The 45,965-nt window shown below is 44.2% G+C and carries 39 protein-coding genes and 1 pseudogene; 19 read left to right on the forward strand and 21 right to left on the reverse strand.

Annotation, left to right across the window (positions count from 1 at the left end; translation table 11 throughout):
• Positions 1 to 3,198, forward strand: a 3,198-nt coding sequence (locus F6K38_RS02755; protein WP_287356013.1) for a Calx-beta domain-containing protein, incomplete at its 5' end; no start/stop codon positions are given.
• Between the two features lie 270 nt (positions 3,199 to 3,468).
• Positions 3,469 to 4,754: pseudogene (locus tag F6K38_RS44015) on the forward strand (RNA-guided endonuclease InsQ/TnpB family protein).
• A gap of 137 nt (positions 4,755 to 4,891) precedes the next feature.
• On the opposite strand, the gene F6K38_RS02765 reads toward F6K38_RS44015, so the two are convergent.
• From F6K38_RS02765 to F6K38_RS02775, 3 genes are read right to left on the reverse strand one after another with little or no spacing between them, the layout of a single operon-like run.
• Positions 4,892 to 5,323, reverse strand: a complete 432-nt coding sequence (locus F6K38_RS02765; protein WP_287356015.1) for a VOC family protein — start codon at positions 5,321 to 5,323, stop codon at positions 4,892 to 4,894.
• Positions 5,320 to 5,484 carry a hypothetical protein gene (locus F6K38_RS02770; protein WP_287356017.1) on the reverse strand — a complete coding sequence of 55 codons (165 nt, stop codon included), beginning with the start codon at positions 5,482 to 5,484 and terminating at the stop codon, positions 5,320 to 5,322. The genes F6K38_RS02765 and F6K38_RS02770 overlap by 4 nt, the downstream gene beginning before the upstream one ends.
• The gene (locus F6K38_RS02775; protein ID WP_287356019.1) at positions 5,474 to 5,740 is read right to left on the reverse strand and encodes a hypothetical protein; all 267 of its coding nucleotides are present in this window, start codon (positions 5,738 to 5,740) and stop codon (positions 5,474 to 5,476) included. Before F6K38_RS02775 ends, F6K38_RS02770 begins: the two co-directional genes overlap by 11 nt.
• 238 nt (positions 5,741 to 5,978) lie before the next feature.
• Here F6K38_RS02775 and F6K38_RS02780 point away from each other — a divergent pair, with 238 nt between their 5' ends.
• The gene (locus tag F6K38_RS02780) at positions 5,979 to 6,743 is read left to right on the forward strand and encodes a TIGR00297 family protein (RefSeq protein WP_008186648.1); all 765 of its coding nucleotides are present in this window, start codon (positions 5,979 to 5,981) and stop codon (positions 6,741 to 6,743) included.
• A gap of 190 nt (positions 6,744 to 6,933) precedes the next feature.
• Here the strand turns inward: F6K38_RS02780 and hetR are convergent, their stop codons facing one another.
• From hetR to F6K38_RS02795, 3 genes are all read right to left on the reverse strand, one after another.
• On the reverse strand, positions 6,934 to 7,833 hold the full coding sequence (gene hetR, locus F6K38_RS02785) for a heterocyst differentiation master regulator HetR (RefSeq protein ID WP_287247612.1): 900 nt from the start codon (positions 7,831 to 7,833) through the stop codon (positions 6,934 to 6,936).
• Between the two features lie 295 nt (positions 7,834 to 8,128).
• The gene (locus tag F6K38_RS02790; protein WP_008186642.1) at positions 8,129 to 8,374 is read right to left on the reverse strand and encodes a hypothetical protein; all 246 of its coding nucleotides are present in this window, start codon (positions 8,372 to 8,374) and stop codon (positions 8,129 to 8,131) included.
• Between the two features lie 473 nt (positions 8,375 to 8,847).
• On the reverse strand, positions 8,848 to 9,711 hold the full coding sequence (locus F6K38_RS02795; protein ID WP_287247616.1) for a phosphate/phosphite/phosphonate ABC transporter substrate-binding protein: 864 nt from the start codon (positions 9,709 to 9,711) through the stop codon (positions 8,848 to 8,850).
• Between the two features lie 60 nt (positions 9,712 to 9,771).
• Here F6K38_RS02795 and F6K38_RS02800 point away from each other — a divergent pair, with 60 nt between their 5' ends.
• Complete coding sequence (locus F6K38_RS02800; protein ID WP_008180375.1) at positions 9,772 to 10,674, forward strand: Tll0287-like domain-containing protein; 903 nt, start codon at positions 9,772 to 9,774, stop codon at positions 10,672 to 10,674.
• A 161-nt stretch (positions 10,675 to 10,835) separates the two neighbouring features.
• Here F6K38_RS02800 and F6K38_RS02805 read toward each other — a convergent pair whose 3' ends face one another.
• From F6K38_RS02805 to F6K38_RS02815, 3 genes are all read right to left on the reverse strand, one after another.
• Entirely contained in the window at positions 10,836 to 12,107 is a 1,272-nt protein-coding gene (locus F6K38_RS02805) for a serine/threonine protein kinase (protein WP_044492365.1), read from the reverse strand.
• Positions 12,108 to 12,325: 218 nt separating this feature from the next.
• Positions 12,326 to 12,466, reverse strand: a complete 141-nt coding sequence (locus F6K38_RS02810) for a hypothetical protein (RefSeq protein WP_193374688.1) — start codon at positions 12,464 to 12,466, stop codon at positions 12,326 to 12,328.
• Between the two features lie 76 nt (positions 12,467 to 12,542).
• A complete protein-coding gene (locus F6K38_RS02815) occupies positions 12,543 to 14,150 on the reverse strand; it encodes an adenylate/guanylate cyclase domain-containing protein (protein WP_008180370.1) in 1,608 nt (535 codons plus the stop codon).
• 792 nt (positions 14,151 to 14,942) lie between these two features.
• Between F6K38_RS02815 and F6K38_RS02820 the strand changes: the two genes are divergently transcribed.
• Complete coding sequence (locus F6K38_RS02820; RefSeq protein ID WP_008180367.1) at positions 14,943 to 16,310, forward strand: NAD-dependent succinate-semialdehyde dehydrogenase; 1,368 nt, start codon at positions 14,943 to 14,945, stop codon at positions 16,308 to 16,310.
• Positions 16,311 to 16,895: 585 nt separating this feature from the next.
• On the opposite strand, the gene F6K38_RS02825 is transcribed toward F6K38_RS02820, so the two are convergent.
• Positions 16,896 to 17,042 (reverse strand): hypothetical protein, encoded by a 147-nt coding sequence (locus F6K38_RS02825; RefSeq protein WP_154659688.1) that lies wholly within the window; start codon positions 17,040 to 17,042, stop codon positions 16,896 to 16,898.
• Between the two features lie 159 nt (positions 17,043 to 17,201).
• On the opposite strand from F6K38_RS02825, the gene F6K38_RS02830 reads away from it, so the two are divergent.
• Entirely contained in the window at positions 17,202 to 18,848 is a 1,647-nt protein-coding gene (locus tag F6K38_RS02830; protein WP_008180365.1) for an acetolactate synthase large subunit, read from the forward strand.
• Here F6K38_RS02830 and F6K38_RS02835 read toward each other — a convergent pair.
• Positions 18,811 to 19,275, reverse strand: coding sequence for a hypothetical protein (locus F6K38_RS02835; RefSeq protein WP_052308410.1), 465 nt, complete (start codon positions 19,273 to 19,275; stop codon positions 18,811 to 18,813). The genes F6K38_RS02830 and F6K38_RS02835 overlap by 38 nt on opposite strands.
• Between F6K38_RS02835 and F6K38_RS02840 the strand changes: the two genes are divergently transcribed.
• The 4 genes from F6K38_RS02840 (at position 19,274) to F6K38_RS02855 (ending at position 22,762) form a co-directional block, all read left to right on the forward strand.
• Positions 19,274 to 19,663, forward strand: coding sequence for a hypothetical protein (locus tag F6K38_RS02840; RefSeq protein WP_044492363.1), 390 nt, complete (start codon positions 19,274 to 19,276; stop codon positions 19,661 to 19,663). The genes F6K38_RS02835 and F6K38_RS02840 overlap by 2 nt on opposite strands.
• 257 nt (positions 19,664 to 19,920) lie before the next feature.
• Positions 19,921 to 20,292 carry a hypothetical protein gene (locus F6K38_RS02845; RefSeq protein ID WP_008180363.1) on the forward strand — a complete coding sequence of 124 codons (372 nt, stop codon included), beginning with the start codon at positions 19,921 to 19,923 and terminating at the stop codon, positions 20,290 to 20,292.
• A 164-nt stretch (positions 20,293 to 20,456) separates the two neighbouring features.
• Positions 20,457 to 21,638 carry a phosphotransferase family protein gene (locus tag F6K38_RS02850; RefSeq protein ID WP_008180361.1) on the forward strand — a complete coding sequence of 394 codons (1,182 nt, stop codon included), beginning with the start codon at positions 20,457 to 20,459 and terminating at the stop codon, positions 21,636 to 21,638.
• Positions 21,639 to 21,655: 17 nt separating this feature from the next.
• Positions 21,656 to 22,762: a T3SS effector HopA1 family protein gene (locus tag F6K38_RS02855; protein ID WP_008180360.1), complete on the forward strand. Its 1,107-nt coding sequence runs from the start codon at positions 21,656 to 21,658 to the stop codon at positions 22,760 to 22,762.
• A 34-nt stretch (positions 22,763 to 22,796) separates the two neighbouring features.
• On the opposite strand, the gene F6K38_RS02860 is transcribed toward F6K38_RS02855, so the two are convergent.
• From F6K38_RS02860 to F6K38_RS02870, 3 genes are all read right to left on the reverse strand, one after another.
• A complete protein-coding gene (locus F6K38_RS02860; RefSeq protein ID WP_008180357.1) occupies positions 22,797 to 23,420 on the reverse strand; it encodes a J domain-containing protein in 624 nt (207 codons plus the stop codon).
• 237 nt (positions 23,421 to 23,657) lie between these two features.
• On the reverse strand, positions 23,658 to 24,254 hold the full coding sequence (locus F6K38_RS02865) for an ATP-dependent Clp protease proteolytic subunit (RefSeq protein ID WP_008180354.1): 597 nt from the start codon (positions 24,252 to 24,254) through the stop codon (positions 23,658 to 23,660).
• A gap of 230 nt (positions 24,255 to 24,484) precedes the next feature.
• The gene (locus F6K38_RS02870; RefSeq protein WP_287356072.1) at positions 24,485 to 25,141 is read right to left on the reverse strand and encodes an ATP-dependent Clp protease proteolytic subunit; all 657 of its coding nucleotides are present in this window, start codon (positions 25,139 to 25,141) and stop codon (positions 24,485 to 24,487) included.
• Between the two features lie 225 nt (positions 25,142 to 25,366).
• Between F6K38_RS02870 and F6K38_RS02875 the strand changes: the two genes are divergently transcribed.
• The 4 genes from F6K38_RS02875 (at position 25,367) to psb34 (F6K38_RS02890) (ending at position 28,111) form a co-directional block, all read left to right on the forward strand.
• On the forward strand, positions 25,367 to 26,608 hold the full coding sequence (locus F6K38_RS02875) for a vWA domain-containing protein (protein ID WP_008180349.1): 1,242 nt from the start codon (positions 25,367 to 25,369) through the stop codon (positions 26,606 to 26,608).
• Positions 26,609 to 27,362: 754 nt separating this feature from the next.
• Positions 27,363 to 27,533 (forward strand): photosystem II assembly protein Psb34, encoded by a 171-nt coding sequence (psb34, locus tag F6K38_RS02880; RefSeq protein ID WP_044492715.1) that lies wholly within the window; start codon positions 27,363 to 27,365, stop codon positions 27,531 to 27,533.
• 54 nt (positions 27,534 to 27,587) lie between these two features.
• On the forward strand, positions 27,588 to 27,818 hold the full coding sequence (locus F6K38_RS02885) for a photosystem II protein, Psb35-related (RefSeq protein WP_271970338.1): 231 nt from the start codon (positions 27,588 to 27,590) through the stop codon (positions 27,816 to 27,818).
• A gap of 65 nt (positions 27,819 to 27,883) precedes the next feature.
• Complete coding sequence (psb34, locus tag F6K38_RS02890; protein ID WP_353737164.1) at positions 27,884 to 28,111, forward strand: photosystem II assembly protein Psb34; 228 nt, start codon at positions 27,884 to 27,886, stop codon at positions 28,109 to 28,111.
• Here psb34 (F6K38_RS02890) and F6K38_RS02895 read toward each other — a convergent pair.
• Entirely contained in the window at positions 28,083 to 28,331 is a 249-nt protein-coding gene (locus F6K38_RS02895) for a hypothetical protein (RefSeq protein ID WP_287356020.1), read from the reverse strand. The two genes, psb34 (F6K38_RS02890) and F6K38_RS02895, sit on opposite strands and share 29 nt — an antisense overlap.
• A 59-nt stretch (positions 28,332 to 28,390) precedes the next feature.
• Between F6K38_RS02895 and F6K38_RS02900 the strand changes: the two genes are divergently transcribed.
• Entirely contained in the window at positions 28,391 to 28,552 is a 162-nt protein-coding gene (locus tag F6K38_RS02900; RefSeq protein WP_287356022.1) for a hypothetical protein, read from the forward strand.
• Between the two features lie 17 nt (positions 28,553 to 28,569).
• Here the strand turns inward: F6K38_RS02900 and F6K38_RS02905 are convergent, their stop codons facing one another.
• Positions 28,570 to 32,412 carry a hypothetical protein gene (locus F6K38_RS02905; protein ID WP_287356024.1) on the reverse strand — a complete coding sequence of 1,281 codons (3,843 nt, stop codon included), beginning with the start codon at positions 32,410 to 32,412 and terminating at the stop codon, positions 28,570 to 28,572.
• A 409-nt stretch (positions 32,413 to 32,821) separates the two neighbouring features.
• Between F6K38_RS02905 and F6K38_RS02910 the strand changes: the two genes are divergently transcribed.
• On the forward strand, positions 32,822 to 34,147 hold the full coding sequence (locus F6K38_RS02910) for an MFS transporter (protein ID WP_287265126.1): 1,326 nt from the start codon (positions 32,822 to 32,824) through the stop codon (positions 34,145 to 34,147).
• A 367-nt stretch (positions 34,148 to 34,514) separates the two neighbouring features.
• Complete coding sequence (locus F6K38_RS02915) at positions 34,515 to 35,747, forward strand: glycosyltransferase (protein WP_008187789.1); 1,233 nt, start codon at positions 34,515 to 34,517, stop codon at positions 35,745 to 35,747.
• Between the two features lie 165 nt (positions 35,748 to 35,912).
• Here F6K38_RS02915 and F6K38_RS02920 read toward each other — a convergent pair whose 3' ends face one another.
• Positions 35,913 to 36,164, reverse strand: a complete 252-nt coding sequence (locus F6K38_RS02920; protein ID WP_008187787.1) for a DUF6761 family protein — start codon at positions 36,162 to 36,164, stop codon at positions 35,913 to 35,915.
• A gap of 376 nt (positions 36,165 to 36,540) precedes the next feature.
• Here F6K38_RS02920 and F6K38_RS02925 point away from each other — a divergent pair, with 376 nt between their 5' ends.
• Entirely contained in the window at positions 36,541 to 37,275 is a 735-nt protein-coding gene (locus F6K38_RS02925; protein ID WP_008187786.1) for a response regulator transcription factor, read from the forward strand.
• 42 nt (positions 37,276 to 37,317) lie between these two features.
• Here F6K38_RS02925 and F6K38_RS02930 read toward each other — a convergent pair whose 3' ends face one another.
• From F6K38_RS02930 to F6K38_RS02945, 4 genes are all read right to left on the reverse strand, one after another.
• Positions 37,318 to 38,418, reverse strand: a complete 1,101-nt coding sequence (locus tag F6K38_RS02930; protein ID WP_008187785.1) for an acyltransferase family protein — start codon at positions 38,416 to 38,418, stop codon at positions 37,318 to 37,320.
• A 118-nt stretch (positions 38,419 to 38,536) separates the two neighbouring features.
• The gene (locus F6K38_RS02935) at positions 38,537 to 39,319 is read right to left on the reverse strand and encodes an ABC transporter ATP-binding protein (protein WP_008187784.1); all 783 of its coding nucleotides are present in this window, start codon (positions 39,317 to 39,319) and stop codon (positions 38,537 to 38,539) included.
• A gap of 257 nt (positions 39,320 to 39,576) precedes the next feature.
• On the reverse strand, positions 39,577 to 40,185 hold the full coding sequence (locus F6K38_RS02940; protein WP_008187783.1) for a hypothetical protein: 609 nt from the start codon (positions 40,183 to 40,185) through the stop codon (positions 39,577 to 39,579).
• Positions 40,186 to 40,300: 115 nt separating this feature from the next.
• A complete protein-coding gene (locus tag F6K38_RS02945) occupies positions 40,301 to 41,155 on the reverse strand; it encodes an Rpn family recombination-promoting nuclease/putative transposase (RefSeq protein ID WP_008187782.1) in 855 nt (284 codons plus the stop codon).
• A gap of 1,223 nt (positions 41,156 to 42,378) precedes the next feature.
• Between F6K38_RS02945 and F6K38_RS02950 the strand changes: the two genes are divergently transcribed.
• Positions 42,379 to 45,933, forward strand: coding sequence for a choice-of-anchor E domain-containing protein (locus F6K38_RS02950; protein WP_287265127.1), 3,555 nt, complete (start codon positions 42,379 to 42,381; stop codon positions 45,931 to 45,933).
• Positions 45,934 to 45,965 lie beyond the last annotated feature (32 nt).

The following is a 45,965-nucleotide window of genomic DNA, read 5'->3' on the forward strand; positions in this document are numbered from 1 at the left end:
GAAGGTGACCATAACACTACCATCAGCTACGCCATTACCAACACCGGGGATGAGGTCAAATATCCTGATACTCTGATTATCCCAGTCACCGAGATCACCATTACTGATAATGACGCAGTTGTTCCTGGTCAAGTCCTGATCACGGAAATTTCCCCGATCGCAGAAGCAGGAGAGCCTGGCACTTATACCATTGCTCTTGATACTGCTCCAGCTGGGGCAGTAGAAATCACTATTACTGCCGATGACAACAGTGAAATCAGTCTCGATGGGGAGAGCTACGACAACGAAGTAGTGGTCAGCCTAACGGATACCACCCCTACAACCATTACGGTACAGGCGGTGGATGACGAGAGTGTGGAAGGTGACCATAACACTACCATCAGCTACGCCATTACCAACACCGGGGATGAGGTCAAATATCCTGATACTCTGATTATCCCAGTCACCGAGATCACCATTACTGATAATGACGCAGTTGTTCCTGGTCAAGTCCTGATCACGGAAATTTCCCCGATCGCAGAAGCAGGAGAGCCTGGCACTTATACCATTGCTCTTGATACTGCTCCAGCTGGGGCAGTAGAAATCACTATTACTGCCGATGACAACAGTGAAATCAGTCTCGATGGGGAGAGCTACGACAACGAAGTAGTGGTCAGCCTAACGGATACCACCCCTACAACCATTACGGTACAGGCGGTGGATGACGAGAGTGTGGAAGGTGACCATAACACTACCATCAGCTACGCCATTACCAACACCGGGGATGAGGTCAAATATCCTGATACTCTGATTATCCCACCCACCGAGATCACCATTACTGATAATGACGCAGATGCTGCTGGTAAAGTCCTGATCAGCGAGATTGCCTCTCTGACGGAAGGTGCAGAGCCACAGGAGTATACCATTGCTCTGGACACTGTTCCAGCTGGGGCAGTAGAAATCACCATTACTGCCGATGACAACAGTGAAATCAGTGTTGATGGAGAGAGCTTCGACAACGAAGTGGTGGTCAGCCTAAGTGATACTCTTGCTCAAACCATTACGGTACAGGCAGTGGATGACCAGAGTATAGAAGGTGAGCACACTAGCACTATCAGCTACGCCATTACCAACACCGAGGATGAGGCCAAATATCCTGATACTCTCGATATCCCATCCACTGAAATTACCATTACTGATAATGAGGCAGATGCTGCTGGTCAAGTGATCATCACCCCAATTTCTCCTCTGACGGAAGGGGGAGAGGCACAGGAGTATACTATTGCTCTGGACACTGTTCCAGCTGGGGCAGTAGAAATCACCATTACTGCCGATGACAACAGTGAAATCAGTGTTGATGGAGAGAGCTTCGACAACGAAGTGGTGGTCAGCCTAGTCGATACTGCTGCCAAAACCATTAAGGTAATGGCGGTGGATGACACCGTTGTCGAAGGTGAGCACACCAGCACCATCAGCTACGCCATTATCAACACCGGGGATGAGGTCAAATATCCATCAACTCTCAATATCCCATCCACCGAGATTACCATTACTGATAATGAGACTGTTACCACAACCCCAGAGATTATCATCAGTGAAAACCCAATACTATTTGAGGGTGGTACTGGTATCTACACTGTTGCGTTAACTAAACAGCCCCTTGGAGAAGTAGAAGTTACTATCAAAGCTGATGATCAAACTGAAATCAGTTTAGATGGAACTACCTTTGCTTCAGAGCAAGTGCTTACCTTCAATGAGGCAAAACTCCAAACTATCACAGTGCGAGGGCTGGATGATCAAGAGGTTGAAGGGGATCACGAAAGTACCATCAGCCACGAGATTACCAAATCCGAGGACAGTGTGAACTATCCCCTGGGCAATGTTGGGTTAGTCACTGCCAATATTTTTGATAATGACATCCCGATTGTCACGATCACTGCTAGTGACCTTGAGGCAGCGGAAAAAGACCAAGACCCAGGCAGCATCACCATCACTCGTTCCGGAGACACTAGTGAAGACCTTACTGTCAGTTACATGACTTTTGGTAGCACTGCTACCGCAGATGACTACAGTGAAACCCTCAATGGGTCAGTCACTATTGCCGCTGGTGAGTCTTCCGTCGAGCTGAAAATCACTCCAGAAATCGACTCCCGAATCGACGAAGGTGATGAAACTGTTAACCTGGTCTTAAATACCAGCGAAGATTATAACTTAGTTGGCAAAAGGTTTGCTCAGATTACCATTGCTGATGACACATCGTCAGTTCCTGACAATAGTACCAGGTTTGTCTGGCGTAATTCACTGACAGGAGAGAATAAGCTGTGGAAGATAGATGATACTCACCAGGTAAATACAGTTAGCCTTCCTGCGGAAAAAGATCTCAATTTGGAAATCCAAGGTACTGGAGACTTTGATGGCGACGGTGAAACGGATGATGTATTCTGGCTTAACAAAGTAACCGGAGCCATTAAATACTGGCAAGGGCAAGGTGACGAGATCAAGGAGGTGATTATTGAGTCTGGTGAGGTAGACCCCATGGAATGGGAAATCACCGAGTTTGCTGACTTTAACGGTGACCTCAAACATGATATTCTCGCCTACAACCGAGATACTGGAGAGGTTGCAATCTGGGAAATAGATGGTGACCAGCTGGTGAATAAGGGGAGCATTGAACGGGATGGTCAGGCTTTACTGATAGCCGAAGACAGTGGATGGGAAATCCACGGTGCTGGTAACTTCAGTGGTGGGGATCGAGATCAGATTCTGTGGTACAACCAGGATAGTGGACAGGTTGGCATATGGGAGATAAATGGCAACGAACTAGTCGATGCTGCCGTGGTAACACGAGACGATGAGCCGGTACTAGCACCATCATCAACTGGATGGCAAATCGAAGCTGTGGCGGACTTCAGCGGCGATGGCCAAGACCAGATTCTGTGGTACCACTCGGAGAGTGGACAGATTGCCACATGGCAGATGTCTAATAAGAAACTAGTCAAAGGTGACATCCTCACACGGGATGGTGAGCCCTTAGGAATACTAAGCTCAACTGGATGGAGCATTCAGGGTATTGCAGACGTAGATAATGACGGCAAGTATGATATTGTCTGGAACAACAATAATACTATTGCTTTTTGGCACTTGAATGGGTCTGAATTGAGGGATGCAATGGTCATCGACCAGCCACCCGAGGCTGGCTTCAACCCCAACCTTATCTAAGCTATACTGCACACGGTTATAACCTGAGCTGATTGACGATCAGAACTAGCCCCCCAAAACAGCGACCGTGGAAGCTATAGGGACTTGGTATCAGTAGTTCCAGTCAGCTTAGCTGAAAAAACCCCTTACCTAAAATGTCGGGAGAATGCTCCCGGCATAATCTTTGGAGGCGCGCTTTCCGCTTGAAGAATTAAATTACGGGGTCGCGCCTCGATTTGGCGGTGAGATGAATCCCGACCAAAAACAAGAACTTTGTGGTAAAATAGTAGCATGATAGTCAGAGAAGCCAAGTTATTAAACGGATCTAAAACACAATATCAAGCTTTAGACTCAGCCATAAGAACTGCTCAATTTATCAGAAATAAAGCAGTTAGGTTATGGCGTGATCAGCCAAAAGTAGATAAAGCTCGTCTATCTCTGTTGTGTAAAGAGCTTGCACATAATCAAGAGTACCCTTGGGTTAAAAAATTAAACTCAATGGCACCTCAGGCATCCGCAGAAAGAGCTTGGAATTCTATCTCTAGCTTTTATCGCCGTTGTAAAGAAGGGGTTAATAAAAAAGGTTATCCTAAGTTTAGAAAACATTGTCGTTCGGTTGAATATAAAACCTCAGGATGGAAGCTTTCGTCAGACTGTCTAACCATTAATTTTACCGATGGATTTAAAGCTGGTCGGTTTTCTTTGTTTTGCAACCGTGAAACCAGAGAGGATTTATTTAGACTTAAAATCAATCGGGTTAGAGTGGTTAGACGAGCTGATGGTTATTATGCTCAGTTCTGTTTTGATGCCAATCGTTTTGATAAAAGAAACTACACTGGAAATGTTGTAGGTATTGATTTAGGTCTCAAGTATTTCTACAAAGACCAAAACGATAATGTAGCCATTTATCCTAAGTATTTAAGGCGGTCTGAAAAACGGATTAAAAAACTACAGCGACGACTATCAAGAAAGTTTGTAAAGGAGAAAAAGCCTCAATCAAACAACTATCACAAAGCTAGAATTAGACTAGGCAAGACACATTTGTTGGCGCTAGCCTGCCGACGCTAGGAGGCAAGGTTCAACGCCAGCGTAAAGACTGGGCAGTTAAGTTAGCCCGGTGCGTAGTGACATCTAACGATGTTGTGGTATATGAAGATTTAATAATACAAAACATGGTCAAGAACCATCATCTGGCTAAGTCTATTTCTGATGCTAGTTGGTATCAATTCACTCAATGGTTAGATTATTTTGGTAAAGTTTGGGATAAGACAGTGATTTCTGTCGCACCGAATTATACTTCCCAAGACTGTTCAAATTGTGGTAATCGAGTGAAGAAATCTCTCAGCACTAGAACTCATCAATGCCCTCAATGTAAAACAGAGATTTGCCGTGATACTAATGCAGCATTGAACATTTTAAAGAAGGGCATGAATAGTCTGGGTTTTGAGTTTAACAGTACCCAAGGGCATTGGGAAACTGCCGAGTATTCGGGAACGCTTGAGGAGAGTTCAACCGCTGTTGATGAAGAGAAATCTGATTCAATAAGTTGTCTCGTTGAACCAAGAATCACTTTGTGAGAATCCCCCGCCATAATCTTTGATTTGGCGGCGGGAGTATGTCAATCAGTAAGGGGTTTTTCTAGTTTGATCAACCTTCGTGTTGATCAACCCTTCTTGGGTGTGTTCGTTTTGAGAATTACTGAAAAGGATTTGGCTTAAACGCGATCGCCAATTTCTGCCAACTCACGTCCACCAAAAATTGCTGAACTATGACAGTAGAACTTAAACTCCATTAAGTTATAAAATGGATCTTGGAGGAAGAAAGTGCGATGCTCTGTAAGTTTACCGGGAAAGCGGGTCTTGGGTTGCTCGTAGAAGGGTAATTGTTTTTGTTTAGTACGGGAAAGTAAGGCTTCCCAATCAGCCAGGGATGTAAAAACTAACCCGAAATGTCTAGGATAAATACCCCGCTGAGGTGTCAGGGGTTCTTTGGTTAGGTGAGCCACGAGTTGATGACCGTATAAATTCAGAATCACCCCATGGCGAGATTCTCTACCGATTTCGCAGCCAAGTCCATCACCATAGTAGACTTTAGTTTGCTCAATGTCGGTAACGGGAAATGCGAGATGAAATAGGACTGGTTTCATAAGTTTTGGTTTGAAGGCAAAAGGGTTGAAGGTTGAAGGTTGAAGGTTGAAGGTTGAAGGTTTTGAAGGTTGAACGCGACGCGCGTGCCTATTGGCCAAGGTTGAAGGTTGAAGGTTGAAGGTTTTGAAGGTTGAACGCGACGCGCGTGCCTATTGGCCAAGGTTGAAGGTTGAAGGTTGAAAGTTGTTCGCCCAAGGCGATTCGGTGTAGGATAGGTTTTGAAGGTTGAACGCGACGCGCGTGCCTATTGGCCAAGGTTGTTCGCCCAAGGCGATTCGGTGTAGGGTACGTTGAAGGTTGTTCGCCCTTGGCCTCCCTTGTAGGGTAGGTTTTGAAGGCAAAAGGGTTGAAGGTTTTTCTTGCCCAGGGATCTCTTCTAGGGTAGGTTGAACGCGACGCGCGTGCCTATTGGCCAAGGTTTTGAAGAAATTCAACTTTATTTAAGGATAATCTGACGTAATCTGGTATCCGGTTGCTTCAGTAGTGTGCTTTGTTATTGGTTTTTTGGATAATGGGGAATGGGTAATAGGGTATGAGTGCTGGGGTAATGGCTCGGAAGCAATTACAATTACCAATTATCAATTACCACTTACCAATTATCAATTACTAATTACCAATTAACCAATTACTAATTACCAATATAACTATTTTGCTATGCTTGATGATAGTCTTTCTTTAAATCCTTGGCTAGTTGCTGTTGCAGTGAACACAGTTTTCCTTGCCATGGTATGGATAGCCCCCAAAAAATTACTCACCCCTGCTGGGATTGTCCACGCTTGGATATTAGGCGTACTGATTTGGGGTACTCTGAGCTGGCCAGGTTACACAGTAGTCGGATTTTACTTTTTGGTAGGGTCTGGTGTCACCCGCATTGGTATGGCGCAAAAGGAAGCGGCAGGAATTGCGGAAAAGCGTTCCGGTGCTAGGGGACCAGAGAATGTTTGGGGTTCAGCACTGACTGGAGCGATTTGTGCCTTGGGTACCCTACTGGTGGATGCTCCTTACCAGCAGTTATTGTTACTGGGCTATGTTGCTAGTTTTGCTACTAAGCTGTCCGATACCACTGCCAGTGAGGTGGGTAAGGCTTACGGCAAACGGACTTTCCTGATTACTACCTTACAGCCAGTAGCCCGGGGAACAGAAGGAGCTGTAAGTCTTGAGGGAACCCTAGCTGGAGTAATTGCTTCAGCTGCGATCGCATTTGTGGGTTGGGGCGTTGGTTTGGTTAACTTGACAGGAGTATTTTTCTGTGTTATTGCTGCCTTCATCGCCACCAATCTGGAGAGTGTAATTGGTGCGACACTACAATCTAAATTAGAATGGCTGACCAATGAAGTCGTGAATATTATTAATACGATTATTGGTGCGATCGCTGTTGTGCTGTTAGCTCTAGCATGGCACTGGATCAGCCAGGTATGAAGCATGAAGCATGAAGCATGAAGTATGAAGTGTTAATTGCGAAGCATGAAGTGTTAATCGTGAAGTATTAAGGATGAAGGATGAAAACATACAACTTGCTAAGCAACTAATCAATCTAATAAATTGAGATAGCGTTAGACTTCCGACTTCCGAGTTCCCACTTTATACTTCATACTTCATACTTCATACTTTATTCAGATTTTGGTCCAAAGACCATCTGTAGAACCATTGGTTCACCATCATCGCGGTGATACCTATCTGCCCACTGGCGGATAATTTCATCTAACTCTTCCATGGCCTGATTGATTTTCTCTGGCGGGATATCTAGTTCCTCCAACCCTCGCATGACTTGCGGCTGACGCTCTGCCCAGTTTCTCATTAACCGGAAGTATCGCGCTGTTTCGTCAATCATGGTGTAGGTGCGGGCTTTGTCATCTACTGGCGAGTAATATGCATTGGTTAGAGCGTAGTAGGGTAAGCCACCGGTGTGATCGATTCTGGTGACAGTTCCTGAATAGGTTAAGCGACGCTTGATGTGTTCAGCTAGAGCTTCACTCAATGGCAGACGTCGCTCTGGTGGTAAGTCTTCTTGGGATCTCCGGTGGAGAAATTCTATTAATTCAAAGAATTGTAAGGAATTGATGATCTGGGCATCCGGCAGGTGATCTGGCAGCTTAATCTCAAGATTGCGCTTTTCTTCCAGGTCAAGGCTGGTGCCATTGATCCGAGATTGCCCTGGTTGCCAGGGATAGTGTTCCATCCAGACATAGGGAAACTGAATCAGATAGCGAGGTTCCTGAGACCCCAACATCTTGAGCAGTTTCCCTTCTGTTAACGCTTGTCGAACTTCCTCAACAATGACCTTTACCCGCTTTGGCTCAATGTGATGCAAATGCCCAGTCATGCGGATATTGCCATCTTGCTCCAGATAGGTCATGTAAATGGCACATTTGGCAGCGGTTGCTGCTGCATCTAAAAACGCCCCATGTCGGTGTCCACTCGTCCGCAGGGCGCTGAAAGCCAGGTATAGCATGATCTGATCCATTGCACTGGGGCTTAGGGTTTTGATCAGATCGGATTGGTTGATCATCTTAGGGGCAATCACATCTACTTCCGTTGGTTATCAAGCTTATTTAGTTTCATTTTTCCACACTAGAACTAACTCACTGTCATCGAAGAAAGCGAGCTGAGGTTGCTTGGCAGAAAATTGACCAATTAAGAGGCACCCTAATCATGTCTTATTCCAATATATTATATAAAATAAGCCAACTACAAGTACACTATATTGAATTAGCACTTTCCCACTGTAGCCCGCTACTCGTACCCAACAGTGGGATTGAAATGCAGCCAGATATGCCATCAAACGGAATCCAGTCAGTTGACTCTCACACAAGAGACACACGTCCGCTACCACGATGGGCGATCAGGGTAGTCGGAATTACTGGTGATGAGACAAATTTGTGGTTTTCTTTTCTTCCATAAGAAAAAATTTGTCCTGTTTGCTCTACTACACTGGGACAATCATTACTATAGTTTAGTGGTGCATTTGAGCCATGGGCAATCATCGGTAAATTAACCCCAAACCAGATGGTTAAAACAGTAATTAAAGCAAGAGTAGTGTAAATTCGCATAGCCTATATCCGTATAAATGTTCCTCTAATTACTGATACGGATGGCTCGCATATGGTTCAGGTAAAAATATAAACTATAATGAAATTTTTAAAAAAATACCGTTATTGTAAATACCTCGTGAAATTCTTTATTTAAAAAAAAAGTTTTGACGAACTTGTGTAAGTTTAGCGACTGTAATCCTTATATGAGAAGGATTTATCTCATGTTAACAATTTATTTATTTACCGCCATGAATGTTATTTAAAAAATTATAATTGCAATTACTTTGAATAAAAATAAGGATAGGTAATCCTGGTGATTATGGGTCTTTAAATAACTGCAAACTTGCTAAGTAGGCAAAGGGGATTACCTAGCAACCATTCACATTGCCAACGGCTTATGTAGCAATCCTAAATTATTTGTGAAAAATCCCCAATGGTAATATAATCGATTCTCTTCCGCTACTGCCGGTCTCTCCCCTTGTTTGGAAGTTTTACAACTCAAATGGAAGGCTGTATAAAGGAGCAGGTTTTTCTTGAATCCGTTCGGCAATCGGTCTAACCTTCTGAACCACATCAATTAAGTAATCATAATCAGGTGCTTTAGCATTGGGGATGTATCCTACTGATGCTGCCATGCTGCTGGAGGCAGATTCTAGTGCCTTGTGGATCTCCTGTTGTAGATTTCTCTCGACTGTTGGTCCGATCAGGATAGAACCACTTGGAATTTTATGAGAATCTATATATAAAATCCGGAACCTAGTCTGACTAAAGTCTAGGCGGTAGCGTTGCAACTCTTCTAAAGACAAAGCTCCAGCGACTACCTCCTCAGAGGCAATCCACTCTAAGACTTGTTTTGGTGTGGGGGCAAAACGCACTTCCGCTAGGGTCAGACCGTAGAGATTGTAGATGGGCAGATAATATCCTGTGGCAGAACCAGGTTGACCTAAAGCAATGACTTTACCCGCTAGTTCAGTCAAGTCTTGGATGGGGCTTTCGAGTTTTACTACGATCACTGAGCGTGACTTTTTGACTCCTTCGAGAGGTAGCACTGGTATGTACTGTGCCTCAGCAATGGCGATGGCTGCTAAACCAGGAGGAGCAAATACTATAGACAACTTGCTCTGCTTAATCAAAGTTAGTGCTCTGCGCTCGTTGTAAATCGGTTCTAATTCTATAATCATCTTAAGTCGAGCACCAAGATATTCGATTAACTTTGAGTATGGCTCTATAAAGCGATCGCTTTCCCCGTAACTTACGATCCCAATACTTAATTTCCCTAGCATAGGAGTATCGGGTGAGTTACAAGCTGTGAAAATCAATATAAGATTCAACAAGAATAGACGGCGGGAAAACATAATTAATTACCTTAAGAACTAAAACAGCTGTGGCACTAATGATACTATGGGAGATGGCTAATGTTAAAAAAACTTAATTTAGGAATCAAGCTAAACTTACTATTGCTATCCATTTTTATAGGACTTGTACTGACTGGTGGCTTGGTTTTGTCTCAACTTTTAGAAGGCTATGGGGAAAAAGTCGTAACTGACCAAGCCCTAATTCTGATCGAAACCATGGGTTCGGTGCGGGAGTATACCAATAATCAAGTGAATCCAGAATTAGCTGATCGATTAGAAAATGAAGACAGATTTTTACCCCAAACAGTACCTGCTTATTCAGCTCGGGAAGTTTTTGAAAATTTACGTAAACGTGAGCAATATCGTGATTTTTTCTATAAAGAAGCGACCCTTAATCCAACTAACCTCAGAGATAAAGCTGATAGTTTCGAGACTGAAATCGTGGAGAGTTTTCGACAGCAGCCAGAGCTAACAGAAAAAACCGGTTTTCGCTCCCTTCCTAGTGGAAAAATTTTTTATGTTGCCCGTCCTCTCGCTGTTTCTGAAAAAAGCTGTTTACGATGCCACAGTACTCCTGAAGCCGCCCCTGCTAGCCAAATTGCTACCTACGGTGATGAGCATGGTTTTGGTTGGAAGTTCGATGAAATTGTTGGTGCCAAAATTGTATCAGTTCCAGCGTTTAAAATCTTTAATTCTGCTAAGCAGTTACAGGTATTGGTGATTGGGATTATTACTGGTTTTTTCCTGGTAGCAATCTTGCTGATTAATCGTTTCCTAAAGGTATCGGTGACCAAACCTCTTAAGCAGATGGCTCAATTAGCTAAGGAAGTTAGTACTGGCAATATGGCTGGAGAATTTGACCATGATTCAGATGATGAAATTGGTATACTCGCCAAATCTCTGAATCGGATGAAAGTTAGTTTAGAAATGGCGATGAATATGCTGAATTCAGAAACTAATTAGTAATCCAAAATTACTAATTGCTTGCTCAACTGATGCCTGAAGGATTACTAAGTATTACTTATATAGCACTACCCATTGAGATTAGGAATGTCCTAATCTCCGAAACTTAGTCATAGCTTACTTCTGACTTCTGACTTCTCACTTCTGACTTGCGCGTAGCGCTATAACTGACCCGATGACATTAAACGCCGTTGAAAGTCTTGGGCATATTTTTGATTGGGAATTTGTTGAGATAAAGCTTTTACAAATTCTTGGGCGGAAGAGTTAGGATGCTGGACAAGAGTACGCTGGCAGACAATGGTAGCCATCGGGCCAATTAACTCAGCGAGTTCCTGTTGGCAAAGAGCTACAAAATTGGGGTCTAGTAAATTACTATTCCGATTAGGGGCAGAAGAAATTGGCAGTGCTGTAGGACCAACCCAGGGTTGAGTTGTACTGGCTGGCCGTCTTGGGGAAGAACCATTACTGATTCTTGACTTATGGCTTTTTGTTTCTTTGGAGGCTTGGCTAGTTTTGGTATGGAAAGGTATCTTGGTGGGATACAACGCATTGTTAATATCTACTAACTGCTGATAAATTTCTTCAGCAGTTTGGGGACGCTGATTGGGTAAACGAGCCATCAGATAGTCGAGGAAATCTGCCAGTTGTGGCAAAATATTCGGAACACTGTCGCGCCAGCTTAACTCATCATTATAGGATTCATAAAATTTACTCGGGTCTTGACCAGTGAGTAGATAAACAAAGGTGCGCCCCAAAGCAAAAAAGTCTGATTGGGGGACTGCCTGACCGTTAAGCTGCTCTAGTGGTGTATACCCTGCGGAAACTACCCCTGTTACCATACCAGTGGCTTTTTTGGTCACAAAGGTACCTGTAATTTCCCGGGCAGTGCCAAAGTCAATTAACACCAGTTGTCCATCTGTCCTGAGCATAATGTTAGAGGGCTTGATATCCCGATGGAAAAAGTTATGACTGTGTACTGCCTGTAAGATGGTAGCTAGCTGGATCAGCCACCGAATGGCAATTTTCTGGTCAATGGGAGCACCCCGCTTTTGGATGTATTGCTTTAGATTCAATCCTTCAATCTTTTCCATCACCAGACAATGAACTGGCTCGTCGCTGTTTCTGGGGTAGACTGTGAAGTAGGCATCAGGTTCTACTTTGGGAATGCCACTATTCTCTAGTCGGCCGAGGACTTCGGCTTCTCTTTGGAATAGTTCAATATACTTGGGACTATTCTTAATGAGAACTTTCAGAACTCTAGGGTTGCCTTGACGATCAACAATTTCATAGGTTTTGCCAAAACCGCCATTTCCCAGTTGACTGATCACTCGATAGCGCCCTTCCAGCAACAACTCAGAATTACAACTCTGACAGAATAGTTTACTGTCAGGGTTGCGGGGATTTGAGCAGTTGGGATTAATGCACAGACTCATCAGAAGCACGCTGGTACAGGAGGAAGGTAGGAGCAGGTACAGGACTTAGGCATAAAGTCAATAGAGTTCTAGCAACAGTCAATTTTTGCTAGGTATCTATATTTACTTATCTGGTCAGCCGTGGCAATTTATGCACCCACCATGTCACAACAAGTTTTACACATGATATTTTAAAGGGCTATTTGGATTTTAGGTTTCCAACCTGAGGAGATGGTTGTTTAGTTGTTTGGTTGAAGGTTGAAGGTTGAAGGTTGAAGGTTGTTTGGTTGAAGATTGAAGGTTGAAGGTTGTTTGGTTGAAGGTTTAATCACCTGTAACCTGTAACCTGTAACCTGTAACCTGTAACCTGTAACCTTCAACCTGTAACCTTCAACCTGTAACCTTCAACCTGTAACCTTCAACCTGTAACCTTTAACTTTTATAGCTTCCCCGGAATTAAGTATCCCACTGTAGGCGATACAGTTGCAGGGGCTGGTCTTTACCTTTAACCTTAACCGGGGACATTTTTTCCAACGGTAGAGTTTTATCCCTCAGCTTGTCGAAGGTGCTTTGGGAAATTAGAATTTCTCCCTCCTGAGCGGCACTACAGATGCGGCTAGTAACATTGGTAGTGTCACCGATAGTAGCGTATTGAATCAGCTTGTGTGAACCGATATTACCTGCTGCTACTTTGCCAGTATTTAGTCCAATGTGGATTTCAATCTCTAAATTGCGCCGCTGGAACCAATCCTGATTTAGGTGAATAACTGCTCGTTGCATTGCGATCGCAGCTTGGACGGCTCGGTCAGCATCGTCCGGTTGGCAATAGGGGGCTCCCCACACAGCCAGTAAGGCATCCCCAATATATTTTTCTAAAGTGCCTTCGTATTTAAACACAATATCCTCTACCATCACCTGGAAGTATTCATTGAGCATCTCAATCACTTGGCGTGGCTTCATCCGAGAGGACATTTGGGTAAATTTACTGATGTCGGCAAACAGGGCGGTTACTTCGGTATCTATAATTTCTAAGTGGCCTTCTTCCTTGAGCTTTTTACTCACAGCTTCCGGAAAGAAAAGCTCAAATTTACTCCGCATTACTGCTTCTTCCTGCATCTTCTGGTAAAGTTGAGCATTGTCAATTGCGATCGCAGCTTGGTTAGCTAGAGCCGTCAAAAACTCCAAGTCTTCTTGAGAATAAATATTGGCTCTAGAGAGATTATCCGCATACAATACCCCAATCACTTCCTCTCTCGGTTTTAGAGGTACACACATGGAGGCATGGATTTCTTGCTGGAGCACTGACTGGGAATTACTGAATCGTTGGTCAATGGCAGCATCAGCAATTAAAACCCCATCCCCCTTCTGGTGTACGAAATTGGTAATTCGTTTGCTATAAAATCGCTCATGGGTGGGTATGCCTGTTCGGGAGTTGACAGCTTTTTCCTCTAGCATTCCCGTGTCTTGATTAACCATGAGGATGATTGCCCGGTCTACATTCATAATCTCGAACAGCAGGTCAAGAATTTTTCTCAACAAGTGATCAGGCTCATCGGGAGAGGAAAGTTGCTTACTCACCTCCAATAAGATTTTTAACTTGTCTACTGAGCGTTGACCTGTCTCTTGCTCTCGCAGCTTCAGGGCTGAGCCTTTATAAGTTAAACTGTCATGGTGCAGTAATTCCTGAATTTCGACACGGGTTTGTTCTGGGGATAACCTGCTGACAATCGAAAAGTTGGAATCATTATCCTTCAAGATATTTGGGGTGATTCTGCCATCATCACTCACAAATTCAAAGATTACACTGCCCAGACGTATTAAGTCTCCGTCTTTGAGCTCACACTGGTCAATTTTGGCGTCATTAACAAACGTGTGATTTAGGCTACCTAAGTCTTTTAGGATAACCCGATCATTCGTGAGTGTGAGCTGAGCATGATGACGGGAAAGACTTTTATGAATTACGGTAATACTATTCTTTATTTCCCGTCCTATGGTATTGGCTCCACTGCTCAATTTATAACTTTCTTGGTTATTCGGCTCTGATTTAGCAATTAAATACGGCACAATCTAGCTCTCGTCATTAGTTCTTATCTCAGTTAAGTATAATCGACTAAATTATCAAACTACTAATTTAAGGTTCTAAGTAGTCGGACATAAATTTTGATCACTGTATTAAGAAATATTACTTAGACTGAAACCCTTACTGCTCCGAAGCTCCCTGCTCCGTTCGCGTTCGCGCAGCGTCGGGCAAAGCCCAAAAGCGTAGCCCACGGCCTTAGCTACCTGCTCCGAAGTCCTCACAGTTAACTTTAATTGTGTCCGACTACTTAGGACTAGGTTTAATGGCTAAGGGGGTTCTGACAAGCCTATTTAGCAAGGAGGTTATCAAATGCCCCTGTTGTAACTAATACCTAACACCTAATACCTAGAATTTGTGGTCTGACCTAGTTTCCTAGCTCCGCGTCAAGCACTGAGGCTGTCAACTGCTTGTATTTTACCTAATGCCTAATGCCTAATCCCTAACCCCTAATCTCTAATCCCTAACACCATTACCCTAAATGCCTAATCCCTAACCCCTAAATGCCTAATGTCTAATCCCTAACCCCTAAGCTCTAATCCCTAGAATTTGGTTGATAACTGTTTTAAAAACTGGTGAGATAAATTTCGTGGTAGTAGGATAAAACTTGATATTAGGTTAACACTTGCTTGACTGGTAGTTTATAGGGCAATGGGTTGACGATTTTTAAAAGTATATCAAACTATTAAGCCATTTTGGCAAAAATAAGTCATAGTGAAAATACTTAGTTATAATCAAAGAATTGGAAGTACTATCCCCATTGGGGGGAGGAGGAAGCCATGGGGATCGCTACAGTTAACCCAGCAACCGGGGAAACCATCAAAACCTTTGAGCCAGAGAGTCCGTCGTCGATTGCGACCAAGCTAGCAGTTGCCCAAGAGGCGTTTGAGCAATACTGCCAAACATCAATGGAGCAAAGAGCAGAGTGGCTAAACGCAGCGGCGGAGATTGTAGAGCGGGATCGAGTCAAATTCGGCACGCTGATGACCACGGAGATGGGAAAACCCCTCAAAAGTGCGATCGCAGAAGCGCAAAAATGTGCTTTGGTTTGTCGGTACTACGCTGAACACGCAGCTGAATTCCTAGCAGATGTCCCAGCCTCTACCGATGCCACCCAAAGCTTTGTGCGCTACCAACCTCTAGGAGTAATTCTAGCAGTCATGCCCTGGAATTTTCCATTTTGGCAAGTCTTCCGTTTTGCTGCTCCAGCATTGATGGCGGGAAATGTGGGGTTGCTAAAACACGCCTCTAATGTGCCTCAATGCGCCTTAGCCCTTGAGCAAATCTTTGTTGAAGCAGGATTTCCCGAAGGGGTGTTTGGGACCTTACTGATTGGTGCTGACCAAGTAGAGGCAGTAATTCAGGATCCACGGGTCAAAGCTGCCACCCTAACTGGTAGTGAGCTAGCAGGAGCAGCTTTAGCCGCAGCGGCTGGGACACAAATCAAGAAAACTGTCCTGGAACTAGGGGGAAGTGACCCGTTTATTGTCCTAGAAAGTGCCGATTTAGAAGCAGCAGCTACCACGGGTGTGACTGCTAGGATGCTCAATAACGGTCAATCATGTATTGCAGCGAAACGGTTTATTGTGGTGGACGCAGTAGCCGAGGACTTTCAGCAACGCCTACTGGACAAATTCCAAGCCTTGAAAGTGGGAGATCCCATGGCGGAAGATACCGATATTGGCCCATTGGCAACCCCTGGTATTCTTAGAGACTTAGACCAACAGGTACAAGCCTGCATTGAACAAGGGGCAAAGGTTCTTATCGGTGGCCATCCTTTAAGCGATCGCGCTGGTAACTTCTACCCCCCCACAATTCTAACTGACTTCCCACCAGGCACTCCAGCTGATAACGAAGAATTTTTTGGCCCTGTTGCCCTATTGTTTAGAGTTCCGGATATTGATGCTGCTATTAAGCTTGCCAATTCCACAGTATTTGGATTAGGAGCTAGTGCCTGGACAACCAATGAGGAGCAAATCCCCAGGCTGATTGATGAACTTGAAGCTGGAGCAGTGTTTATCAATGGCTTAGTCAAATCCGACCCCCGTTTACCCTTCGGTGGCATCAAACGTTCTGGCTATGGGCGAGAACTAAGCATTCAAGGGATACATGAGTTCGTAAACATCAAAACTGTTTGGGTGAAGTAAAAATCCTAGGTATTAGGCTAAAACCATTAGTAAGCATTCAGCTATCAGCTAAAGGCCTACGGCCACGCTACGCGAACAGCTAAAGGCCTACGGCCACGCTACGCGAACAGTCTATGCGCTACAGATGGTGCTACTTGAGGTGCTATCAGCCGTGCTTATGGGTCAAGTCCCAGCGTCGAAGCCTGTGCCACACTAGTTGAGGTACTTTTGAATAAAATAAGCTGACAGCTGACGGCTGACTGCTGAATGCTTACAACCATTAGCCTAATACCATTAGCCTAAAACCATTAGCCTATAGCAATTCTATTTGAATCCTGAACAGTGATAGTTACTACTGACGGATTTTCTGACTCAGGACTCAGCACTATTCTTAAAATTAACCTTGTTGGTGAGGCTATCTGTGTATCCGTCCCTGTGGTGCTGGTGAAGGGGAAAATAGGAAGTTTTTATGTAACATTTTTAACTTTTTTACATCAATTTTTGACTGTTAACTTTTATTAAAGTTCCCCGGATAGAAGCCAGAATGGCTATACAACTCAGTATTCCCGTTCTTTGATAGTTATCAAAAGCTTATCAAAGGCTGCTTTAACATTGCTCGATCCCTACTGACTTCTGAAAAATTGGGATGCACCGGATCTCAAATGCTAAATCCTTGTCTTGATGCAGTCGCTCATGGGGGAAACCCCCAAGACCGCTTAGGTGCGCTTTCCGTTGGCGAATTAAATTCGCCACGGGTCGCACCTCTGCATCGCTTGTCATGAACTAATAACAAATATGGACGAAGGCTAATAGAAAAAGCTAAAAAGGAATCTCAAAAGAAATCTAAACAGGAATTTTTACAATCAAAGATTATTTTGATACCAAAACTATATATACCAGGGATGATTAGATATGGGTGACATGAATACCGCTGAACTATTGGTAAATTGCTTAGAAAACGAAGGAGTCGAGTACGTTTTTGGACTACCTGGAGAAGAAAATCTCCATGTTCTAGAAGCTCTTAGACATTCTTCAATTCAATTTATTACCACTCGTCATGAACAGGGAGCAGCCTTTATGGCAGACGTTTACGGACGGCTGACAGGAAAGGCTGGAGTTTGCCTGTCTACCCTTGGTCCAGGGGCAACTAACTTAATGACTGGGGTTGCTGATGCCAATTTGGATGGAGCACCTCTAGTAGCGATAACTGGTCAGGTGGGAACAGACCGGATGCATATTGAGTCCCACCAGTACTTGGATTTGGTGGCAATGTTTGCTCCAGTGACTAAGTGGAACCGGCAAATTGTCCGCCCTGATACGACCGCAGAAATTGTCCGTAAAGCGTTTAAACTCGCTCAGACCGAAAAACCAGGAGCGGTACACATAGATTTGCCAGAAAACATTGCGGCCATGCCAGTCAATAGCCAACCCCTAGGCAAAGATGGTCGGGAAAAAACCTTTGCGTCTTTCCGTAGTTTGGGTAAGGCAGCTGTGGCAATTTCTAAGGCGAAAAATCCCCTAATCTTGGCGGGTAATGGCGCAATTCGTGCTAATGCTGCTGAAGCCCTAACCCAATTTGCCACCCGGATGAATATTCCAGTGGTCAATAGCTTCATGGGTAAAGGGTGTATTCCTTATACTCATCCCCTGGCCTTGTGGACCCTGGGATTACAACAACGGGACCACATCACCTGTGCTTTTGAGCAATCGGATTTGGTGATTGCGGTGGGATATGATTTGATTGAATATTCTCCGAAAAAGTGGAATCCAGAGGGCAAGATTCCCATTATTCATATCGGTGCCAGTCCAGCAGAAATTGATAAAAGCTACATTCCTTTAGTGGAGGTAGTGGGGGATATTTCTGACTCTCTCAAGGAAATTATGAAGCAGGGAGACCGGGAAGGTAAACCGATACCATCCGCTGCTGAACTGCGGTCGGAAATCCGAGAGGACTACGAACAGTATGCTAATGATGAAGGCTTTCCGATCAAGCCGCAAAAACTGATCTATGACCTACGCCAGGTCATGGAACCAGAAGATATTGTGATCTCTGATGTAGGAGCTCACAAGATGTGGATGGCTCGTCAGTACCATTGTGATTGTCCCAATACCTGTATCATTTCTAATGGTTTCGCAGCCATGGGGATTGCTTTGCCAGGAGCAGTAGCGGCTAAGCTGGTTTACCCAGATCGGAATATCGTGGCAGTGACTGGTGATGGGGGCTTTATGATGAATTGCCAGGAACTTGAAACAGCACTAAGAGTAGAGACTGCCTTTGTGACACTGATTTTCAATGATGGTGGCTATGGCTTGATTGATTGGAAGCAACAAAATCACTTTGGTGAGTCGGCTTTTGTGAATTTTGGCAATCCAGATTTTGTCAAATTTGCTGAAAGTATGGGACTAAAAGGCTATCGTGTCAATTCAGTGGATGAGTTGATTCCTACCCTACAAGAAGCATTAGCTCAAGATGTGCCTACGGTGATTGATTGTCCGGTGGACTATGGCGAAAACCTACGCTTTAGCCAAAAGACTGGTGGTTTAACTTGCAAGATTTAAGGTTATTTGGGTTTAAGGTTGTTGAAGGTTGTTCGCGTAGCGTGGCCTTTTGGCCAAGGTTGTTCGCGTAGCGTGGCCTTTTGGCCAAGGTTGTTGAAGGTTGAAGGTTTAAGGTTGTTGAAGGTTGAAGGTTTAAGGTTGTTGAAGGTTGAAGGTTGAAGGTTGAAGGTTGGAGGTTGTTGAAGGTTGGAGGTTGTTGAAGGTTGAAGGTTGAAGGTTGAAGGTTGTTGAAGGTTGCAGGTTGCTGAAGGTTGTTGAAGGTTGTTGAAGGTTGCAGGTTGGAGGTTGCAGGTTGAAGGTTGCAGGTTGTTGAAGGTTGCAGGTTGGAGGTTGCAGGTTGAAGGTTGCAGGTTGAAGGTTTAAGGTTGCAGGTTGCAGGTTGCAGGTTGCAGGTTCTAATCTTCAAGTTGTTAACCCTCTGTTCCATGTTCCCTGTTCCCTCAACAGTAAATAACTTTCAACCTACCCTACAAGGGATGCCCAGGGCAAACAACCGGTTAACTTTCAACCGGTTAACCTTCAACAGTGAAGAACCTTCAACAGTGAAGAACCTTCAACCGGTTAACTTTCAACTTGTTAACTTTCAACTTGTTAACTTTCAACCGGTTAACCTTCAACTTGTTAACCTACCCTACGGGAACGCCTTTGGCGAACAACCGGTTAACCTTCAACCGGTTAACCTTCAAAAAACCTTTGCGCCACAATGGCGAGACAGCAGGAATTTATATAGTTATCTTAAATTAAATACAACTAGGTTGGTTTCAACAACCAATCATTACATCAATAAATTTGGCACTAGAGAGTTAATCGAGTAAGAATAGGTGAAGGATTTTACTCTGGATTGGCAAAGTCTACTTTACCCTTCACCAAACCTCTAGGGTTTAGGAACAAAACTCTTCCTAACTGGGAAGGGAAACTGCTTTACTGGCTGCGGAACGAATAACTAAACTTTGGGCGATATATATATGATTGCCCTGATGTTTAATGCCTACCCATAATCGTCATTACTGGATCGATTCTCTAGAGCTAATTTCACCCAAATTAAACCTTTTGAAAAGGGAGAGTACTCAATATGGATGAGATGGAAATTTATAATCAGCGTCCTGCTGGTTCGGCTCTGTTTTCAACTTCGGAAAGCTTCATCGATTCTATCAAAGATTTGGACTTCATGACAGATGTGTCGGAAGATCAGCTCAACAAGATTGAAGGAGGTGACGACAGTAGCGGACGCCGCCGCAAACGCCGCCCCGCTAACATCAAAGACTTTAATGACTTTTTCGGCAATGGCCAGCCTATTATCATTAGTAATGACGTGAACTTGGAAGGGATCGCGATCCCTAAGAAGGGTGGTACTGCAGTCGTTAACCAAAACGTTAACATTTTCAACAAATTTATCTTCATAATTCCAGGATTCTTTCAGAAGCGTGGTGGTAGCTCTAGTTAATACCAATTCACGCTTTTACTTGCTACCAATACATCCTGATTAGGGAATGAGTAATGGATAATTTCTTTAACATTGCCCATTCGCTTCTTCCCAATTCCCATCTCATATGACTAGCGTTATCCTGGGTTAATTTATCAACCATTAGTTGCAATCCGTAGTTTTTAATGACTTTTTTGTTAAGCTCTAAAAACATTTTTCAGTATCTAATCGAAGAGGGTATTTGTGAGCAAAATCAGCAATCTCTGCTCCAGATTGAAGCAAAATCCGGCAAAAACTTTAATTTGCTCGTGAGTTTCACAGAGGATCGCTATTTTCTGATTAAGCAAGAGCGTCACGATCATGAAGGGAAAACTAATGGTGATTTTTGGTACGAATGGCTTTTTTATGAGTTTTTACAAGAGTTTCCAGATCTAAGCTCTATTCGCCCACTAATCTCCGAGGCGATTCATTTTGATTTAATTCGCTCAATTCTGGTTTTTAACTATCTTAATGACTATTCTGATTTAGCGTATTTTTATAGTAAAGATCAGGTTTTTCCTATTGATATCGCTAGCCAGATCGGAGCTACTATAGCCACAATCCATCGCACGACTCTAGACTGTCAGGAATATAAAGACTTCTTGAACTCTAATGCTAAACAGCTACCGATTGATGAAGAGGTTGACTTTCTTGAAAGGTTAGAACGAATTGAACCAGAAGTTTTTGGGGTCTATTGTGAAGATTCTCTTGAATTTTTTAGACTTTATCAGCGCTACGAGAGTTTAGGGAAAGCGATCGCAGAACTTAACCAAGTTTGGGAGCCTTGCTGTTTGATCCACAATGACCTAAAACTGAAAAACATATTACTGCACCTTGATTGGGAGCAATGCCTCTCTACAAACAAGCCAGAAGCGACAAGCATGGTTAGAGTAATTGATTGGGAGAAATTCACTTGGGGAGATCCGAGCTTAGATTTAGGAACCATTATCGCCAGCTATCTACAAATTTGGCTGAGTAGCTTGGTGATCAGTACAGCAATCGATGTTGAAACTGCTTTGCGTCTAGCCACAACTCCCCTTGAGGTAATTCAACCTAGCCTTGTTACTCTAACTCAAGCTTATTTGGCTCACTTTCCAGAAATTATTGAGCGACGTCAGAATTTTTTGAGACGAGCGATGCAATTTGCTGGGTTTGTCTTGATTCGCAAAATTCATTTAAAGATCAATCACCTCAAACCCTTTGACAACACAGGTATCTGTATGCTTCAGGTTGCTAAGACCTTGTTATGCCATCCAGAGCAATCAATCTCGATTGTTTTTGGCATCACAGAATCTGAACTCACTTTTCCTAGCCGTATTCCTGCCTAAGTCTATTGGTCTTGATTATGCAATTACTGGATACTCTACGAAATCAACGACTCGATTCTTCTATACCTGGATTGCTTGATGTTTTTTATGACATTCTTAACAATGTTCAGATTGAATCTAATTTCTATATTACTCATCCAGAGTACAAACCCCTGGAACTTCCTGATGAAGTGGTAGCTCGTTTTCAGCAACTACCCTTAAAGATCCAGAATACCTATCTAAGCCTGCAACTACGAACGTTTCTCTACCGTATCTACTACCACGGCTCTTATCAAACTACTCTTCCAGCGGATCACAATTCAAATGGTTGGGCACTTGACGATGATTTGGAGAACAATACGGTAAGGGGGCTTAACCTAGAGTTTTGCCAGCGATTGTGCGAAAGTAATCACTCTCAAGGCTACTTTGATCCAGGGTGGTTAGTGCTAAGGCAGGAAAGTGATGGTAGTCTGGCTGTGGAAAAGAAGGGTCTAATTCTGCACATTAGGCGTGATTTCCACTTACAACCGATTGATAGGGCTGCTACTATAGGGAGCTTAGTGGCAATCCGGATGCCCCCTAATTTAGTGCAAAACGGATTCTATGTAGCGGTTGGGAATGCTGGTCGAGTTAATCCTTGCCATTCAGATGGTGAACACCAGACAGTAAATGTCTATTTTAATCTGAGTCCTGAAGGTGCAGTTGCTGTTATGAAAGCTATCACTGAGGGATTGAACCGAGTCAAAATTCCGTTCACGTTTAAGGTGCTATACAATCCTTCTGACTACGGGCGTTATGATTCAGGGGTTCTGTGCTTTGAAAAGGGCAATTATAAAACAGTTAAACCCATCCTTAAGACTGTTTATACTCAACACAAAGCCTATTTTATGGAAGGGGTGCCTCTGTTTACGAAGCAGCTGTTACCAGGACTGGCTCTATCAGAAGAACCTGATTATAAATTTACGCCTAAAGAAGATTTTGGGATGAATCGCTGCCAAATTGTTGCTAATGCGTTACTAGAAGCTTGGCTACAAGGTCACGACTCTGCAGAAGGTCGGATGAATTTTATCCTCCACAACTTTTCTTTGCTTGGAATTGATATCAAGCGTCCTTACTTGAATGCTAACTCTAAAGATATTTATTAGAAAACCATTTCACTTTTCTGATTTGCGCGTAGCGTTATATCATCTGCTCGATCAAACGAAAATCCTGTTCTATCTCAGCCGAGAGAGACTTATTGTAGGGGTCAGTCTTGAGGGCTTTTTTGAGATAATTTCTAGCTTTATCCAGCTTGTGCTGTTTAACCAAATGTCTTGCGCAACTTTGATAAGCGATCGCTTGCCACTGACGCACTTCTGGGTCTTGGGGCATTCTTTGAGCCAAGGCTTCTACTAATGCGATCGCTCTCATCAACCGTCGCTCCCGAAGCAATTGCTGGAGTTGATGATAGGAATCCCACTTCAGCTGTTGTTCAACTGCTGAGAGGGGTTGATTGGACTCAACGGATGGTGGCTTAGGCGTGACCCAAGTTGAGGTTGGCGGAGGTGAGTCCCCAGGCTGATTACTGTGATTACCAAAGCTAGTGGCGGAGGTTAAGACTGGTTCACGGTCAGACTCATCAATAGCAGTGAGGAGAAGCTTATAAGCCTCCGTAAACCGAATAAACTTTTCTTGGGCAAGCTTGTCTCCAGGGTTAATATCAGGATGATACCGACGTGCCAGACGCCGATAAGACTCCTTTACTTCAACCTGCTTCGCTCCTGGACCTACACCCAATAAGCGATAACAATCAGCCAGATTCATCAATGGGATAAGTAATCAATAAGCGTTTAGACAGACTTATCTGCTTTTTATATATAGAGTACCCTGCTGAATAATGTTACTACTTTTCCCTTTATACTACTTCATCACCAGATCATCAAACAGCCCTTACGCACCAAGACGGTTACAACCCGGTTTTTGATGATAAATCAAAGTGTAATTACCGTTAATAACCGGCTTGGCGGCGTAAGTCCTGATCAAATTTACCAGAGCAACAGTCTAGGGTGCTCTCTGATCAATGACTTGGTCAATCAAGCCATACTCCTTGGCTTCATCCGCTGACATGAAAAAGTCCCGATCCATGTCTTTTTCGATTTTCTCTAGGGATTGACCGGTATTTTGGGCGTAGATTTCATTGAGTTGATGGCGGATCCGCAAAATTTCCCTAGCTTCAATCTCAATATCCGTAGCTTGTCCACGGGTTCCCCCAGAGGGTTGGTGAATCATAATCCTGGAGTGAGGCAAAGCTATTCGTTTTCCTTTTTTACCTGCAGCTAGCAGGAACGACCCCATAGAGGCAGCTAGACCAACACAAACGGTTACTACATCGGATTTGATATGCTGCATGGTATCGTATATTGCCATGCCTGCGGTGACTGAACCACCAGGAGAGTTTATGTAGAGGATAATATCTTTGCTATTATCTTCAGAGTCGAGATATAGCATTACCGCAATGATCTGGTTGGTGATTTCGTCATCCACCTCTTTGCCTAGAAAAATAATCCGTTCCCGGTAGAGACGGTTGTAGATGTCAATCCACTCAGTATACTGACTTCCTGGCATCTGGTAGGGAACTTTGGGCACACCAATTGGCATAATTTGCTCCGAGTTAGTACTAGATTGTGGAAAAGGGCATGTAAAGATTGATCAATTTATGTAAGCATTCAGCTATCAGCCGTGAGCCGTCAGCTATCATGCTAATCAACGGGAGGTAGTAAACAAGCATCGGGTGCACTTATACGGCTGGTTGAAAATCCCTGCTGGTTTTACTGATCCGAATAAGCTGATTGCTGATTGCTGATTGCTGATTGCTGATAGCTTACGACCTAAGTAATACCAGCAGGAATCTGACTATCAACCTCTTGAGGTTCTAGCACCCTGTCGATCAGACCATACTCTTGGGCTTGGTGAGGTGTCATGTAAAGGAACCGATCCATATCTTTGGCAATTTTTTCTTGGTCTTGACCGGTATTGCGAGACAGGATATCGAGCATCGTCTTCTTATTGGTCAGAACTTCTTGAGCACGAATTTGGATATCCGTGGCTTGACCCTGGGCATAACTCCTGGGCTGATGTAGGACAATAGTGGCATTGGGTAAACTTGCCCGACAGCCTTTAGTTCCTGCGGAGAGTAGCATCGCTGCCATCCCAAGGGCTGAACCAATACAAATAGTGTGGATAGGGGGCTTGATGTAATTTATGGTGTCACAGATGGCAAAGGCTTCGGTTTCAAAACCCACAGGTTGGCCATCGTAACGGGATGTGCCGGTGGAATTGATGTAAATTTTAATGGGCTTGTCCGGGTCGTCGTACTGTAAATACAACAGTTCGGCAATAATTAATTCTGTTACCGCACTCACCAAGGGCATACCCAAATATACAATCCGCTCACTTAACAACAGCGAGGGTAAGTCTGGTGGCGGCGTGCGGTAGGCAGGTCTACCATAGTAGGTAGATTGAACAGCCTGGATGGGTCGTTTCATGATATTTGGGGCTGCAATAATGGCACTATCTTTAACCAGTGTAGCTTGCCATACTTTCTTCGTGATTTTCTTCGTGCCGGTTAGCCCCCGAAAGGTAAAAACTGTAACATGGGGGAAAACTGCCTTATATGGGGTTATTGTAAGCAGCTCAATGGCTCGACCCATGTTGGCTGATGCCCCTACACCCATTATCAATTACCCTTGCTGCCTGAGGAGCTATCTAAAATGAAAGTTGGTTTGCACCCAGCCCTTAACGATACTAATATTGATGCTAATCAACCGAGTAGTCAGCGTCAGTTATCCATGGCGATTTCTGCGATCGCTGCTTCCTCCAGTCGAAATGTACCGTTGAATTTGTGTCTGGTACTCGACCACAGTGGCTCCATGCATGGACAGCCTCTGGAAACTGTCAAGCAAGCAGCAGTAGGGTTAATTGAGCGCCTGCAACCGGATGACCGCCTCTCGATTGTGGCCTTTGACCACAGAGCGAAAGTGCTGGTTCGCAATCAACCGATGGGCAACCTAGACCAAATCAAACGAAAGATTAACCGACTTGGGGCTGATGGGGGTACTGCCATTGATGAAGGTCTAAAGCTAGGGGTTAAAGAATTAATTAAAGCTAAACAAGACACGGTATCTCAGGTGTTTCTCCTCACTGATGGGGAAAACGAACATGGAAACAATGAAAGCTGCATAAAATTAGCTGAACTGGCTGCTGAAAATAACTTGACTATCAACAGTCTGGGATTCGGTGCCAACTGGAACCAAGATATTTTGGAAAAAATTGCGGATATTGCTACTGGTAGCTTGTCTTACATTGAAGAACCAGAGCAAGCCCTGAGTGAGTTTGCACGTTTGTTCAACCGCATGCAGTCTGTTGGCTTAACTAATGCTTATCTGTTGTTGGATTTAATGCCAAAAGTGCGGTTAGCAGAACTCAAACCCATCGCCCAAGTAGAACCAGATGCGATTGAACTCCCAGCACAATCAGAAGGCGATCGCTTTATGGTACGTTTGGGAGATTTGATGACTGATTCACAACGGGTGATTCTCGCTAACTTGTATGTTGGGAAAATGCCAGAGGGTCGTCAAACCATTGCCCATGTACAAGTCAAATATGATGATCCATCCAGTGGTGCCCAAGAGTTACTCTCGGAAATCGTGCCAGTCCAGGCAAATTTCCAGGAGGCTTATCAACCAGTTCCCAATCCTGAGGTACAGAAGCATATTCTAGCTTTAGCTAAATATCGTCAGACTCAAATTGCGGAAACGAAATTACAGCAGGGCGATCGCGTCGGGGCTGCCACCATGTTACAAACTGCGGCAAAAACTGCTATCCAGATGGGGGATAAAGGAGCCGCAACGGTACTGCAAACTAATGCTACGATTTTGCAAACTGGGGAAGACCTCTCAGAAGCTGATCGTAAGAAAACCAGAATTGTGTCTAAGACTCTGTTGCAGGAGTGATCAATTGTAGGAGTAATCAAAAGGGTAGGCATGATCCTTGCCACCCTTTGCTGCTGTCCAATCATGGGCTCTTGAAATGCGATCGCATATAGCAGTTCTCAATTGGGTGAGGTACTTACGCCGGTTAATGGGAGCTAAGGCCGTGGGCCACGCTTACTGGCAGAGCCAGACGCTGCTTGAGGTGCGAACGGAGCTGGGAGCAGGGAAGTCAGAAGTGGGAAAAAACCCTGTTTACCTCATAGGTATAAGAAACGCTATATCTGAAGTTACTTTTTTGCCAAAACATTTGCTTCTATCAACAGGACTTACCCAGTCACTCCTGTCCAAACATCTTGCTACACATCTGATCAGCCTATCAACTCCTCATCTTTAGGCTGAGTAGGATCGGGCTGGGGGTATGCCATCTATTCCCAAAGATATATGCCGAAAGTAAGAACTTAAACACTCAGACTTAAACACTTAGACTTAAAGACTTAGATTTAAACACTTATAAATAAGGATTAGCAGCGATTATTTGGTTTTATAGGCGTAATTAGCAGTAATTACGCCTATTTACTCTTGCTTAATCTTCAAAATTTAGGCTTTTTACCTTTTTGTCGGGTTTTTACACCTACACCTATACGGCTAACCCTACAAAAAGTTCCTGTCAAGCTATTGAAACAAAAGTTTACATAGTGTTATATTTATTTACATAAAGACGAAAGGAGAAAAAAAGCAAATGACTTTCAGCACTAACACCATGACCAAGTCCACTATGTACACCACGGTTGATGAAACCGGAGTCCTCAACAACTACGCTCCTGAAACCGAGATTTACTACGCAGACTTCCCAACACTTGAACAGCAGCGTAATTATATTTCCCAAGGTGCTATAGCTAGCTTGTTAGTCTGCTTGTTAATTTTGACTGCCTTCGGTATCAGCTAAACCATTCGTTACTTATTTGACCACTAGCTTGTAAAAAACACAAAGGAGAAAATGATGACTATTGTAATTGCACTGTTAATTGTTGGTTGGACTGCTGCTGCGGTAATTGGTACTCAAGCTTACTTCCGTGGTGAGCAAACCAAGCCCATCCATGAGCGCAACTGGCGTAGTGATTCTTTCAACAAACTGGCTAAATCTGTGACTGGTCAAGACACTGACTATAGCGATCGCACTCCGGCCTATGCCATGGATGCTTTTGCTAGCAACTCTCTGCCCAATTCCTAATCAAGCAATGCTTTAAGGGTTTGACCCAAAGCTTGTAAAACACAGACGAAAGGAGAAAAAACCAAATGACTTTCAGCACTGACACCATGACCAAGTCCACTATGTACACCACGGTTGATGAAACCGGAGTCCTCAACAACTACGCTCCTGAAACCGAGATTTACTACGCAGACTTCCCTTCAGTAGAACAGCAGCGTAATTATATTTCCCAAGGTGCTATAGCTAGCTTGTTAGTCTGCTTGTTAATTTTGACCGCCTTCGGTATCAAAAGGGAAAATCCTTGGCAAAATTGAAGGGAAACTCATCAATAATTGAACCAGTAGCCGTATAACAAGGATCCGGTGAGGTACCTTCCGTAACAGTAATCGGTTTTGCCCACATATCAGATAATGGATGATTGTCAGATAAGGTGATGGGCAATTCTTCAGTAATGCTATAGGTAGTCTTTACTTCCTCCATAAACGTTGGAATATCGTTAATATCTTGATAATTTGGGATTTTCTCCTCTGCCATCGTATCTCCTGTTTATCTAAATTAAATTCAACCTATTGGTTATAGCGTTTTTCGTAGCTATGAGGTACAAATTTTTTTCCCTCTTCCCTCTTTGCTCTTATCTACTCCCTACTCCCTGCTCCCTGTTCCCTGTTCCCTGTTCCCTGTTCCCTGTTCCCTGTTCCCTGTTCCCTGTTCCCTGTTCCCTGTTCCCTAAAAGCCATAAATTATGTACCTCATAGCTATGATAATTGCTAGATTACTTGGCATAGGCAGCATACCAGCCAACGGCATCATTACTATCCGTGGCATCAGGATTGCCAAAGATAACAATTTCGGTTTGTCCATTGGGGGGAAATGAGAGGACAAAAAACTTAAGAGCAACCTTCTTAATTTTCAACAAGTAAGCTGTACCAGAAGCGTTAGTCGAATCAACCAATAATTCCACCGTCTTGAAGGACAGCTTCAGTACACTCTGGAGAGGAAAACCGAGCACATCCCCACCAATTCCCGGTAGCCTCAATCCCACAAAGGTTGTTGCTCCCTCCTGGGAACCATCCTGATTCGGTTCCCAGATAATCAACAGATTAACCACAAACTGAGCTGATCCCGACAATGCCCCTAAACTACCCAAATTAAACTCGAAATTAAAACCAAAGCCACTGTCGGGCATAGAACCACTGCCCAAGGGAGTTTTCACAGTAAGATACCCTTGAGGCTTGTTATCAGGTTGAGCAGGGTCGAGATAGACGAAGTTAGTCAGCTTGAGGGGAAATTTGCTGTAGAGACTATGGGGGCGGGCTTTACTGCGAGCGAAATCAAAGGCAATTTGCCCAGGATCCACACTAAAGGTGATATCCTGGGCACCATTGGTATGCTTGCAGTTCATCACAATACTCAGCTTTGAGAACTGGAGGAATTGTTCGTTATTGGCTAGCTCATCCAGTTTTTGCTGCAACTCCGCTGATGCTTGATTGAGAGTATCAATCCCTACCTGATAATCGTCTTCCAGAGCACGGGCACTGCGGTTGACCAGGTTGCTGGCACTTAACACGTCATCGGACAGGGAAGTATCTGAGCCAAAGGAGAATCCATCAAAGGTCTCTAGGTCACGGAAATTGAGACGGCCCCAGAGGGTAAATCGTCCAACGGTGAGTGTAGTATCATTGCCTGGGGGATCTGTGGAAAAAGTGGCCTTAACGATGTCAACATTATTGAGAATATGACTATCGGGTAGGGCAAAATAGTTCTCGCCGCTAAAGCTAAAGCTATAGGTAATCACCCCATCGTGTTCTTCCGTAAAGCCCTGGAGAATGACAATATTCCGTCCTGAGCGACTATTGAGTAATTGGGTAGCTTCGTCAAAGAGTTTATCTAGGGTAAGATTGACCTGACTGGAAAATGCCGTGATTTGTGAATTTTGGAACTGCACCCGTAAGTTGGCCACCTGGAAGGCATAGCCCAAGGGACCGGTTTCTGGCACGGAGTTGTCTTGATAGTCCAGCAATCCAAACAGGGAAGACTGTTCCGCTACCAATTCCCCATTTTGGGGCAAAATCGGGGTGCCATTACTCCCGACATACTGAGCGTAGAAGTTATCCTGGTCTTGTATGCCACATTCTAGGGCTTTCAAGTCTTGAGGCAGTCCTGTCCCCGCTGGCAGCTTGACATTTAACGCGATCATCCCTGACCAAAAGGTGCTGCTGCCAACCCGGGCTAGAGGGGCAGCATTATCCCGGTCTTTTTCAGCAGCATTGGGGTCGTTGGCCGTTGCGTTCGCATTTTCAAAGAATGTCACTAAGCGATCGCGTACTGCTTTAATTTCCTTGACCCGTTCCTCGGCATCAGTTGCCGTCCCGACAAATACCTCCGGTTGTTCCCACAGGGCGGTATCCTTGAGAATATCAATCAGGGCCTTATCTAGGAACTTAAACAGTAAGACCGTATCCGTATCCCCTGTGCCCTGTCGCCAATTGTCTGGATTAAGATCGAAGGTCCACCCTTGAATAGTTAGTTGGTTGTTCTGAAAATGCTCTTTGATAACTTGAGGAGGTTCATTGGTATCAAAGGTTTTTAGGGAAGTGGGGTCAGTGATCACCAGGAACATCTGACTGGACTGGAAAGCTGAACGGAGGGATGAACCCCGTTCTAAGTCCTGCAAACTAACATCATCATTGTCGGTATCCTTTGCCAGTAATAGGCTATTGAGGGTTTGATAATCAGAGGAATAGGTTGCCAACAATCCCAGGGAAGTTGTACCGGTGATGGTTTCCGTTGTTGAGGTAGTGGCAGCAACAGCTGTCATGGCCTGAGCTTCAGGGGTAGCTGATCTACTCAAGGCACTGAATGCTGGGGTACTTGATGTCCCGGGTCCTAGTATTCCTTGAGCTTCACCGGTAAGTTGAGTGGTGTCTGTTTCAGCAACAATTTTAATTTGTTTGCGGCGCTGGGGATTGAGGATTTGTTCCTCCATTTGCTGATAGTGCGCCAGGGTTCCAGTTACTCCACCATAGGGAAACAAGGGTAAATATTCTCCCCTTGGCAGTCCTGTAACGGGAACCTCCAAAAACGTTAGAGGATCATCAGTTGGGTCTTGGTTTCCATCCTGGAACGTTGATGCTCGATACAGCAAGGACTGCTTGGGTTGGGAAAAATAGACCGGCAAATTCGTTACTTGGTCATATTCAATATATCCCCAAGCTGTAGTTGTTCCCGATTCTAGACGCTGGCCAGCTTCATTGGTTTCTACAATTTGCTCCGGAACGAAATCCGGCGCAAAGGTCGGTTTTCCAGCTTCCAGATGCAGAATATTAACCTGTTGACTCGACAGTTGAATGTATTCAATCCCCGCTAATCCACACAAGAAGTTATCTTCATCTCGTATCGGGAATTCCTGAGCACTGGGGATGGGGGTACTCTCGTAATTGGGAACCGAGAGGGTAAATTTCCCTTGGGGGACTAGATACAAGGGTGAACCAAAGATGCTAGAATTCTGCCCTGGACGCTCTGCAAAGATTAGCCTACTGTCCCCATGACCATGGGGAGTAACATGGATGGAATATCCCAAATTGGTGCGATAACAAGAAGGCAAGGATAAATCCGAAATAGTAGAGTTTCCTGGCTCTACAAAAGCAAAGTAAGTGCGATCGCTATTCAACGGTTGCAGTGGATCTAGGGCGCTATATAAGGTCAGATTTTGGCTACCATCCCCCTGCTGAGAATAATGGGAGGCAGCATCGCTATCTTCCCCCAGAAAAGGATATCGATGGCTAGAAATCAGAAATTCCTGGTCGCTATTCAATCCTGCAAAACCAGACAAGGGGTCATTCTGGTCTAGTAAGGAGTTTGCGGATTTGAAAAACATCCGCAGGGTAATATCCAGATAGACCAGTTCCTCAAAGGAGGCTGTGCCAGGAGATGGGTTTTGCAAGGTCAGGGCAAAGGCCAGGCAACCGGCCAACTCTCCGCTAAAGGGTAATGCGATCGCGTAGCCTCCGCTTTGCGGAATCGCTTCCCCTGCTTCATTGACCTCAATCCCTTTGAGTTGATTAGCACCATAACCTGTGGACAAATAAAACGGGTCACTTTTCGGTGATTCAGTTTCCGGTGATTCAGTCTCGGTGCTAGGGAGGTTGTGTAGAGACGGATCGAGGGCAAACACAAATCCGTCTTTGGTTGCGTTCAACTGACAAGTTACACCACTAGCGATCGCTAATTCATAGTTGCGGAAATTGAAAAAGGTCAGTCGCTCTACAGTATCTGTTGGAGAAAGGGTCAGGGCATGAAATCGCCAGCGAGAGACTAACTCCTCTGGGTTGTCAATCCACAAAAACCGGGTATTGCGTACCGAAGGTGTAATCAGAAATTCACGAATGCGTTCGCTCAACACCGAAGGGTCTATGGCATCATTCCCCTCTGGCACAGCTTTGAGAAATAGATATACTCCCTTCTTTATTGTCCAAGTTTCTTCCAGGGAAAGGGTTTGAGAACCTTCTATCGATCCGCCCTTCACCCAAAACCCAATGCTATAGGGCAGGGTAGGGTTAACGGATTCAGGTAAAAAGTAGAGCGCCTGTGCTGTTGATTGGGTAAAGGTAGTCATCTGTTCACCCCCTACAGGACAATGCGATCGCCTTTGACCAGAGGCAAATCAAGCACTGGACTATCTTCGTCCAGGTAGATAANCTGTCTTACGGTAACTTCAAACCATGAGCGACTGCCGTGGTTCCCTCTCTCGCGGTTTGCATCAACACAATGTCACCACAATCTAAGCAAAAATGTCACAAATAGTAATCATCAAGGGTACCGTCAAACATAAAACTTGCCACCATACTAGATATATCAGTAAGCCCACCTACAACAGTCTTTTTCCCCGAGCTAGACTGTTTTACCCATCAAGGTGTAAGCTTAGCGGGAACTGGCAAGGGGTTCAGTCATTCATGTATAAAAGGTACAATAATCCCGCCGATGGCGGAGTATAACGACGAGTAAAGTAGAAAAAGACACAATAAATGCAGATTTTCTTTCTGATCTGGTTGGGACAGCTAGTATCCCTTCTGGGGTCTAATCTTACCGAATTTGCTCTGGGCGTTTGGGCTTACCAGACTACTGGTTCAATCACCCAATTTGCCCTAATTTCTTTATTTATTCACCTACCCAATATTATTATCTCACCCATAGCTGGTACATTCGTAGACCGGTGGAATAGACGCTGGGCGATGATTCTCAGCGACTCCGTGGCAGGGGCTAGCACACTGGTGGTTATGGCTCTGGTGTTCTCGGGCAGGTTAGACATCTGGCACATTTACCTAGTCGTAGCAATCAGTTCAACGTTTAAGGCTTTCCAGTTGCCAGCCTATACAGCAGCTACGACTCAGCTGATGCCTCAAGAACATCTTAGCCGTGCTAATGGCATGATGCAAGCCTCTAGGGCAACTGCCAAGATTCTTGGACCGACCTTGGCGGGTGTGCTGCTGGAGACCATTCACTTGCAGGGAATTCTATTAATAGACTTCATCACATTCATCTTTGCCCTAGCGACATTGCTAAGCGTTCAGATTCCCCATCTCCAGTCTAGCCATCACACTCATCAAAAGCAAGCCCACTTCTCCCAACTGCGCCAAGATCTAGTATCAGGCTGGCGTTACATTGCCAAACGGCAAGGACTGCAAGGGTTGCTGATGTTCTTTGCCGTGGTCTACTTCACTATGGGTATTCTTCAGGTGTTGTTCTGGCCACTGGTGTTAAGCTTTGCCTCCAGTGCTGAACTTGGGGTCATTTTATCTATTGGCGGTTGTGGGATGCTTATTGGTAGCTTGGTCATGACTACCTGGGGAGGACCCAAGCCCAGGATATACGGTATTTTTAGCTTTGTAATCCTGCAAGGCTTGTTCTTACTTTTAGGTGGGTGCCGCGCTTCTGTGAACTTAGCTGCTCTTGGAGCGTTTGGTGTTTTATTTGCTCAACCCATTATCGTTAGCTGTAATCAAACTATCTGGCAGAACAAAGTCCCAGCTAATCTGCAAGGACGGGTCTTCGCCTTACAACTGGCCATCGAAAACTCCTTATTGATCCTTGCCCACATGCTAACCGGACCGTTAGTCGATCATGTTTTAGAACCGATGATGGCTACCGATGGACTGTTAGCAGGTAGTATTGGGCATATCATTGGAGTTGGTCCAGGGCGTGGGATGGGCTTGCTGTTGCTGTTGATGGGAATTCTGAACATCCTGGCAAGCTTTATCGCTTATCGATATCCACCCATACGGCGAGTGGAAAAGGAACTGCCGGATGCGATTCACCCTAACCTAGGTTTAACTACTTCGACTAGTGTTTGATACCAAATTCGCTCCAAAAACCCCCGTTATGATTCCAGCATTCTTTCTCCTGTTCTCCTGAAGCTCCTGAAGCTCCTGAAGCTCCTCATGCTTTTTGCTGAAAAAGGGGGTAATTAACCCGGATTTGGTATGAAACGTTTCCTAACTCCTGGGATGGGCGAAGTATTTACATACAGATACTGATCATGGTTCAGGGGAAGATGGGGAAGATAGAGAAGATAGAATTGTTGTGCTCTTCCTCAATTCCCTCTCCTGATCACATTTGCCTTACCTGTTCTGACATGATTTATGCAACAATTGGGACGCATCGTCAATGCTTTGCCCCTAAAAATTAAACACGCTCTGAGTGGGATAATTCTATTCACCTATGAAAATTGCTATTATCACCTCTGGATTCTTGCCTGTCATTGATGGCGTAACAGTTAGTGGATTATCTAGGCTACAACGACTGAGTCAGTGGGGACACCAGGTGTTGTTATTTTGTCCTGAGTACAGTGCTTTAGAACATGTCTATCCCAATTGGCGAGATTATACTGGTCAAATCCTGCCTGGAGTGAGAATCATCAATTTACCGAGTACCTCATTCATGGACTTGGACTTTGAGCGTCAGGTGCGCAGGAGTTCCTATTCAATCCTCCTCCAGGAATTAAAAAAATTCCAGCCCGATATTATTCATGTTGATGAACCAGAAAGACTGTTTTTTGGATTTTTTCGAGTGCCTGGGGTGGCTTTTGCCAAAAAAGCTGGTATTCCCTGTGTGAGTTTTTTTAGGACTAATTTTATTGACTATGCCGAAGATTACTTTTCTCTACCGTCTCTGGTCGTCGCTGGAATTAAATTTATTTTTAAAACCATATTGATTTCAGTGTATAATTCTTATGATGTCACCCTAGTTTCTAGTCGGATTACCCATAAAAAAATTATCAATCTGGGCATTAAAAACACCCTACATGCCAATTTAGTTGGCTTTGATGCTAGTAAATTCTATCCTGGTTTACGGGAAGAACAGTTTTTCGAAAAGAACTATGATATTCCAGAGGTTGAGGGGAAAGTTAAGTTAATTTTTCTAGGTCGGTTAACTCCAGATAAGGGGTGGGAATTTACCCTAAATGCCTTTTCACGAGTTGTACAAGAGGTCAACAGTGACAAAATCGCACTGATCATTGCTGGTGATGGTTCGATGCGGGATGAGATTGCTACCCGCTTAAGCAAGTTAACACCTAATAGTTACTTACTGGGTAGAGTGCCACCGGAAAATGTTCCAGCTCTTTTGGTCAACAGTGATATTCATATCACAGCATCAGAAAAGGAGACTAGAGGGCTAACTATATTAGAAGCCTTCGCAGCTGGAATTCCTGTGCTCGCTCCTGAAGCAGGTGGGGTAGTGGAGAATATCCAAGACGGATGGAATGGTTTTTTGTTCACTCCCCAGAATCAGGAAGATTTCTGCGACAAGCTCAAAGTATTAATTGAGAACCCAGCGTTGCGACAGGAAATGGGTCGCAACGGTAGGGAGTGTGTTTCCCAGTATGGTTGGGATGAAAGGGTTCAGAATTTAGTTGGTATTTGGGAAAAGCAGATTGCCAAGAAAACCCACTGATATCAAGTCCAGTTAATTACTCAAGAGAATAGCCTATCGCTTTTTGGTAATGGGTAATGGGTAATGGGTAATGGATAATTGGTAATTGCCTATTACCAGCTAACGGATAGGATGAGTACTCCCATGGACTTGATCGGATTCAGTGGGGTTCTGTGTGTTTAAGGTTTAATAGTAGTCGGTTTCTGGCTGCGGCATTGGTACCATCTCAAAGTTGGATGGATCACGAAGATAACGAATGGCATCTTCTTCTAAGCGGTAGGTTATATAGGATTCAAGGGTATTTGTGTGTTTGAGGGCAGAAAGATAGCCATCGATATATAGCCGCAATTCATCGAAGCTATAACCTCGATTCCACAAATCGACTAGGGAGTCAGTAAGTTTTTGATAGCAGCGTATAGCTTGAGGATCTTGCAGCATAGTCTTAAGAAATTTTGAGTATCAACAGTAGCGGTATTGGCTCACTCAGTAGAAACTCGGATACGCCAACTTAACTTCAGTTTAGCAAAAGTAGCAAGTCCTCAATACTTTTCTCAATTATTTGTTATGTTACCTAGACTAAATTGCATCTTATATGCTATAATCTAAAATGGTCAGTTAAAATTAATGGTAAATTGAAATTTTACTATTTTCCTTATTGTCCCTCTGACCTGGTCCATTTGCTGCCACTAGGAAGTCGTATTGGAAGAACGCAAGCCAATATCGGGATCATAAGTAGCAGTTGTTACAGAATGTTGACCTGACCTTTGCTATGATTAAATACCAACGGCTAAGGCTAAGAGGACTTTAATGTGCCGTGGGCTCAGTTAGAATTCAGATTATTGAAGGAAACCCTCATTTGCGATCGCTTCTAGGGTCGCACCTGAAGAAATCCGGTTATGGGGTGTACCAATCACAAAATCTTGAGCAAGCCAAGGAAGACTTTCACCATCGCCAACCCACTCTGGTTATCCTAGACTCTGATTTACCAGACAGCGATGGGGTTGAATTTTGCTGCTGGCTTCAGCAGCAGCGAAAATCTCTAATTTTAATGTTGTCTGCTCGTAATAGTGAAAGAGATATCGTCACTGGTCTTAAAGCTGGGGCAGACGATTACCTCACCAAGCCCTTTGGTATACAGGAATTTATGGCACGGGTGGAAGCCCTAATTCGTCGCCTCCGCATTACGGTAGCTCCCCTGTCTCTGGACTACGGTGATCTCAAAATTGATTTAGTCCAGCGTCGTGTCCGCTTCAAAGAAGAGTTTATTGACCTGACTCCACAAGAATTTAGTTTGCTCTATGTACTCGCCCAAGCAGAGGGAATGCCTTTGAGTCGCTCTGAATTATTGCGCCGCGCTTGGCCCAATGCTATTGACAATCCGCGCACCATCGATACCCACGTCCTTGCCCTACGCAAAAAAATAGAAACTGATCCTCGACAACCCAACATTATTCAAACGGTTCGCAATGTTGGCTATCGGTTTAATCAAGGCATAAACGAGAATAATCCAAAACTTGGGACAGAACTGGCAGCCCAAAAGATTTATTAATGGTTAATTAACCATTAACCATTAACCCTTAACCCTTAACCATTAAATCCTGATCAACCAGCGTCGCCGATACATCCCATAGAGAATCAACCACCACAACAGTACATTGACTATGGCAAAGATCAAAGAACCATTCATGGCTCCAGCCCACGACCGAAACAGATTTTCATAAATCCAAGTATAGGTACTCACAGCATTATCACCTGTCCCTACCTTAGTTCGATATAGGATGCGAACTACTAAACCAGATGCGACAAACAGAAAAATCGCATTTAACCCCATTACTTCTAACGGCCATCCCCATCTGCGAAATCCCCGCACTTCAATTAACTCATAACAAGCAGCTAGTAACAGCATCGACCAACCAGCAGAAAAGACTACATAGGAACTTGTCCATAACTGCTTGTTAATTGGGAACCAGAAATCCCAAACCCAGCCTAAACCAAGACAACCTACACCAAATAGTACTAATCCCAAACTAGTGCGGGACGGTATCGGTTGATGGCGTAGCCAGTCCCCAACGAAATAGCCAGCCAAGACAGTTACTACCGCTGGGAAGGTGCTAAACAGTCCTTCTGGATCAAATTGAGCTTGTTTATACAAATGGTTTGTTCCCAATACCATACGGTCGATATAGGCAGCAAAATTCCCTTCCGGTGTCAGATTACCAGCACCATAATCAGGAACTGGTACTAAAGACATCGCTGCCCAGTACCCTAGCAAAACTATTCCGGTCAGTACCCACAAACCCCGTCGTCTTAGATTTAGCACTGCTACAGCACTAAGGAAATAGGCAAGACTAATGCGCTGCAAGACACCCATAATCCGAATAGTATCCCAGTTGTAAGTCGGAAAACCATTGAGCAGTAAGCCTAGGGCAAATAGAATGGCACATCGCCTGCCAATACGCCAATACCCCTGGGATACGGATTGGTTGTTATTGGTGTACTTGACTAAGGAAAAAGCCATTGCTACACCAGCAATAAATAAAAAGGCAGGAAATACTAAGTCTGTGGGTGTAAAACCATGCCACTTAGCGTGAAGTAAGGGGGGATAGACATAAGACCAACTTCCGGGATTGTTGACTAGAATCATGCTAGCCATGGCAATACCTCGAAAGACATCAAGAGAGGTTAGACGCATGATAGGCAAGAGGCAATAGGCAATAGACAAGAGGCAATAGGCAATAGACAAGAGGCAATAGGCAATAGACAAGAGGCAATAGGCAAAATTAAAATAACCGTCAACTGTCAACAAATGATTAAGCCCACTCTTGAGATGCTTTAGCTTCTGCTTGTACTAATCTCTCTCGTAATTGTTGCCAATTAATCTGCTCAGCTGGACTGTCTTGGAGTAACTGAGTATCTTGCAAATACAATAGTCGATTACAAAATAACTCAGCCATATCTAGCTGGTGATTGACCATCAAAATTGTGATCTGCTCCTTTCGGGCTAAATCGGTAAATACCCTGATCACCTGAGAGGCTATACCAGCATCTAAGGCTGAGGTGGGCTCATCAAGTAACACTATCCTTGGTTGGACAACTAGTGCTCGTGCGATCGCAACCAATTGCCGTTGTCCCAAAGACAGTTGTAACTCTGTACGCTCTAACCACTCCGCTGGGATGCGCAGTCTCTCTCGAATCTCTTGTGTCCGTTGTGCGTTCGCGTAGCGTGGCCTACGGCCAATCGCTTTTTTTGGCAGCTGTTGCAATACCAACGGATAAGCTAGAGCCTCCTGAACGGTCATTCCTAACAATTTTGGTTCTTGAGGAACCAGCATGATCTGTCGCCGCAATTCTAGGACAGGGATATTCCGGATGTTCTGATTATCTAGGTAAATTGTTCCCTGGGTGGACTCACTTAATCGGTTCAACAGCCGCAACAGAGAGGTTTTACCAGCACCAGATGGTCCAATCACGCTGATGCGATCGCATGGGCTGACCTCGAAAGAAATATCAGTTAATATAGGTATTCCAGCTGCTTTAGCCCTGGTTGAGAGGGTCAGGCTTACCTGCTTTAGCTGCAACAGGGGATTAGTCAATCGCTTTGCTCCAATTAAAAATTATCAATGTTTTAGCTGAGAGCTATCAGCTAATGGGCTACAGATGGTGCTACAGATAGTGCTTTTATAGCGCTACGCCCAAGTCAGCAAGGTTATTGCGTCAGAAGTCAAAAGTAAGGGATTACTTACGTTTCGGAGTTTAGGAATGTCAAACATCTTAATGGGTAGTGCTATAGTACCTCAAGTACCGTGCGCGTAGCCCATTAGCTGAGAGCTGAGAGCTGATAGCTGAATGCTTACATCAAACCCTGATTGATAGCTGTGGTTATGGTCCAGGCATCTACAAGTAATAGCAAGAGGGTGAATCCGAACAAAATTAGATACATCCAAGGCTGGGCTAGGGGACGAATATCGGTAGTATCTATCCCGGTATAGTTTTGTACTAACTTAACTAAGCGATTAAATCCCACTACTCGCATTGGCAGCAAGTAAGCTTGGTCATAAGACTGGCTAACGAAATAGTAAACAAGCCCTCCTTGACCTGTGGTGCGCATTTTTAAGTCTTTCACCTCTTTCCAGTGTAATTGCCAACCTTTGCGGAAGAATCGGGGCACCCAATTGGGATAAGCTACCTGAATTTTTTCGTCATCTACAATCACCTGTTCGCTTAAGGCACCATAGAGGGCGATAAATCCTAAGCTAATTCCTATCCACAGGATTATTGGCGATACCGGAGTCGATGATACTTTAGCTAAAAACGGTAATGGTATCAACAGCGCCCAATAAAATGTGATTAGGGTAATCCGAATTATAGGAGAGATGCGAAATACAGAAGGGCTATACTGTTTATTTTCAGGGTTATTTTCAGGTTTAGTTTCAGATGCTTTTTTTTGATTTGGTGACATAATTAAAATGGTTTAATCAGGGAATAGGTAATAGGGAGTAGGGAGTAGTAAAAAGGGCAGAAAAATTTTAAGAATTAATTTATTATACCTCAAGGTTTAATCCCTTAGCGACCATTCAAAAATTTTCAACGTCTTCTTTAGTTAAACCAGTTGTTGCCACGATTAAATCCAAATCAATCCCTCTTGCTTTCATAGCTTGGGCTATTTCTATAGCTTTCTCTGCTCTCCCCTGTAATTTTCCAGCTGCTTCTGCTCCTGCCAACAGGCTAATTTCATACCGTTTATTTTCCAGATATTTCTGATAAGCAACCCTTTCTGGTAATGGTAAATTATCAATCCTGAGCTTATCCTTGGCCTCGGCTAATCCTCTGGCTTGGAACTCTTCCTTGATTTCACTATTCTTTAGGAAATAGATCCATTCATCTAAATTGTTTCTAGTTACATTATCAAACTGGTTGACTCTCAAGATATAATATTCGGGAAATATCTGGTATACTTTCTCTAGTTTGAACAACTCTTTCTGGAGACTGGATAACCCTAAGGAGTCTTGATGATGACGACCTCGTAAATCTAGTTTCCCTTCATAGATGTAATCTTGTCCTTGCCCCAGGGTAAAGTAAACAATATTAATGGAGTAGACTTTTTTGAGTTTACTATAGGGCTCTCCTTTATCTAGATATTGCGTGAGCAGTGTGGAGACGCCAAATAGCATCCGGTGAAAGTAATCATTTTCGGAACTATTTTGGACTTCCACTAGCAGTAACTCTCCAGCACTATTGAGCGCTAGAATATCAACCCGATTCAGTTTATTGTCTTCGGTGAGCCGATTACTTTCGCCTTCTAAAATAGATTCAATAGTAATCTCTTCTCCTAGTAATTCGGTGATCAAGCCTTCTAGGACAACATAATTAGCTTTATCCCTCAGCAGTTTTTTGATCGCCCAGTCAAAGCGGATGTGTGTCTTGGCCATGATTAGTAGGGAGTAGGGAGTAGGGAGTAGGGAGTAGGGATTAGTATAGTTAACAAGCAGTGTTAACTCAAAAATTAATTGATTTTATTATAGGTGGAATTTACTTTATTGATTTTCCTAGTAACTCTACCGGTAACGCTAGTTGCTGCTTGGTTTAATAATCTTATCTACTGATCATGGGTAAATTTACTCTACCGATCAGATCAGCTCTGTTATTGATTTCCCCAGTAACTCTACCGGTAACGCTAGTTGCTGCTTGGTTTAATAATCTTATCTACTGATCATGGGTAAATTTACTCTACCGGTAACCTTAGGTATATTGCTGATTTACTCAGTAACTCTAGGAATAAGTATAGCTGTCGGTTAGTTTAATAATACACTCTACTGCTCATGGGTAAATTTACTCTACCGGTAACGTCAGGTCTGTTATTGATTTCCCTAGTAACTCTACTAGTAACGCTATTTGTCGATTGCTTTAATCATGCACATTAATTATAATTTAAAATTACCAATTAACATAAGCATTCAGCCGTTTTCCAAAGGCCAATGGCTGAATTAACCTCAAGTAGAGTGCCCATAGGGAATCAGATGATAGCTGATAGCACCTCAAGTAGCACCTCAAGTAGCGCATTATCTGAATGCTTACCAATTAACAATTAACAATTAACAATTACTAAAATAGCTATTAGGCACTAGAAGGATTAACCTAACACCTAACTCAGGGAGATGTGGAATTCACGGATATCATTTCCTCCGTAACCTGATCAAAATTCCGTAATTCTCTCTAGGCAATAACCACATCAATCAAGCAATCCTAGATCACAAGAGTAGTTTAACTAGGAGGAAAATCGGATGCACCTCAAGTAGCGTGACCTAGGGTCAATCGCTTATCTGAGTGCTCAGTACTGAAAGCTGAGTTATTTGTTATTAATGATTAGGGCTCTACCGAACTGATTGTATGCATAAAACCGCGCTTATTGCCCACTAAGTCTGATCGGGCGGGTAATTTATTAAAAATTATTCTTTCAAAAACTAAAACTCCTGCCATATTCTGATTATCATAATTATTTTATAAACGTTTTACATAGCAACTTTCCTAGAGCCACGATTAGTTATTTATTCGGTGTTGCTGAACTAACTAATTTACTAACTAATTTATTGATATCAAGACTAGTTGGGTCAGTTACCAATTAGCTTTTCTCTTTAATTCATTCTGGCCAGTTATGAAGTCTTTATTCAATTATCTCCAAGGAATCAGATACCATTCCTCAGACTCTTCTGGAGCATCTGAGGTAAATTCTGATTGGCAGCCTTTAGGCTTTAACCTGATGGGCATAACTAACCTAGCTAAGGCTACTTTCCCGATCCTAGTGACAGGTTCTGCTTTGCTGGTGGCTACTCCTACTCCAGTAGCAGCGCAGCTACCATCTCGAACCTGTTCCCAGGCTTTTGCTGATTTTGATTGGAGTCAGTTGTCTTGGACTAATGGGGATCTTGGCCCGAGGACTTTTACTGCTAACGGTGTCACCTATACCGTTGAAGTTAAAAACCCCAATAATCATAGCTTCACCGACAATTCTCCGAAGCTAGGCAATAATAACTTCAATCAACCTGCTTTGTATGCCCGCCCCAACATGGTAGGTGGGGGTTACATCGAGTTTGAAGTGACCATGAGTCGGCCAGTGACTGGTGTACAAGGCATTGTGGATGCTGTAGACGAGCAGGAGACCGGAGGAAGTCGTTGGCAAGACGAAGTGGTAATCACGGGCTTCAATGGCTCAACTACTGTTACTCCGACCTTAGTTGCCTTCGACCCGAGCAAAGTTAGCGTGGTAGGTAACGTGGCTACTGGACAGTCTGGGAGCAATTTCTCCACAGGGGGTGGCCATGGGGCTGATGTGGAATTTGGATTTGGGGACCAAGCTATTGATAAGTTTGTGGTGCGCTATCGACCAGGCTCAGATGTTAACCAAAGCAGCGCTCAGCATGTCACCCTCAACAATTGGAGTTTCTGTGCGGATGTTGTGGCTAGTGACAAAGACTTTGGTGATGCGCCCGACACTGGCAACGGCACCAGCAGTGGTAACTATAATACCTTACTCAGCGATAATGGTCCTAGTCACGACATAGATGGTAGCACCTATCTCGGCAGTGGAGTAACAGCTGATACCGATGGCTTTGGAGATGGCACCGATAATAACAATAACGCTACCGATGATACCGATGATGGGGTTCAAATTAATAGCGCTAGCCTACAAGGACAAACTCTACCGATATCGGATAATGTTAGATTAGATATCACTACAGCCGGGTCTGGAGTGCTGAATGCTTGGATTGACTGGAACGCAGATGGAGACTTTGATGATAGTGGTGAGCAAATTGCTACCAATGCTAGTCCTAGTGGAAATGCGATCGCATTAAACCTAACTGTACCAGCTGGAGCTACCGTTGGTAATACTTATGCACGTTTCCGGTATAGTTCTGATACTGGCCTTACTCCTACTGGTGCCGCTAGTGATGGTGAGGTAGAGGATTATCAAATTGCGATCGCTAACTCTACACCAACGACTGCCTCTGTAGGGGATCAAGTCTGGGAAGACCTAGATGGTGATGGCATCCAAGATCCTGGAGAGCCTGGAATTCCCAACGCCCTAGTCAATATCTACAAATCTGACAACACCTTAGTTGATGCCACTTTTACCGACAGTAGTGGTAACTACAGTTTCAGCGACCTTGACCCAGGGGATTACATCATTGAATTCACCTCCCCTGCTGTGGGCTATAGCTTCACTCGCCAAGATGCTGGGGATGACACCCTAGACAGTGATGCCGATCCAGTCACAGGTCGCACCGATACCTTCACCTTGGCTGCGGGAGACAACAATACCAGTATTGATGCTGGACTTACCCTTAAAGCCAACACTATTGTCGCTTGCGATATCATACCACTCCAGGCTACCAATTGGACTGAAACCCTGAACGTAGAGAAATTTGATTCTGCTCTAGGGAGCCTGGCCAGGGTAGACCTAACCCTGAGTACCCTGATTGCACAAGAGTTAATCTACGAGAATACGGCAGACCAGCCAAAAACAATAACCGTGAACCAGGAGGGAGAAGTCAGTGTTTCCTTGCCTGATACTAACGCCAATATTACCAGAAATTACAACCAATCCACCGACTTCAATCTACCAGCCTTCGATGGTAGTGATCCTCCTGACTTTAGCGGCACTTCCGGTGGCAGGACTCCCACGATTCTTGCCTATGAAACCCATACCGAGGAGTACACTAACCTAGCTGATTTCATTAGCTCCTCATCACCAGTGGAAACCGTCAGTATCCCGGTGAATACTACCTCTGCAGCTACTTTCATTAACTCTCAGAACGCTTCCACTGGCTCTAGTAGCGAGGCAACCGCCGGATTGTGTGTCACCTATACCTACAGTTTAGTCCCGAAAGAACCTTCAGCCAGCATAGTCCCGGAAGAAGCTTCACCGGAAGCCGGAAATATCGTTATCAACGAAGTCCTCTACGCCCAAACTGGCAGCAGTGCTGAAGCTAATGATGAATTCATCGAACTCTATAACTCTTCCGATAATGCTGTAGATATCAGTAACTGGAAGCTAGCCGATAGCAACCTGATTTTTAACAGTACTGATAATACTGGCAACATTACTGGTGATGCTGCTAATCCGGCCTATATCTTCCCCAACAACACCACTCTCCAACCAGGGGAATACGCTGTTATTTGGATTGGCAACAATACATCAGACCATCAAGCTCCCGATGCTGCATTCCAGGATTGGTTAGGAAAGGCAGCCAAACTTAACAATGCTGGAGAAGATATCTGGCTGTATGACGAGGAATTCAAGATTGTAGACTACATTGCTTATGGCTCCAATAACGCCATCAATACTCCACCCTCAGCTGAATTGAATCTGTGGGATGACACCTACCAACGAGACTTAGATGGGGCAAGCACTGGTCAATCGATTAGTCTCACCCCCAATGGAGAAGACGGAAATACTAGTGCTTGCTGGGAGCATACCCTTAGTAATGATGCCAATGGCCGTTGTCCTGAATTCCTGGAAACCAGGGATACAGATACGGTGAGTGTACGCCAAACTAGTGTTGGAGTTTATAACAATATCTTGCCCAATGTCATCCTGGTCAAGCGGATTACTGCTATTAAACCCAAAGATACCAACCAGTGGATAGAGCTACCGCAATCCGGCTCACCCTTTATCGATGGCATTGATGGTGGCAGTTCTGAGAATAACGTTGGTTCCGACCGTGCTGCTGATGACAATGACCCCAACTGGCCGAATCCTGATGTTTATCTGCGGGGATTAATTAACTCTGGGCAAGTAATGCCAGGAGATGAGTTAGAGTATACTGTATACTTCCTCTCCAATGGCAGCAACGATGCTAAAAACCTGCGCATCTGTGACCGAGTGCCTGGGGAAACTACCTTTATTACCGATTCCTTTAATGCCACAGCTGGCTTCCCAAGTAGTGATGTCGGGATTGCTTTGTTCCAGAGCACCACTACCTTAGCCAATGGTGGTCCAGCTGAACCGAACATCTATCTTACTAATATTCCCGATAGCGATCGCGGTCGGTATTACGGGCCAGGAACCTCAGTGCCAGCCGGATGTAATGTCACCTTCAATCAAAATGGAGTAGTAGTAGTGGAAGTTGGGGATGTGCCAAACGCTGATTCACCCGGAAACCCACCCAATTCCTATGGATTTATTCGCTTCCGGGCTTTAGTCAAATAAGGCAGAATTAAGAATTTAGAATGCAGAATGTA

Source organism: Moorena sp. SIO3B2, assembly GCF_010692525.1.
Taxonomy (GTDB): domain Bacteria; phylum Cyanobacteriota; class Cyanobacteriia; order Cyanobacteriales; family Coleofasciculaceae; genus Moorena; species Moorena producens.

Bases quoted from the DNA above. Each gene is read 5' to 3' on its own strand.
- F6K38_RS02795 (WP_287247616.1), bottom strand. From the start codon at position 9,711: ATGTTTTCCCGCCGTCTATTCTTGTTGAATCTTATATTGATTTTCACA.
- F6K38_RS02835 (WP_052308410.1), bottom strand. From the start codon at position 19,275: ATGGAACAGAGGGTTAACAACTTGAAGATTAGAACCTGCAACCTGCAA.
- F6K38_RS02850 (WP_008180361.1), top strand. From the start codon at position 20,457: ATGACTTTTTTGTTAAGCTCTAAAAACATTTTTCAGTATCTAATCGAA.
- F6K38_RS02895 (WP_287356020.1), bottom strand. From the start codon at position 28,331: ATGGCAGAGGAGAAAATCCCAAATTATCAAGATATTAACGATATTCCA.
- F6K38_RS02860 (WP_008180357.1), bottom strand. From the start codon at position 23,420: ATGAATCTGGCTGATTGTTATCGCTTATTGGGTGTAGGTCCAGGAGCG.
- F6K38_RS02800 (WP_008180375.1), top strand. From the start codon at position 9,772: ATGTTAAAAAAACTTAATTTAGGAATCAAGCTAAACTTACTATTGCTA.
- F6K38_RS02870 (WP_287356072.1), bottom strand. From the start codon at position 25,141: ATGAAACGACCCATCCAGGCTGTTCAATCTACCTACTATGGTAGACCT.
- F6K38_RS02910 (WP_287265126.1), top strand. From the start codon at position 32,822: ATGCAGATTTTCTTTCTGATCTGGTTGGGACAGCTAGTATCCCTTCTG.
- F6K38_RS02950 (WP_287265127.1), top strand. From the start codon at position 42,379: ATGAAGTCTTTATTCAATTATCTCCAAGGAATCAGATACCATTCCTCA.
- F6K38_RS02780 (WP_008186648.1), top strand. From the start codon at position 5,979: ATGCTTGATGATAGTCTTTCTTTAAATCCTTGGCTAGTTGCTGTTGCA.
- F6K38_RS02830 (WP_008180365.1), top strand. From the start codon at position 17,202: ATGGGTGACATGAATACCGCTGAACTATTGGTAAATTGCTTAGAAAAC.
- F6K38_RS02805 (WP_044492365.1), bottom strand. From the start codon at position 12,107: ATGAGTCTGTGCATTAATCCCAACTGCTCAAATCCCCGCAACCCTGAC.
- F6K38_RS02845 (WP_008180363.1), top strand. From the start codon at position 19,921: ATGGATGAGATGGAAATTTATAATCAGCGTCCTGCTGGTTCGGCTCTG.
- F6K38_RS02865 (WP_008180354.1), bottom strand. From the start codon at position 24,254: ATGCCAATTGGTGTGCCCAAAGTTCCCTACCAGATGCCAGGAAGTCAG.
- F6K38_RS02900 (WP_287356022.1), top strand. From the start codon at position 28,391: ATGAGGTACAAATTTTTTTCCCTCTTCCCTCTTTGCTCTTATCTACTC.
- F6K38_RS02940 (WP_008187783.1), bottom strand. From the start codon at position 40,185: ATGTCACCAAATCAAAAAAAAGCATCTGAAACTAAACCTGAAAATAAC.
- F6K38_RS02885 (WP_271970338.1), top strand. From the start codon at position 27,588: ATGACTATTGTAATTGCACTGTTAATTGTTGGTTGGACTGCTGCTGCG.
- F6K38_RS02790 (WP_008186642.1), bottom strand. From the start codon at position 8,374: ATGCGAATTTACACTACTCTTGCTTTAATTACTGTTTTAACCATCTGG.
- F6K38_RS02920 (WP_008187787.1), bottom strand. From the start codon at position 36,164: ATGCTGCAAGATCCTCAAGCTATACGCTGCTATCAAAAACTTACTGAC.
- F6K38_RS02930 (WP_008187785.1), bottom strand. From the start codon at position 38,418: ATGCGTCTAACCTCTCTTGATGTCTTTCGAGGTATTGCCATGGCTAGC.
- F6K38_RS02915 (WP_008187789.1), top strand. From the start codon at position 34,515: ATGAAAATTGCTATTATCACCTCTGGATTCTTGCCTGTCATTGATGGC.
- F6K38_RS02840 (WP_044492363.1), top strand. From the start codon at position 19,274: ATGTTCCCTGTTCCCTCAACAGTAAATAACTTTCAACCTACCCTACAA.
- psb34 (WP_353737164.1), top strand. From the start codon at position 27,884: ATGACTTTCAGCACTGACACCATGACCAAGTCCACTATGTACACCACG.
- F6K38_RS02905 (WP_287356024.1), bottom strand. From the start codon at position 32,412: ATGACTACCTTTACCCAATCAACAGCACAGGCGCTCTACTTTTTACCT.
- F6K38_RS02945 (WP_008187782.1), bottom strand. From the start codon at position 41,155: ATGGCCAAGACACACATCCGCTTTGACTGGGCGATCAAAAAACTGCTG.
- F6K38_RS02875 (WP_008180349.1), top strand. From the start codon at position 25,367: ATGAAAGTTGGTTTGCACCCAGCCCTTAACGATACTAATATTGATGCT.
- F6K38_RS02765 (WP_287356015.1), bottom strand. From the start codon at position 5,323: ATGAAACCAGTCCTATTTCATCTCGCATTTCCCGTTACCGACATTGAG.
- psb34 (WP_044492715.1), top strand. From the start codon at position 27,363: ATGTACACCACGGTTGATGAAACCGGAGTCCTCAACAACTACGCTCCT.
- F6K38_RS02855 (WP_008180360.1), top strand. From the start codon at position 21,656: ATGCAATTACTGGATACTCTACGAAATCAACGACTCGATTCTTCTATA.
- hetR (WP_287247612.1), bottom strand. From the start codon at position 7,833: ATGATCAACCAATCCGATCTGATCAAAACCCTAAGCCCCAGTGCAATG.
- F6K38_RS02820 (WP_008180367.1), top strand. From the start codon at position 14,943: ATGGGGATCGCTACAGTTAACCCAGCAACCGGGGAAACCATCAAAACC.